Source organism: Erwinia mallotivora, assembly GCF_000590885.1.
Lineage (GTDB): Bacteria > Pseudomonadota > Gammaproteobacteria > Enterobacterales > Enterobacteriaceae > Erwinia > Erwinia mallotivora.
Window position 1 is genome coordinate 1 of sequence record NZ_JFHN01000073.1, and the last position, 41,201, is coordinate 41,201.

The 41,201-nt window shown below is 50.0% G+C and carries 36 protein-coding genes, 1 tRNA gene and 4 pseudogenes; 19 read left to right on the forward strand and 22 right to left on the reverse strand.

Annotated elements, in window-relative coordinates; translation table 11 throughout:
• The 5 genes and pseudogenes from BG55_RS19105 to yciA all read left to right on the forward strand — a co-directional run.
• Positions 1–1,088 (forward strand): type III effector (locus BG55_RS19105; RefSeq protein ID WP_200871651.1); only part of this gene is annotated, 1,088 nt, incomplete at its 5' end.
• Positions 1,089–1,304: 216 nt separating this feature from the next.
• Positions 1,305–1,723 (forward strand): annotated as a pseudogene (locus tag BG55_RS19110) (YkgJ family cysteine cluster protein).
• Positions 1,724–1,746: 23 nt separating this feature from the next.
• Positions 1,747–2,481, forward strand: coding sequence for a YciC family protein (locus BG55_RS19115; protein WP_034940950.1), 735 nt, complete (start codon positions 1,747–1,749; stop codon positions 2,479–2,481).
• 76 nt (positions 2,482–2,557) lie between these two features.
• Positions 2,558–3,094: a septation protein A gene (locus BG55_RS19120; RefSeq protein WP_034940952.1), complete on the forward strand. Its 537-nt coding sequence runs from the start codon at positions 2,558–2,560 to the stop codon at positions 3,092–3,094.
• Between the two features lie 59 nt (positions 3,095–3,153).
• Positions 3,154–3,585, forward strand: coding sequence for an acyl-CoA thioester hydrolase YciA (gene yciA / locus BG55_RS19125; protein ID WP_034940955.1), 432 nt, complete (start codon positions 3,154–3,156; stop codon positions 3,583–3,585).
• Positions 3,586–3,821: 236 nt separating this feature from the next.
• On the opposite strand, the gene tonB is transcribed toward yciA, so the two are convergent.
• Entirely contained in the window at positions 3,822–4,571 is a 750-nt protein-coding gene (gene tonB, locus BG55_RS19130; RefSeq protein WP_034940956.1) for a TonB system transport protein TonB, read from the reverse strand.
• Positions 4,572–4,775: 204 nt separating this feature from the next.
• On the opposite strand from tonB, the gene BG55_RS19135 reads away from it, so the two are divergent.
• Positions 4,776–5,072: a YciI family protein gene (locus BG55_RS19135; RefSeq protein ID WP_034940957.1), complete on the forward strand. Its 297-nt coding sequence runs from the start codon at positions 4,776–4,778 to the stop codon at positions 5,070–5,072.
• A 49-nt stretch (positions 5,073–5,121) separates the two neighbouring features.
• On the opposite strand, the gene BG55_RS22715 is transcribed toward BG55_RS19135, so the two are convergent.
• Positions 5,122–5,295 carry a YciY family protein gene (locus BG55_RS22715; protein WP_152542859.1) on the reverse strand — a complete coding sequence of 58 codons (174 nt, stop codon included), beginning with the start codon at positions 5,293–5,295 and terminating at the stop codon, positions 5,122–5,124.
• A gap of 150 nt (positions 5,296–5,445) precedes the next feature.
• Between BG55_RS22715 and cls the strand changes: the two genes are divergently transcribed.
• A complete protein-coding gene (gene cls, locus BG55_RS19140) occupies positions 5,446–6,906 on the forward strand; it encodes a cardiolipin synthase (protein WP_034940958.1) in 1,461 nt (486 codons plus the stop codon).
• 45 nt (positions 6,907–6,951) lie between these two features.
• Entirely contained in the window at positions 6,952–7,275 is a 324-nt protein-coding gene (locus tag BG55_RS19145) for an HI1450 family dsDNA-mimic protein (RefSeq protein WP_034940959.1), read from the forward strand.
• 108 nt (positions 7,276–7,383) lie between these two features.
• Here the strand turns inward: BG55_RS19145 and oppF are convergent, their stop codons facing one another.
• From oppF to BG55_RS19180, 7 genes are all read right to left on the reverse strand, one after another.
• The gene (gene oppF, locus BG55_RS19150; RefSeq protein ID WP_034940960.1) at positions 7,384–8,385 is read right to left on the reverse strand and encodes a murein tripeptide/oligopeptide ABC transporter ATP binding protein OppF; all 1,002 of its coding nucleotides are present in this window, start codon (positions 8,383–8,385) and stop codon (positions 7,384–7,386) included.
• Positions 8,382–9,395: an ABC transporter ATP-binding protein gene (gene oppD, locus BG55_RS19155; protein WP_034940961.1), complete on the reverse strand. Its 1,014-nt coding sequence runs from the start codon at positions 9,393–9,395 to the stop codon at positions 8,382–8,384. Before oppD ends, oppF begins: the two co-directional genes overlap by 4 nt.
• Positions 9,396–9,406: 11 nt before the next feature.
• Positions 9,407–10,315 carry an oligopeptide ABC transporter permease OppC gene (gene oppC, locus BG55_RS19160; RefSeq protein WP_034940962.1) on the reverse strand — a complete coding sequence of 303 codons (909 nt, stop codon included), beginning with the start codon at positions 10,313–10,315 and terminating at the stop codon, positions 9,407–9,409.
• 13 nt (positions 10,316–10,328) lie between these two features.
• Positions 10,329–11,249, reverse strand: coding sequence for an oligopeptide ABC transporter permease OppB (oppB, locus tag BG55_RS19165; protein ID WP_034940963.1), 921 nt, complete (start codon positions 11,247–11,249; stop codon positions 10,329–10,331).
• A gap of 84 nt (positions 11,250–11,333) precedes the next feature.
• The gene (oppA, locus tag BG55_RS19170) at positions 11,334–12,965 is read right to left on the reverse strand and encodes an oligopeptide ABC transporter substrate-binding protein OppA (protein WP_034940964.1); all 1,632 of its coding nucleotides are present in this window, start codon (positions 12,963–12,965) and stop codon (positions 11,334–11,336) included.
• Between the two features lie 165 nt (positions 12,966–13,130).
• On the reverse strand, positions 13,131–14,720 hold the full coding sequence (locus BG55_RS19175) for an ABC transporter substrate-binding protein (protein ID WP_052018964.1): 1,590 nt from the start codon (positions 14,718–14,720) through the stop codon (positions 13,131–13,133).
• A gap of 671 nt (positions 14,721–15,391) precedes the next feature.
• Positions 15,392–16,039, reverse strand: coding sequence for a YchE family NAAT transporter (locus BG55_RS19180; protein WP_034940965.1), 648 nt, complete (start codon positions 16,037–16,039; stop codon positions 15,392–15,394).
• Positions 16,040–16,529: 490 nt separating this feature from the next.
• Here BG55_RS19180 and adhE point away from each other — a divergent pair, with 490 nt between their 5' ends.
• On the forward strand, positions 16,530–19,211 hold the full coding sequence (gene adhE / locus BG55_RS19185; protein WP_034940966.1) for a bifunctional acetaldehyde-CoA/alcohol dehydrogenase: 2,682 nt from the start codon (positions 16,530–16,532) through the stop codon (positions 19,209–19,211).
• Positions 19,212–19,419: 208 nt separating this feature from the next.
• On the opposite strand, the gene tdk is transcribed toward adhE, so the two are convergent.
• Entirely contained in the window at positions 19,420–20,034 is a 615-nt protein-coding gene (gene tdk / locus BG55_RS19190; RefSeq protein WP_034940968.1) for a thymidine kinase, read from the reverse strand.
• 528 nt (positions 20,035–20,562) lie between these two features.
• Here tdk and hns point away from each other — a divergent pair.
• Entirely contained in the window at positions 20,563–20,970 is a 408-nt protein-coding gene (gene hns / locus BG55_RS19195; protein ID WP_034940970.1) for a histone-like nucleoid-structuring protein H-NS, read from the forward strand.
• Between the two features lie 43 nt (positions 20,971–21,013).
• Here hns and BG55_RS19200 read toward each other — a convergent pair whose 3' ends face one another.
• The 5 genes and pseudogenes from BG55_RS19200 to rssA form a co-directional block, all read right to left on the reverse strand.
• Entirely contained in the window at positions 21,014–22,021 is a 1,008-nt protein-coding gene (locus BG55_RS19200; protein ID WP_034940972.1) for an NAD-dependent epimerase, read from the reverse strand.
• 14 nt (positions 22,022–22,035) lie between these two features.
• Complete coding sequence (locus tag BG55_RS19205; RefSeq protein ID WP_034940974.1) at positions 22,036–23,376, reverse strand: UDP-glucose dehydrogenase family protein; 1,341 nt, start codon at positions 23,374–23,376, stop codon at positions 22,036–22,038.
• A 26-nt stretch (positions 23,377–23,402) separates the two neighbouring features.
• Positions 23,403–24,311, reverse strand: a complete 909-nt coding sequence (gene galU, locus BG55_RS19210) for a UTP--glucose-1-phosphate uridylyltransferase GalU (protein WP_034940976.1) — start codon at positions 24,309–24,311, stop codon at positions 23,403–23,405.
• Positions 24,312–24,504: 193 nt separating this feature from the next.
• On the reverse strand, positions 24,505–25,518 hold the full coding sequence (gene rssB / locus BG55_RS19215) for a two-component system response regulator RssB (RefSeq protein WP_034940978.1): 1,014 nt from the start codon (positions 25,516–25,518) through the stop codon (positions 24,505–24,507).
• A 102-nt stretch (positions 25,519–25,620) separates the two neighbouring features.
• Positions 25,621–26,520: pseudogene (gene rssA / locus BG55_RS19220) on the reverse strand (patatin-like phospholipase RssA).
• Positions 26,521–26,621: 101 nt separating this feature from the next.
• On the opposite strand from rssA, the gene BG55_RS19225 reads away from it, so the two are divergent.
• From BG55_RS19225 to xthA, 4 genes are all read left to right on the forward strand, one after another.
• Complete coding sequence (locus tag BG55_RS19225) at positions 26,622–27,077, forward strand: YchJ family protein (RefSeq protein ID WP_034940980.1); 456 nt, start codon at positions 26,622–26,624, stop codon at positions 27,075–27,077.
• A gap of 49 nt (positions 27,078–27,126) precedes the next feature.
• On the forward strand, positions 27,127–27,975 hold the full coding sequence (gene purU / locus BG55_RS19230; protein WP_034940990.1) for a formyltetrahydrofolate deformylase: 849 nt from the start codon (positions 27,127–27,129) through the stop codon (positions 27,973–27,975).
• Positions 27,976–28,148: 173 nt separating this feature from the next.
• Positions 28,149–28,233, forward strand: a tRNA-Tyr gene (locus BG55_RS19235).
• Positions 28,234–28,533: 300 nt separating this feature from the next.
• Complete coding sequence (xthA, locus tag BG55_RS19240) at positions 28,534–29,340, forward strand: exodeoxyribonuclease III (protein WP_034940993.1); 807 nt, start codon at positions 28,534–28,536, stop codon at positions 29,338–29,340.
• 33 nt (positions 29,341–29,373) lie between these two features.
• Here xthA and BG55_RS19245 read toward each other — a convergent pair whose 3' ends face one another.
• The 3 genes from BG55_RS19245 to BG55_RS19255 all read right to left on the reverse strand — a co-directional run bounded on the left by BG55_RS19245 (position 29,374) and on the right by BG55_RS19255 (position 32,470).
• Positions 29,374–29,724, reverse strand: coding sequence for a DUF1496 domain-containing protein (locus BG55_RS19245; protein ID WP_084276392.1), 351 nt, complete (start codon positions 29,722–29,724; stop codon positions 29,374–29,376).
• Positions 29,721–31,634, reverse strand: coding sequence for a DNA topoisomerase III (locus BG55_RS19250; RefSeq protein WP_034940995.1), 1,914 nt, complete (start codon positions 31,632–31,634; stop codon positions 29,721–29,723). Before BG55_RS19250 ends, BG55_RS19245 begins: the two co-directional genes overlap by 4 nt.
• A gap of 284 nt (positions 31,635–31,918) precedes the next feature.
• Positions 31,919–32,470, reverse strand: a complete 552-nt coding sequence (locus BG55_RS19255; RefSeq protein ID WP_034940999.1) for an NAD(P)H nitroreductase — start codon at positions 32,468–32,470, stop codon at positions 31,919–31,921.
• 192 nt (positions 32,471–32,662) lie between these two features.
• On the opposite strand from BG55_RS19255, the gene sppA reads away from it, so the two are divergent.
• The 3 genes from sppA to pncA all read left to right on the forward strand — a co-directional run bounded on the left by sppA (position 32,663) and on the right by pncA (position 36,246).
• Positions 32,663–34,519: a signal peptide peptidase SppA gene (sppA, locus tag BG55_RS19260; RefSeq protein WP_034941001.1), complete on the forward strand. Its 1,857-nt coding sequence runs from the start codon at positions 32,663–32,665 to the stop codon at positions 34,517–34,519.
• Between the two features lie 82 nt (positions 34,520–34,601).
• Positions 34,602–35,618, forward strand: coding sequence for an asparaginase (gene ansA / locus BG55_RS19265; RefSeq protein ID WP_034941004.1), 1,017 nt, complete (start codon positions 34,602–34,604; stop codon positions 35,616–35,618).
• 13 nt (positions 35,619–35,631) lie between these two features.
• The gene (pncA, locus tag BG55_RS19270) at positions 35,632–36,246 is read left to right on the forward strand and encodes a bifunctional nicotinamidase/pyrazinamidase (protein ID WP_034941007.1); all 615 of its coding nucleotides are present in this window, start codon (positions 35,632–35,634) and stop codon (positions 36,244–36,246) included.
• Positions 36,247–36,251: 5 nt separating this feature from the next.
• Here pncA and BG55_RS19275 read toward each other — a convergent pair whose 3' ends face one another.
• The gene (locus BG55_RS19275; protein WP_034941009.1) at positions 36,252–36,530 is read right to left on the reverse strand and encodes a YeaC family protein; all 279 of its coding nucleotides are present in this window, start codon (positions 36,528–36,530) and stop codon (positions 36,252–36,254) included.
• 5 nt (positions 36,531–36,535) lie between these two features.
• Complete coding sequence (gene msrB / locus BG55_RS19280) at positions 36,536–36,946, reverse strand: peptide-methionine (R)-S-oxide reductase MsrB (RefSeq protein WP_034941011.1); 411 nt, start codon at positions 36,944–36,946, stop codon at positions 36,536–36,538.
• Positions 36,947–37,288: 342 nt separating this feature from the next.
• Between msrB and gapA the strand changes: the two genes are divergently transcribed.
• On the forward strand, positions 37,289–38,284 hold the full coding sequence (gene gapA / locus BG55_RS19285; RefSeq protein WP_034941014.1) for a glyceraldehyde-3-phosphate dehydrogenase: 996 nt from the start codon (positions 37,289–37,291) through the stop codon (positions 38,282–38,284).
• 301 nt (positions 38,285–38,585) lie between these two features.
• Here gapA and BG55_RS19290 read toward each other — a convergent pair whose 3' ends face one another.
• Entirely contained in the window at positions 38,586–39,545 is a 960-nt protein-coding gene (locus BG55_RS19290) for a ChuX/HutX family heme-like substrate-binding protein (RefSeq protein WP_034941016.1), read from the reverse strand.
• Positions 39,546–40,492: 947 nt separating this feature from the next.
• Between BG55_RS19290 and BG55_RS19295 the strand changes: the two are divergent.
• Positions 40,493–41,023 (forward strand): annotated as a pseudogene (locus BG55_RS19295) (D-hexose-6-phosphate mutarotase); the annotation flags it as partial.
• A gap of 20 nt (positions 41,024–41,043) precedes the next feature.
• Here the strand turns inward: BG55_RS19295 and BG55_RS22720 are convergent.
• A pseudogene (locus BG55_RS22720) lies at positions 41,044–41,201 on the reverse strand (IS630 family transposase); the annotation flags it as partial.

A 41,201-nucleotide genomic window follows, 5' to 3' on the forward strand; every position in this document is an offset into this window, starting at 1 on the left:
GGGCCGCCACTTCAGCTGCGGCAGCCCCTGCTGAACAGGCCGTAGAAAACCGACCTGCTGCTGATGCCCGACGTACCGCGCCCACCTCCGTGAACCCGATCACGCTGTCTGCCAAACTGATGACCGGTGCCCTCGCGCTGTTAGCGGGCCACAGGATAACCAGTTACCCCGGCGACTTTGCCAGAGATCCCGGCGGCACGATATGGGCGGCAATCAATCTGGCTCAGCGCGCCACGCCAGCTCATTTGCAGACGGGCAACCAGTCCGTTCTTAATCATTACGGCAGGTATATTCCGGATAACAGCCCCTGCTTTAATGCCAGAGCAGAGATAGCGCATGACCTTCCCGCCAACGTGCAGGGACGCTGGGTGCCAGATAAATTACTGGTCAAGCTCGACAACAATATTGCCATGCAGACGCCTCCTGCTGACGTCGCGGCGCATGAATTTGTGCACTGCTATACCCATCCTGAATTTCGCGATCGCATTAATAACAATAATAACAACCCTTCATGGCAGGCAATGAATGAGGGCATGACCACCCATCTGACCGAAAAAATACCCAGCACCGGTAAATTCTGGCATTTCGGGAAAGATGCCTATCACGGTTTTAAACTGCCCTCCGGTCGCTCCTGGCCGCAGGCGGCGCAGGACGTTGAAAAGAAAGTCGGTGAAGATACGCTGTTGCGCGCCTTCTTTAGTGGAGACGATGACGCCATCAGAAAAGTTTCCACCGCCGCAGCGCAGGTTTATCCTCAGGCTGCTTCGCAGCAGACCGAGTCACAAATCTGGCTGGCCGGACAGCTGCGCGGCGCTCAGCATCTGGCAGAATGCTACGCCGGGGCGTTGCTGGTTGCGGGACAGTCGTTGCCGGAAAGCTGGACGCGGAACATGCTGCCGGTATTCAGTTACAACGAAATCACTCACCATCAGGCCAGTCAGATAAAGCAGCAGGCGCTGGAGAGCAAACAACGCATGGGCGATGTGTTTGATGCTGCATTTTTCGCCGCCGATCTTAAAACGCAGAAAACCGCACTCGGAATGTTGCGTGAAGATCTGCTGATGCACTGGAAACCGGTGCTTTCATAAAAGCCATCAACGGCCTGCGGGCCTCTGTTCTGTCGGACCGTACGCTTTCCCGGCGTCATGCATAAAAAGGTCTTACAGAACAGTATGTTGTGGCATGTGAACTTTTGGAGCTCAGGAGTTAATAAAATCCGCTTGCAGAAATAAAAGCGCCAGATTATGTTGCTGATCCTGATCAATGTGATTTTGGTTCGAAGCCTCGGGAGGGCGGGCAATCAGATGAGCGACACTCTCAATCCCTGTGTAAGTTGTGGTGCCTGTTGCGCGCATTTTCGCGTTTCCTTCTACTGGTCAGAAGCCGATGATGGTGGCGGAATTGTCCCGGCCAGTCTCACTGAACCTCTGAATCTGTTTATGCGCAACATGCGCGGGACCAACAGCCGTTCGCCACGTTGCGTTGCGCTGGAAGGCGAAATCGGCGGTTGCGTCTCCTGCAACATTTATCAACATCGCCCCACACCCTGCCGTGAATTTTCGCAGTCTGGCGAAAATGGCGAACATAATGAAGCCTGCGACAGGGCGAGAGCACGTTATGGTCTGCCCCCGCTGGGGATGCAGATGGTGCCTTTGTAACAGAAAGTTATGTAAGTCAGGGTGCCAGGTTGCCGCGAGAGCATGTACAATCCCCGGATCGCTAATTTCAGCTTTTCAAGGAGAGTACATGTCTTTCACGGCGGGTTCGTTATACCGTGACACCGGGAATTTTTTCCGCCATCAGCTGATTACCATTGTGCTGATTTCACTGCTGACTTCTTTTATCACCGTACTGATTGGCCATGCGCTGACGCCCGGTGCCGACCAGCTCTCTGTGCTGACCGATGGTCAAAACGGCTCAAGCAGCCTGCTGGAGATGGTGCAGAATATGTCCCCCGATCAGCAGCGTATTTTGTTACGGGCTTCGGCGGCGGGTACTTTTGCTTCGCTGGTGGGGAATACCCTGCTGCTGGGCGCAATGCTGAGTCTGATCCCTCTGGTATCGGCCGGGCAGCGGGTCAGTGCGCTACGTGCCATCGGTACCTCTGCGCCATTGTTGCCGCGGCTGCTGTTGCTGGTATTTCTGATGACGCTGGCGGTTCAGATTGGCTTTATGGTGTTGGTGGTGCCGGGTGTGATCCTGAGCATTGTGCTGGCACTTTCCCCGGTGATCCTCTCTACCGAAAAAACCGGTATTTTTCGGGCGATGCGCATCAGTATCAACCTCGTCTGGCGTCAGATGAAAGTGGTCGCGCCCGCCGTGGCGGTCTGGTTACTGGCTAAAGTCGCGGTGCTGTTGCTGGCATCCTCTCTGACTGTGCTTCCTGCGAATGTCGCCTCCGTGCTGCTCAACGCCGTGAGTAACCTTATTTCGGCCATACTGATTATTTATCTTTATCGCCTCTATATGCTGTTACGTTAATCTGCCGTTGCGTGTCGCCCTGCGGCACGCTGTGCTAACGTAACCTTTTGCATTCGTCTGAAATCTGGAAGCCTTTATGAAGCAGCTATTCGATTTTCTTCCGCTGGTGGTTTTTTTTATTTTCTACAAGTTATATGACATCTATGTCGCTTCCGGCGCACTGATAGTGGCGACCGCGCTGGCGCTGGTCGCCAGCTGGGTGATGTACCGCAAAGTGGAAAAAATGACCATTTTCACCTTTGTGCTGGTTGCCGTTTTTGGCACCCTGACGCTGGTTTTCCACAATGATGAATTTATCAAATGGAAAGTGACGGTGATCTATTCGCTGTTTGCGCTGGCCCTGCTGTTCAGTCAGTTCTGGATGAAGCAGCCGCTGATCCAGAGCATGCTGGGTAAAGAGCTGAAACTGCCTGATTTTGCCTGGCGTAAGCTGAATATCGCCTGGGCCGCTTTTTTCCTTGCCTGTGGTCTGGCTAATATCTACGTCGCGTTTTGGTTATCTCAGGCGTTCTGGGTTAACTTTAAAGTATTCGGTCTGACCGGTCTGACCCTGCTCTTTACGCTTATCAGCGGCCTCTATATTTACCGTCTGATGCCACAAGAAGAAAAATAATCTTTCGCGCCCGGCAGCAGTCGGGCCACCTTCTCCCTTTACTCTCCGGAAGCAAGATCATGAATGATGTTAATAACCGACTCCCTCAGGGAGAGATGGTGCTGCGCACCCTGGCGATGCCTGCGGATACCAATGCCAATGGCGATATTTTTGGTGGCTGGCTGATGTCGCAGATGGATATGGGCGGCGCTATCCTGGCAAAAGAAATTGCCGGTGGCCGGGTGGTGACGGTGCGCGCTGACGGGATGACATTTCTGAAACCTGTTGCCGTGGGTGACGTGGTCAGTTGTCACGCCCGCTGTATCCGTACCGGCAGCAGTTCTATCACCATCAATATTGAGGTATGGATTAAAAAAGTGTCATCGGAACCTATCGGCCAGCGTTACTGCACGACAGAGGCAGTGTTTATCTACGTCGCGGTGGATGATGAAGGAAAACCCCGCCCACTGCCTGCGGACAAAAGCCATTTTGAGGCTGATGGACAAAACTGAAGCGGCAGATCGTCAGGCTGCGGAGCCCTGCACTGCCCTTAAAATCGCCCATTGCAACTGCTGAAGCACAATGGGCAATTTTTCTCTCCCTGACGCTCAGGGGCCATAGCGCATTTTTTAAGTGGACAGGCTAACGCCCTCTGCCCGGATTATTTACCGCAATCTGAGCAGGAGCAACAGGCGCTGTTCAGCTATCAGCCGCAACGCTGGCAGCACAGGGACTATTCAATATTCGATCATTCAATATTCGATCCGCCTTTCAGTTTAAACACGATGTTCATGGTTAAGTCCTTTCCAGGCTTACCGGCCTGGTAACGCCATTTCTTCATCGCCTGGCGCACTTCACGTTCAAAAAGATTGCGCGGCTCGGCGGAGAGAATGCGAATATTAACCACCTGCCCCGAACCGTCGACATCGAATTGCACCCGCACTCGCCCTTCCATGCGTAAAGCCCAGGCACGGCTCGGATATTCAGGCTTACCCACGCTGATGGCTTCAGGGCCGGTTGAAACCGCAGTGGACGGCGCTGGCGACGTTCTGGGTGCGGTGGCAGGTTTGGTCGCCGTTGCCGGTTTGTCATTGTTAAAGGGCGATGCCTGTTGAGGTTCAGTGCGGGGCTTCACCTCTTTTTTCGGCTTCACCACCTCTTTTTTTACCGGTTTGGGCTTTGGCTTCGGTTTGGGTTCCGGTTTTGGCAAAGGCACGGGGACAGGCACCGGCGGCTCTGGTTCCGCAACAGGCTGCGGCTCAACGGGTTCAGGTTCAGGCTGTGCGACGGGTTCAGGCTGTGGCGCAGCCTGGGGTTCTGGCTGCACTTCGGGTGCGACCATTGAAACACTGATCGGCTGAGATGCTTTCGGCACCTGGACGGCCTGATGAAATGAAGCATAAAGTATTGCCCCGATTACCGCCGCGTGCAATCCGACGGAGAAAAGCACAGGCAGGGAAATTCGGCGGGGTAAAGAGTCTTCGGTCAGCGTGGTCATAATCTGTCTGCAAAAAATAGTGAAGCGTCAGTTTAAATGCAAATAGCAATCAGTTTCAACAACACAGCCGTCCGGCCCGCGTTATTTAACCTCAAAGGTCCGGGCGGGATCTGCTTTACTGCCGACCTTATCTTTCGTTTGCAGAAAAACAGACGATCACTTAACGTGAGGGCCAAATCTTATCGACCGGACAGGAGTTGTATCGTGCTCTATGTAATCTACGCAGAAGATAATAGTGATTCTCTGGAAAAACGCACCGCCGTGCGCCCTGCTCATCTCGCGCGCCTTCAGTTGCTACGGGATGAAGGTCGGCTGATTATCGCCGGGCCGATGCCTGCGGTGGACAGTAATGATCCAGGCGCAGCAGGTTTCAGCGGCTCAACAATCATTGCCGAATTTTCCTCACTGGAAGCTGCCCAGTCCTGGGCGCAGGATGATCCCTACATCGCGGCGGGCGTCTATAAGCAGGTCACCGTCCGGCCATTTCGGCGGGTGTTTTAGCCGTCTCTTTTCCCTGTGTCTGATCGGCACAGGGATATCTCATACCAGATCAGAACGTCTGATTGATAAAAAGCACGGACCGCCGCTGCTGCTGACTCAGCTGATGACGAATAGCATGCATACGACCATATCGTCTGGACTGCCCTTCGAGCCAACGCGCCCGACGGCGCTGGATCTGACGCGACATACGCCAGCGCGCCACTTCATTACGGCTTCTTCTCATGCCAACTCCACAGCCTGAAAAACTCGCCGCCGAGTGTACACCCTCCTCTCTGCTTATCCGGTCCGATGACTTCCTTGCGGAAAAGGTTTCGTCAATGCAGATCTGCACGTAAACTCATACTATTCAAGGGTGAACGGAACGTCCGCTGATATGTCGACTTTTTATACTCTGCTCAGTTGGCTGCTGATATTTGGTTACTGGTTGCTGATTGCGGGGGTGACGCTGCGCATTCTGATGAAACGCCGCGCCGTGCCCTCTGCCATGGCCTGGCTGTTGATCATCTATATTCTGCCGCTGGTCGGAATTATCGCCTATCTTTCGTTTGGCGAACTTCATCTGGGAAAGCGACGCGCCGAGCGCGCCCGTACCATGTGGCCTTCTACCGCCCGCTGGTTGAATGAACTGAAATCCTGCCATCAGATTTTCGCTCACGATAACAGCGATGTTGCCCGTTCACTGTTTCAGTTGTGTGAAAATCGTCAGGGCGTGGCGGGCGTCAAGGGAAACCAGCTACAACTGCTTACCTCCACCGATGATACCCTGCACGCGTTGATCCGTGACATCCAGCTGGCGCGCCACAATATCGAGATGGTGTTTTACATCTGGCAACCGGGTGGGCTGGCGGACGAAGTCGCTGAATCGCTAATGGCCGCCTCTCGTCGCGGTGTTCACTGCCGCCTGATGCTCGACTCCGCGGGTAGCGTACAGTTTTTTCGTAGCCCCTGGGTGACGATGATGCGCAATGCCGGTATCGACGTGGTTGAGTCGCTTAAAGTCAGCCTGCTGCGTGTGTTTCTGCGCCGGATGGACTTGCGTCAACACCGTAAGGTCGTACTGATTGATAACTATATTGCGTATACCGGCAGCATGAACCTGGTCGACCTACGTTTCTTTAAGCAGGATGCGGGCGTAGGCCAGTGGATAGATTTGATGGCGAGAATGGAGGGGCCGGTCGCCACCACCATGGGGATTATTTATTCCTGTGACTGGGAAATAGAAACCGGCAAACGCATTTTGCCCCCACCGCCTGATGGCAACATCATGCCGTTTGAGCAGGAGAGCGGCCACACTATTCAGGTCATCGCCTCAGGGCCGGGGTTCCCGGACGACCTGATTCACCAGGCCCTGCTGACCGCGGTCTACTCTGCCCGTCAGCAGTTGATTATGACCACACCTTATTTTGTTCCCAGCGATGATTTACTGCATGCCATTTGTACTGCCGCGCATCGGGGGGTGGACGTCAGCATTATCGTGCCACGCCGTAATGACTCCGTGTTGGTTGGCTGGGCCAGTCGGGCCTTTTTTGCTGAGCTACTGGAAGCAGGCGTCAAAATTTATCAGTTTGAAGACGGGTTACTGCATACCAAAAGCGTTCTGGTTGATGGACAGCTGAGTCTGGTCGGCACGGTTAACCTCGATATGCGCAGCCTGTGGCTGAATTTTGAAATCACCCTGGTCATTGACGATGACGGTTTCGGGGGCGATCTGGCCCGTGTTCAGGACGACTATATCGCCCGCTCGCGGCTGGTGGATGCTAAACGTTGGGCGCGACGTGCTTACTGGCAACGGATTGTTGAACGCCTGTTTTACTTCTTCAGTCCTTTGCTGTAAAACGAGCGGGATTGCACAGCGCCTGCGGGCCTTATGGGAAATGCTATGGATTTGAATAACCGCCTTACTGAAGACGAAACCCTTGAACAGGCCTACGATATTTTTCTTGAGCTGGCAGGAGATAACCTCGACCCGGCTGATATCATCCTGTTCAATCTGCAATTTGAGGAGCGCGGCGGCGCGGAGCTGTTTGACCCCGCTGATGACTGGCAGGAACACGTCGATTTTGATCTGAATCCCGACTTCTTTGCTGAAGTGGTTATCGGGCTGGGTGAAGCCGATGGCGAGCCAATTACTGATGTGTTTGCCCGCGTGCTGTTGTGCCGGGAAAAAGATCACAAGCTCTGCCATATTCTCTGGCGCGAATAACCCTGAAACAAGACGCTTAACAGGCGCGACTCTCCCTCCTCACCCGCACTCCCGCGCCATCACTGGCGCGGGAGTGTTTTTTACCACAATGACGTCACTGCCGGACATTTATAACGGATCGACCTTCAGACAGGAAACCGCATGGCGGAAACTGCCCTCCAGCAATGGACGGGTCTTCGCGCATTCCGGGCCGGCAATCGGGCAGCGGGTGCGGAACACACAGCCAGAAGGCGGATTAATCGGTGAAGGCAGCTCCCCTTCCAGTAACTGGATAACCTTGTTTTTCTCCAGATCCGGGTCGGGAATCGGCACCGCCGACATCAGTGCCCGCGTGTAGGGATGCTGCGGGTTCTGATAAACCTCGTCATAGGTGCCCAGTTCCACGGCATGGCCCAGATACATTACCAGTACCCGATCGGAGATATGCTTCACTACTGCCAGGTCGTGAGCAATAAAGATCAGCGACAGCCCCATTTCACGTTGCAGTTTTTGCAGCAGGTTGACGACCTGTGCCTGAATAGATACATCGAGCGCAGAAACCGGCTCATCACAAATAATCAGCTTAGGCTCAAGGATCAGCGCACGGGCAATACCAATACGCTGGCACTGACCGCCGGAAAACTCATGCGGATAACGGTTGATCAGGTTTGGCAACAACCCGACCTTCATCATCATCGTTTTCACCCGCTCTTTCACTTCCTGACGCGGCATTTTGGGATGATAGGTGCGTAAGGGTTCCGCAATGATGTCACCAATAGTCATGCGCGGATTCAGCGAAGCCAGCGGGTCCTGAAAAATCATCTGGATATCGCTGCGGGCTTTGCGCCACTCTTCTTCACTCTGCCCAAGCAGGTCACGCCCCAGCCAGGCGACACGCCCTTCGGTGGCATTGACCAGACCGATAATGGCGCGTGCGAGGGTGGATTTGCCACAGCCTGACTCACCCACCACGCCGAGGGTTTCTCCCTCGTACAAACGCAGGCTGACGCCATCGACGGCCTTCAGGCTTTTGGGCGGCTGCCAGAACCACTGACGGCCATCCTTGATCGCAAAGTGGACTTTAAGATCGGCAATTTCTAATAACACTTTCTTTTCTGCTACCGCGCTCATACCAGCTCCTCCACGGGTTTAAAGCAGGCACGCTGACGTCCTTCACCAAAAGGTGTCAGCGGTGGCGCCGTTGAACAAATTTCCATCGCATTGGGGCAGCGCGGCTGAAAAGGACAACCCTGCGGCAGACGCAGCAGATTAGGTGGATTACCGGGTATGGTGGTCAGCGATTCGCCTTCTGCATCCAGACGCGGCACGGCATTAAGCAGGCCAATAGAATAAGGATGTGTCGGCTGATAAAACACATCCCTCGCCCCGCCATACTCCATGGTTCTGCCGGCATACATCACCAGAACCCGATCGCAGATCCCGGCCACCACGCCCAGATCATGGGTGATCATAATGATGGCCGTATTGAACTCGCGTTTCAGGTCATTAAGCAGGGTCATAATTTGCGCCTGAACCGTCACATCAAGCGCCGTGGTAGGTTCATCGGCAATCAGCAGTTTTGGCCGGCAGAGCAGCGCCATGGCGATCATCACTCGCTGCCGCATCCCCCCTGAAAACTCATGCGGGAACATCTTCATCCGCTTACGCGCTTCCGGCATTTTTACCGCATCGAGCATACGTACCGACTCTTCAAAAGCCTGCGCACTGCTCATCCCTTTGTGCAGTTTCAGTACTTCCATCAGCTGCTCGCCTACCCGCATGTATGGGTTCAGAGAGGTCATCGGGTCCTGGAAAATCATGGCGATTTGCTCAGCCCGTAGCCGGTTCAGCTGCTTCTCAGGCAGATTAAGAATTTCACTGCCGTTGAACAGCGCCGAGCCGCCAATACGCCCATTGCTGGCCAGTAATCCCATCAGTGCAAAGGCCGTCTGGGACTTACCCGAGCCAGACTCACCCACGATCCCCAGCGTTTCGCCCGCCCGCAGGCTGAAGTTGAGATCGTTAACTGCGGTAACATCACCATCCTGCGTGGCAAACGTAACCCGCAAATCCCTGACGTTAAGCAGAGTGTCGCTTCCCGCTTTTTTCACCATAACTGGCTGTTGTTCAGTCATATTCATCGGGAAACTCCTTAACGATCTTTCGGGTCGAGGGCATCACGCAGGCCGTCACCGATAAAGTTAAAACAGAACAGCGTAATCACCAGAAATCCTGCCGGGAACAGCAGTAACCACGGCGACACTTCCATTGAATTCGCACCATCAATGAGCAGTGCTCCCCAGCTACTGAGTGGCTCTTGTGTACCCAGCCCCAGGAAGCTGAGGAAAGATTCGAACAGGATCATGCTTGGCACCAGCAGCGAGGCGTAGACCACCACCACACCCAGTACGTTTGGCACGATATGCCTGAGGACAATACTGACCGTGGAAACGCCGCCGACATGGGCCGCCTCAATAAACTCTTTACGTTTCAGGCTCAGTGTCTGACCGCGCACAATACGTGCCATATCCAGCCAGGAAACCAGGCCAATAGCGACAAATATCAGCAGTATGTTGCGTCCAAAGAAGGTGACCAACAGGATGACAAAGAACATGAACGGGAAGGAGTTAAGGATTTCCAGCAGGCGCATCATTACCGAATCAGTTTTACCGCCAAGATACCCGGCCAGCGATCCGTACAATGTGCCCACCAGCACGGCGACCATTGCGGAAGCAATGCCAACCATCAGCGAAATTCGCCCACCAATCGCCACGCGCACCAACAGATCGCGGCCGGATGAATCCGTGCCAAAGTAGTGCTTCGACACCATATCCGGCGCGGCAGACATCATGCTCCAGTCGGTATCATCATAGGTGAACGAAGAGAGCATTGGCGCAAACACCACAAACAGGGCGATTATCAGTAAGACTAACAGGCTGGCCAGCGCGGCGCGGTTGTGAATAAAACGACGTCGTGCGTCCTGCCAGAGACTACGGCCTTCCACCTCCAGCTTCTCGCTGAAGGCATCAAGAGCGGCGCTATTTTTTTTACTCAACATCATTGCCAGCTCCGGATCAGTAACGAATTTTGGGATCGATAACCGCATACAGCACGTCAACGATCGCATTAAACAGGATGGTCAACACACCGACCAGAATGGTCAGGCTCAGAACCAGCGAGTAATCGCGGTTGAGTGCACCATTAACAAACAGCTGGCCGATTCCCGGCAGACCATAGATGGTTTCAATCACCATTGAACCGGTGATAATGCCTACAAAGGCCGGGCCCAGGTACGAAAGCACTGGCAGCATGGCTGGTTTCAGCGCATGGCGCAGCACGATGCGGTGCATTGGCAGCCCCTTAGCCCGCGCAGTACGAATAAAGTTGGAGTGCAGCACTTCAATCATCGAACCACGGGTGATACGGGCGATACTGGCAATGTAAGCCAGCGACAACGCGACCATCGGCAGGATCATAAACCGCAGTTCCCCGCCATTCCAGCCACCACCCGGCAACCACTTCAGGGCAATGGCGAAAATGAGTACCAGTAAGGGAGCGACCACGAAACTGGGGATGACCACGCCCGTCATCGCTACACCCATCACCACAAAGTCCCATTTGGTATTTTGCTTCAGCGCCGCAATGACTCCCGCCGCCACGCCAAAAATAATCGCCAGGATAAAGGCGGCAAGACCCAGTTTGGCTGAAACCGGGAAAGCATGGCCTACAAGATAATTCACCGAATAGTCTTTGTATTTAAAGGAAGGCCCGAAATCACCGTGAGCCAGCTGTAACAGATAGTCGGTGTACTGTTTCCAGATCGGATCGTTCAGGTGGTATTTGGCTTCGATGTTTGCCATCACCTCTGGCGACAGTGTGCGCTCGCCGGTAAAAGGGCTTCCCGGTGCCAGTCGCATCATAAAGAAGGAGATGGTGATCAAAATAAGTAACGTCGGAATCGCTTCCAGAATACGACGTAAAATAAACTTTAACATTGCCCGTACCTGCTGGCTTGTGCCTCAGCACTGCTTATAAAACGACACGCAGGGGGAAGGCTGCCCTTCCCCCTGTGGTTGCCATTAATGTTTGATAATATACAGATTTTTATCGTAGACGTTGTCCAGCGCATCCTTACCGGTGTAACCACCCACGTAAGTTTTCACCAGACGGGCGTTTACGTAGTAGTAAACCGGGGCGATAACAGAGTCTTTATCCAGTACCTGTTCAGCTTTGGCGTAGAGATCGCTGCGGCTTTTTTCATCACTGGCCTGTCCTGCGGCGGCCATGACCTTATCGAACTCAGGTGAGGCATAGTGTGAGGTGTTGTTGCTGCTGCCGGTCAGCATGGTATTCAGGAAAGAAGTCGGTTCGTTGTAATCTGCACACCAGGCGGCACGCGCCACATCAAAGGTTCCCTGATGACGGGTATCGAGGAACGTTTTCCACTCCTGGTTATTGAGCTTGATATTGACGCCGAGGTTTTTCTTCCAGATTGAAGAGGCGGCAATCGCCAGTTTTTTATGCAGATCGGAAGTGTTGTACAGCAGTTCAAAGGAGAGCGGTTTCTCTGCCGTGTAACCTGCGGCAGCCAGCAGTTTCTTCGCCTCTGCGTTACGTTTTTCCTGCGACCAGCTGGCCCATTCAGGCTTAATCAGCGCGGCGCCATCGGTCGCTGGTGGCGTATAACTCCAGGCTGGCAGCTGTCCCTGAGCCAGTACCTTATTCACGATAATATCGCGATCGAGGCCCAGTTTCAGAGCAGTGCGGACGCGCACATCGTTAAATGGCGGCTTCTGATTATTAATTTCGTAGTAATAAGTGCAGAGGTAGGGATCAACATGCAGTTCTTTCGGGTTCTCACGTTGCAGTTTTTTAAACAGCTCGATAGGCATGTTGTTGTAAGTCATATCGCTACCGCCATCGCTGAAATAGCGGTTAACATCGCTCACTTCAGATGAGACAGGCAGGAAGGTGACTTTATCCAGTTTGGTATTGGCGTTGTCCCAGTAGTCCGGGTTACGTACCACCACAATACGTTCATTGATGATGTGGGTCTGTAATTTAAATGCGCCGTTGCCTACCCAGTTTTCTGGCTGGGTCCACTTATCACCAAACTTCTCAACAGCCGGCTTGTAGACAGGCGACATAGAAGCATGGATCAGCAATTTATAGAAATAAGGCACCGACTCGGTCAGGGATACCTGTAAGGTATGATCGTCCAGCGCTTTTACACCAAGGGTATCAGGCGATTTCTTTCCGGCGATGATGTCATCAATATTTTCCAGATGGCCATATTGCAGGTAACTGGCATACGGAGAGGCTGTTTTAGGATCGGCCAGTCGTTGCCAGCTGTAGACGAAGTCCTGTGCGGTAACCGGTTCACCATTGGACCATTTGGCATTCTTACGCAGGTGGAATGTCCAGACTTTTCCGTCTTTGTTGTCCCAGCTTTCTGCCACTCCAGGAACAGGATGTCCCTGAATATCACTGATGACTAATCCTTCCAGCAGATCACGGCTGACATTCGATTCCGGCGTACCCTCAATTTTGTGCGGGTCGAGTGACTGGACTTCGCTGCCGTTACCTTTTATCAGTTCCTGCTTTGCCGCCAGTTCCACCCCTGCCGGAACAGTTGCTGCCAGTGCCATATTGCCGGTCAGTGCAGTCATAATGCCCAGAGCAACCAGGCTTTTTTTGGTGATGTTGGTCATGTAGTTATTTACTCCAGTTTTATTTATTGCTGATGAACTCAGAGAGCATCAGCGACCCCCGTTAACCGGGTATCTCAGAAGCCGGAACGATGACAGTCTGAGGTGCTTTGGCTATACCCTTGCTGTTAGTTATCCCGTCTGGCATCCCTGTCTGACGTATGTCCTTCAATGTTGAATAATGTAGTAATAGTGTAATACGGTCTGATCCTGCGGATCGTTGCCGGTGAAACCACCTACCCAGGGTTTCACCAGTCGGGTGCTCACCCGGTAATAAACGGGCACAACAGGAGAATCACTGTCCAGTTGCTGCTCAGCCTGCTGATAATGTTCTGCACGCTGTTGATTGCTGCTGGCGGTGAGTGTTTTCGCCATCAACGCATCGAATTTATCGCTATGGTAAAACGCGGTGTTATTTGAAGAGTGACTTAGCAGGGTATTAAGAAAACTGGACGGCTCATTATAGTCAGCGCACCAAGTGGCACGCGCCACGTCGAAGTTGCCCTGATGACGGGCGTCAAGCATGGTTTTCCATTCCTGATTGTTCAAAGTTACGCTGGCCCCCAGGTTTTTCTTCCACATCGAAGCGGCGGCAATTGCCTGTTTCTGATTCACGTCGGAAGTGTTGTACAACAGCGTGAAGCTGAGTGGGTTATCGGCAGTATACCCTGCCTCCTTCAGCAGTTTTTTTGCCAACTCATTTCGTTGCTGCTGGGTCAGATTCATCCAGTCGGGTTGCTTCAGCTGTGCCCCCTTAATATAAGGCGGTGTAAAGCTGCCTGCCGGGACCTGTCCCTGAGCCATGATCTTTTCTGCAATGATCTGACGATCAAGAGTAAGTTTGACCGCTGTGCGAACCCTGGCGTCATTGAACGGCGGACGTTTATTGTTCAGTTCATAATAGAAAGTGCACAGCAGCGGGCTGACATGAAGCTGAGAACCCAGCGTTTTTTTCAACATCGGGAACTGCTCAGGCGGTAACACGCTGCCGGTAATATCAATCTCTCCACTGCGATAACGATTTACATCGCCAGAGGTGGAGGTAATGGGCAGAAACGTCGCCCTGTCGATGACGGTTTTTGCGTTATTCCAGTATTGCGGGTTGCGTTTAACTTCAATCTTCTCGTTGATAACCCAGCGACTGAGAACATATGCTCCATTACCAACATAATGTTCCGGAAGCGTCCACTTATCGCCCCACTTTTCCAGCGCGCCGCGATTAACTGGCACCAGCGAGCTGTGTGCGACAAGGTCAATAAAATAAGGAACAGACTCGGTGAGGGTCACCTGTAAATGACGGTCATCCAGGGCCTGAACGCCCAGCGTGTCAGCGTTTTTTTTGCCGGCAATAATGGCATCGATGTTTTCAATATGGGCATACTGAAGATAACTGGCATAAGGCGAGGCGGTTTTTGGATCGGCCAGCCGCTGCCAGCTGTAGACAAAATCCGTTGCGGTGACAGGGTCACCGTTACTCCATTTTGCATTTTTTCGTAGGGTAAAGGTCCATATTTTGTCCTGCGCGCTCTGCCAGCTTTCGGCCACGCCGGGAACCAGTGTGCCGTTATTGTCGGTAGTCACCAGCCCTTCCAACAAATTAATAATGACGTTGCTTTCCGGCACCCCTTCTGTTTTGTGGGGATCAAGAGAAGAAACTTCGCTGCTGTTGTTAATCACCACCGATTGCGTTGGCGCAAGGGTAACATTTGCCGGCACGTTTGCAGCTAAGGCAAAGTTATCAGCGGCAAAGGCAGCCATAGCGAACAGTATGAGCTGACGTAACGGACGACTTACATCGTAAGAACTTTTCATCAAAGCTAAGCAACCTGTAGTGATCGTTATCTGACATTGCGAAACAGCAATCGCACTTCCGCATTGCACAAGTGATGCCAGTTTTTTCTTAACGCCTTCGAAAAACTAACAGAACGGCGTTCTGGCAGCTAAGGAAGAACGCCAAAAATGTTAACTCGTTCTCTTTTACCACGAGTTTTTTTACAGGTGAAGTGTTATTTAACAGAGAAAAATAATATTTTTTATTTATATATCAATATATTAGATAAAGTATAACGTTACACATACTTCAGAAGCAGAGGTTTTGCTTATAAAATGAACCAATTACGTTATACAGTCGTTAATTTGGAGCTTTTAGCCTTAAAAAATCAAATTAACGGTTTTTTATTTTCAAATAAAGATATATAAAGATAAATATTTCATAATAAAATTTTTTCAGTGCGCTGTATTTGCTTGCATATTAGCAAGTTGCAGTAATTACACTAATGATAGCGAGAATATGTTAAGCCATACAAATAATTGCACACTTATGGTGCAATAAATCGCTTCGACGCACTTATTTGATGCATTAGTTGATAGCTGGCTAAAAAAAAGCGCATATTATGCGCTTTAATGGGAAGTTTTCAGCGGGTGATTTTTCAGTTAACCAGGCCGGGAAACAGGGCTTTGACTCCCGTCACGACAAATTCAATCCCCAGCGCCATCATTAACAACCCCATGATTCGTGTAATGACGTTGATCCCGGTCTGACCAAGTACACGTACCATCAGCGGGGCCGCGCGGAACAACAACCAACAGCAGCAGGCAAACAGTGCCACTGAAATGCTGAATCCCAGCAGATTCTGCCAACTGTGATAACGTGTACTCCAGACGATAGTTGAACTGATGGCACCCGGACCGGCCATTAAAGGCAATGCCAGCGGTACGACGCCAATACTTTCTCTGATGGCCGTTTCTGATTTTTCCTGCTTATTTTGCTTATCTTCACCCAGCTTGCCGCTGATCATTGACATGGCGATAGTCACCACCAGAATCCCTCCGGCGATGCGGAAAGAATCAATGGAGATCCCAAAAAACTGCAAAATAATGTCCCCAAGAAACAGTGAAATCCACAGGATAATAGCCACCGAAAGGTTAGCTGTCAGGTTAGTTTTGTTACGTGCCGCAGGCACCTGATAGCTGGTCATGCTGATGAAAACCGGAATAATGCCGAACGGATTGACCAGGGCAAAAAGCCCGACGAAAAATTTGATATAGATCGAAAAATCGAAAAGTGCCGGATTCACGCTAAGCTCCTGAGCGAACCAATTTGCCGTGGGCTAATTTAATAGAAAACCATCTTTCTTGCCATGCCCATTGTTAGCTATTTTCATCTACATAACAGGTCATTTCCCGGCAAAAAAATCCTTAATAAAAGTTTTTATTAGCAAATAAACCCACACGATTATTTCAGGAATAATTCACAATAATAAAATGTCGTGAAATGGCTCACAGACTGAAGCCGAAAGGAGTCAGCTTATTATAATTATGACTCAGATCAAAATTACTCCGTTTCATAGTGGGTAAGCTTTATTCCATACCTGTTTCGGTTAACAACCAGAACGCTTTCCAGTCAGGTTGTTAAACCCAGACTCTGTCAGTAAATCAGTGGTCCGGATGGTCAATCATCAGGTTGCAACTGCACCCTTTTGTCGCAACAGATTTACCCCCCAGGGCTATACTGGACAGTTCTCACTTGTTTACTAACAGAGTTTAAACTTCCATCAGGAGAGCATTATGGCCGTTACTAATGTTGCTGAACTTAACGCACTGGTTGAGCGTGTTAAAAAAGCACAGCGTGAATATGCTAATTTCACTCAGGAACAAGTTGATAAAATTTTTCGTGCCGCCGCTCTGGCAGCTGCTGATGCCCGCATTCCACTGGCAAAAATGGCGGTTGCAGAATCAGGCATGGGCATCGTTGAAGACAAAGTCATTAAAAATCATTTCGCCTCTGAATATATCTACAACGCGTATAAGGATGAAAAAACCTGCGGCATCCTCAGTACGGATGAAACATTTGGAACCATCACTATAGCCGAACCCACCGGCCTTATCTGCGGTATCGTGCCAACAACCAACCCCACATCCACCGCCATTTTCAAAGCGCTTATCAGTCTGAAAACCCGTAACGGTATTATCTTCTCTCCTCACCCACGCGCTAAAGATGCCACTAATAAAGCGGCAGACATTGTGCTACAGGCGGCGATTGCCGCAGGCGCGCCTGAAGATATCATCGGCTGGATTGACGTGCCATCCGTTGAATTATACAATCAACTGATGCATCACCCCGATATCAATCTTATTCTGGCAACCGGCGGGCCAGGCATGGTCAAGGCTGCTTACAGTTCTGGCAAACCAGCTATCGGCGTTGGTGCTGGTAATACCCCGGTAGTAATAGATGAAACGGCCGATATTAAACGCGCTGTGGCATCGATTCTTATGTCAAAAACCTTCGACAATGGCGTTATTTGTGCTTCAGAACAGTCAGTGATCGTGGTGGATTCTGTTTACGACGCGGTTCGTGAACGTTTTGCCAGCCACGGTGGGTATCTGTTACAGGGCAAAGAGTTGAAATCCGTTCAGGACGTTATCCTGAAAAACGGTGCACTGAATGCCGCTATTGTTGGCCAGCCAGCGGTGAAAATTGCTGAAATAGCAGGGATTACCGTACCCGCCAATACAAAAATTTTGATTGGTGAGGTAAAACTGGTCGATGAATCAGAACCTTTTGCCCATGAGAAGTTATCTCCCACTCTGGCGATGTACCGTGCAAAAGACTTCGAAGACGCCGTTAACAAAGCAGAAAAACTGGTTGCTATGGGCGGTATCGGTCACACCTCCTGCCTGTATACCGACCAGGACAATGAACGCAAACGCGTTAATTACTTCGGCGATAAAATGAAGACTGCGCGTATTCTGATCAATACCCCTGCCTCGCAAGGAGGAATTGGCGATCTCTACAACTTCAAACTGGCACCGTCTTTAACCCTGGGTTGTGGTTCATGGGGAGGCAATTCCATTTCTGAAAACGTCGGACCAAAACATCTTATTAATAAGAAAACTGTGGCTAAACGGGCAGAAAATATGTTGTGGCATAAACTTCCTAAATCTATCTACTTCCGTCGCGGTTCTCTTCCCATAGCCATGGAGGAAGTCGCGACCGATGGCGCTAAACGCGCTTTCATCGTTACCGACCGTTTCCTGTTCAACAATGGTTATGCCGACCAGATTGTTTCAGTGCTGAAATCGCATGGTATTGAAACAGAAGTGTTCTTTGAAGTAGAAGCAGACCCCACGCTGAGCATCGTGCGTAAAGGGGCTGAGCAGATGAATTCGTTTAAACCGGATGTCATCATCGCACTTGGCGGAGGATCGCCAATGGATGCCGCCAAGATTATGTGGGTCATGTATGAACATCCGGAAACCGCATTTGAAGAGCTGGCATTGCGCTTTATGGATATTCGCAAACGTATTTATAAGTTCCCGAAAATGGGTGTGAAGGCCAAAATGATCGCCATCACCACCACTTCAGGTACGGGGTCTGAAGTCACACCCTTTGCCGTGGTCACTGATGATACCACCGGTCAGAAATATCCACTGGCAGACTATGCACTGACCCCGGATATGGCGATAGTCGATGCGAATCTGGTGATGAATATGCCCAGATCGCTGTGTGCCTTTGGTGGTCTGGATGCCGTGACCCATTCGCTTGAGGCCTATGTCTCCGTACTGGCTAATGAATATTCCGATGGGCAGGCCTTGCAGGCACTGAAACTGTTACAGGAAAATCTGCCTGCCAGCTACCATGAAGGCGCGAAAAACCCGGTTGCTCGTGAGCGTGTTCATAACGCTGCCACTATCGCCGGTATTGCTTTTGCCAATGCCTTCCTTGGGGTGTGTCACTCTATGGCCCACAAACTGGGTTCTGAGTTCCATATACCACACGGTCTGGCTAACGCACTGCTAATCAGCAATGTTATTCGCTACAACGCGAATGATAACCCCACCAAGCAAACCGCATTCAGTCAGTACGATCGTCCTCAGGCTCGCCGTCGCTATGCTGAAGTGGCCGATCATTTACGTCTCAGCGCAGCGGGCGACCGTACAGCGCAGAAAATTGAGAAGCTGCTGTTATGGCTTGAAGGGATGAAAGCTGAATTGGGCATTCCAAAATCGATTCGCGAAGCCGGTGTACAGGAGGCAGATTTCCTCGCAAAAGTCGATAAGCTGGCTGAGGATGCATTCGACGATCAGTGTACCGGTGCAAACCCACGCTATCCATTGATTAGCGAATTAAAACAAATCATGCTGGATTCGTTCTATGGTCGTGAATTTACCGAAACCAGCTCATCAGTAAGTCATATAGCTGAAACCGAGGCGCCGGTCAGAAAAACAGAAAAGAAAGTAAAGAAATAAGCCATTCCGAAAATTGCTCTCCCGTGATGATGTCCTGACCGGATGTTTGATCGGGCGACCCGCCGGGCCTGAGTTTACCACCTCGTTAAACTCAGGCTTTTTTTATACTTTATCTCTGCGGATTAAAGGTTTTCGTTCACTGCCATAATTAATATCCGGTCACCGTAGACGATGGGAAAAATAACTTTCCGTTATCGTATTATCGTTTTTAAGCGTTCCTTTCTCCATGAACCGCACGTAAGCAATTCTGTTCAATTGCTGCCTTGTAATGCTTACGACAAACTGAAACATAACGTTCATTTCCGCCGATGACCACCTGCTCACCCTCTTTAAAAGGCGCACCATTTTCGTCGAGTCTTAATACCATCCCTGCCTTTCTGCCACAGTGGCAAACTGTCTTTAATTCAACCAGCTTATCTGACCATGCCAGCAAATATTGACTGCCACTGAATAATTCACCACGAAAATCTGTTCTCAACCCATAACAAAGAACAGGTATATCCAGCGTATCAACCACATCTGATAAATCTTTAACCTGCTCGCGGGTAAGAAACTGACATTCATCTATTAATACGCAGTGAACCGGTTCCAGGCGATGTCCTTCGTTTATCTCTGAAAAAAGTTTTGTCCCGTTATTATACAATTTTGCTGGAGAAGAAAGGCCAATGCGCGAGCATACCTTGCCGGAGCCAAAACGATTATCAATTTCTGCGGTATACACCAATGTGCGCATGCCACGTTCGAGGTAGTTATATGAAGACTGTAGTAAGGCAGTAGACTTGCCTGCATTCATCGCAGAATAATAAAAATAAAGTTGGGCCATCAGGCTGCACTCCAGGTATAGGTTTAGCACAAACGCGCAGAATTGTAACACAGCACTACATCCGCACGAGACATTAATGACTCTCTGCCAGGCTGCATTTTGCTGATTATATCTGCCATTTTCTCTTCGCGCTCAGTAAAGAAATTGCTACTGTACCCGGCGAGATAATTTTGTTTATGACCTTTTTTTTCACAATGTATGCTTTTAAAAACTCAAATTACCTTGCTAATATTCTCTGACTTTTCTTAAGGTTAGAGTGAGTATCGAATAAAATTTTTCCTTTTTGTTATTATATACTGTCCTTTCAACTTAGTGATAATCGTAATCAAAAACCTTTAGCTGAGTCAGGGCGTGAGAATGTAATTCAGCCAGGACTCACCGTTTTGTATTGTTAATAATCATTCTGCTGAATCACCCATACTTACTTATTCTGAGTCTATTACAAAAATTACTATTGCAGTTCCTATTGCCGCACTCTATTATTATCAGGCAGAACGACCCCACCCATTATAATTTGAGATCAGGAACATGAGCGAAGCACTTAAAATTTTGAATAACATCCGTACCCTGCGTGCGCAGGCACGAGAGTGTTCCCTGGAAACTCTGGAAGAGATGCTGGAGAAACTGGAAGTCGTGGTTACTGAGCGTCGCGATGAAGAGAATCACGCTCAAGCTGAAATCGAAGAGCGCAGCCGTAAATTACAGCAATACCGTGAAATGCTGATTGCCGACGGTATTGATCCTAATGAATTGCTGTCTACGCTGTCCACCGCCAAAACGTCAGGAAAAGCTAAACGTGCGGCACGTCCTGCTAAATACAAGTACGTTGATGAAAATGGCGAAACTAAAACCTGGACAGGTCAGGGCCGTACTCCCGCCGTGATTAAAACAGCAATTGAAGAACAAGGTAAGAAGCTGGAAGATTTCATGCTGTAATTTTTCATTTAATACCCCATCCTTTGCAATGGGGTATTAAATATCAGCACTGATAGAACGAACGATACCAGTCGACAAAGTGTTTAATCCCTTCATCAATACCGGTTTGTGGTTTAAATCCAATCACCTTATATAAAGCTGAGGTATCTGCACTGGTTTCAGGTACATCTCCAGGCTGCATAGGCAACATATTTTTATTTGCCGTGATACCTAAAGATTTCTCCAGCGCTTCAATATAACTCATTAATTTTACCGGGCTGCTGTTACCAATATTGTAAACACGATAAGGCGCTGAACTGCCTGCGGCGCTACCCTCTTCTACCGTCCAGCCTGCATCTGCCTGTGGAATAACATCCTGAAGCCTGAAGATCGCCTCGACGATATCATCAATATAGGTAAAGTCACGTCGCATCTGTCCGTTGTTGTATACATCAATCTGATCTCCAGCGATCATCGCCCTGGTGAATTTGAACAGCGCCATATCCGGGCGTCCCCATGGACCGTAGACGGTGAAAAAACGCAGACCGGTAGTCGGGATACCATAAAGATGTGAATAAGTATGGGACATCAGCTCATTGGCCTTTTTAGTAGCGGCATACAATGAGATTGGGTGGTCGACAGAATCATCGGTAGAGAATGGAAGCTTACGGTTCAGGCCATAAACTGAACTGGATGAAGCATAAAGCAGGTGAGAAATGTTGTGATGACGACACCCTTCAAGGATATTAAGATGTCCGGTCAGATTTGCATCAGCATAGGCCGATGGATTTTCCAGGGAATAGCGCACACCTGCCTGAGCCCCAAGATGAATAACTCGATCAAAGGCGGCTTCACCGAACAGCGAAGCTATTCCTTCCCTGTCAGCAAGGTCAAGTTTAACGAAGGAAAATGCAGAATAAGGCTTGAGTAAATCCAGGCGGGCAAGCTTAAGTTTAACATCATAATAGTCGTTCAGGTTGTCGAGACCGACAACCTGGTGACCGGCGCGAAGCAAGCGTTCTGCAACATGGTAGCCAATAAATCCTGCCGCGCCGGTAACCAGATATTTCATACTGCCCTCGTTAATTATGCAATTTGAATTGAAGCTCCGCGGCCGATTGCATAATAAACAAAACCGCGTTTGCTGACTCTTTCCGGATCATACAGGTTACGACCATCAAAAATCACGGGTTCTTTCAGAGCATTTTTAATAACATCAAAATCAGGAGCGCGGAAACTTTGCCATTCGGTACAAATAACCAGCCCGTCCGCACCCTGCAAAGCCGCCTCTTTGGTGCCCATCAACTTCAGATCGTCGCGGTGACCATAAATGCGCTGTGCTTCATCCATCGCTTCCGGATCGAAAGCCTGCACGCTGGCACCCGCCTGCCACAATGCTTCCATCAGTACCCGGCTGGAAGCCTCACGCATATCATCGGTATTAGGCTTAAAAGACAGTCCCCACAGTGCAAAGGTTTTGCCCTGAAGATTATCGCCGAAGTGGCGTTTAATAAACCCAGGCAGTTTGTTTTTCTGTGAGTCGTTAACATCCTCAACGGCCTGAAGCAGACGCGGCTGATAACCAATTTGCTGCGCCGTGCGGATTAATGCCTGCACATCTTTCGGAAAACAGGAACCACCGTAGCCACAGCCAGGATAAATAAATGAGTAGCCAATACGGGAATCAGAACCAATTCCCTGACGAACTTTTTCAATATCCGCGCCCAGACGCTCAGCCAGATTCGAAATTTCGTTCATAAAACTGATTTTAGTCGCCAGCATGCAGTTGGCTGCGTATTTTGTCAGTTCAGCGCTACGGATATCCATTAAAATCATGCGGTCATGATTGCGATTGAATGGCTCATAAAGTTCACGCAGCAGTTCAACCACGTCATCATTATCCGTGCCAACCACAATACGTTCAGGTCGCATGCAGTCAGCAACGGCCGCGCCTTCTTTAAGAAATTCCGGGTTGGAAACCACATCAAATGTAATATCAACGCCACGTGATTTGAGCGTTTCCTCCATCACAGCGCGGACGCGATCGGCTGTACCTACTGGCACGGTCGATTTATCGATGACAACCTTACTCTCTTCCATGTGCTGTGCGATTGTGCGCGCAACGGCAGTAACATATTTCAGGTCTGCTGAACCATCTTCATCCGGCGGTGTTCCCACAGCAATAAATTGCATCACGCCGTGGCGCACACCCTCTTCTGCGTTGGTAGAAAACCGAAGCCGACCGGCTTCATAGTTTTGCATAACCAAAGGCGTCAGGCCTGGCTCGAAAATAGGAATGATCCCTTTCTTCAGATTGTCGACTTTCTTTTCGTCAACATCGATACAAAGAACGTCATGTCCGACTTCGGCCAGAACAGCAGCCTGAACCAGACCGACATAGCCGATACCAAATACGGTGACTTTCATTGAATTGTCCCGGTTAGAAATTAAACTTACTTTTTATTACCCACGATGGTTTCCAGCCAGGCTTTGAAATCGCTGCCCAGTGTGTTGTGACGCACACCGTATTCAACGAAAGCCTGCATGTAGCCCAGTTTGTTACCACAATCGTGGCTTACACCTTTCAGGTGGTAGGCTTCAACCGTCTCTTTCTCCATCATCATGGCGATAGAGTCAGTCAGCTGAATTTCATCACCTGCGCCCGGAGGCGTTTTAGCCAGCAGAGGCCAGATGTCAGCAGAAAGAACATAGCGTCCTACCACTGCGAGGTTGGATGGCGCTTTATCTGCTTTCGGTTTTTCAACCACACCGACCATTGGCGCGCTGTCGCCAGGGCTCAGTTCTGCGCCCTGGCAGTCAACCACACCATAAGCAGTCACGTCGGCGACAGGTTCAACCATAATCTGACTGTGGCCTGTTTCATCAAAGCGCCGCATCATGTCTGCCAGGTTGTCTTTCTTCAGATCGGATTCATATTCATCGATAATCACGTCTGGCAGAATAACGGCCACAGGTTCATTGCCTACTACCGGATAGGCACACATCACCGCATGGCCCAGACCTTTAGCCAGCCCCTGACGAACCTGCATAATGGTAACGTGTGGTGGGCAGATAGACTGGATTTCTTCCAGCAGCTGGCGCTTCACACGTTTTTCGAGCATGGCTTCCAGCTCAAAACTGGTATCGAAATGGTTCTCAATAGAATTTTTTGATGAGTGCGTAACCAGCACGATCTCATTAATTCCGGCGGCGATACACTCATTAACGACATACTGAATTAACGGCTTATCAACCAGCGGCAGCATCTCTTTCGGAATTGCCTTGGTGGCAGGCAACATGCGCGTTCCCAAACCTGCTACAGGGATAACCGCTTTTTTTACTTTGGACTTATAGGCAGACATCAAAGTACCTCTCTTTAGGCCGTTCAAGTTATTACTTGATATGTCGAGTTAAAAAACGAGATGAGTATACCAGTTGAATCCGGGTGGATTTATCCTGGATAAACAATTTCAGCATAAATTAAGATTATTACCCAAGTGTAAAGCCATTTTCTGGCCCTGCTCTCGGCACCCGGCAATAAATGATTCAGGTTGATCAATTTGTCGACAACATCAGGCGTAGCCTGCCTCCTGCTCCCCATACCTGACACTGCCATGCGTCACAACGCTGGCTGATCTGATTGAGATGTGTGCTGCCAAGAGTACCAAGCGGCATGCCATTACTGAGTTGTATTTGATGAGTATTAATATTGAGCGTGGCATTTAACCCTGCGGAAACCAGGATTAAATTTTTAATTCCCTGATGATAATAACCCACCAGTAATGGAAACTGTCCGGTCAGATTTGCCTGGCGAAGAAGCTGATTGACTTGTTTCAACAATGAACTTAATTCCGGCAGACCTTGCGCATGACCGGATAATTGATCCTGTAAAAGGCCATTGAATAAAGCCCGAAGTAATAATGCAGCCAGAACACCATTATTACCTGCCCTTGTAACGTCCAGGCAGTAAAAGGCCAGTTCATGTCCTGACAATGCCGCGACATCCAGCACCAGGCCTGGCTGTTCAGCCATCGTCAACTGGCGGTAATTCAGGCGGCAGTTAGCAACGACCTGTTGCACCGGCGGTTGCAACTGCTGAAGCAGTTTTGCTGCTGCAGGAGGATCGTTGACCAGCGCATCCCAGTCCTGGAACAGCTGTTCATCTTCTTCAACTTTGGAAGTAAACATTGAGGGATACAGACACTCATAGACGGTATCACGCAAACGCTCGAGGTCTTTCAGGGGTTTCAACAGAATATCCTGTACCCCAAGCCGCAGAACCTGAGCGATATCGGACATGTTTTCAGTTGCGGAGATCACCAGAATGGGCACGTCGTTACCCTGCGTTCTCAGGTGCTCAACCAGTTTGATACCGTTCATTCCGGGCATCTCCAGGTCGCAAATAATCAGCTCGTATGGCTGCTTATCTATTATATCCAGGGCCTGGAGCCCGTTATCTGCAAGCGCGGTATCAGCACCAAGCGCCAGCAGAAAATTATCCAGCAGAGAGCGGAAAACGATTTCGTCTTCAACGATCAGAATCTGTTTCCCGCTTAATGGCTTCTCCATTCTCCCCCCTTGTACACCAGCTAAATCAATAGTGGCTCATAAACCACGATTGCGCCTCTCCGATTTATCAGCAAAAGCGCCATATTTACCCGGCAATTCCTGTTAACGAACCAGTGGGAGTAGTTCATCTGTCTTCTTTTCTACGGCGAGTCTGCCAGCTTCAATAGCTTCTTCAGCACGATGGAAATCGAGTGTTGAAATCTAAGGGCATAAAGGTTGAATCAGTAAATCCGGAGGATCACCCGCCATACGATTACGCTTTACGCGATTTTCCAGCACCTGAATTGACGTTGACATAATTTGCATCGCACCTGGGGTCTGATTCACTTTGCGCTGTGCTCCCCGTGTAAAACTTTGTCGCAGCCTGCCAGTCCAGGTTGTGGCCGCCACGATGGCTTCCTGCTCCTCGGCATGCGTGGTGACCGACAGTAAATCTTGCTGTGTAAGATGCGCATCATGCTGAAGATCGACAGCGATGACAATATCAGCCCCGAGCGCACGAGTCAGGGAGACGGGAACGGGATTGACGACCGCTCCGTCTACCAGCCAGTATCCATTCCATGCAACAGGCGCCAGCAAACCCGGAATGCTACATGAAGCGCGCACCGCCTGATGTATATCCCCCTCAGTCAGCCATAGTTCACGCCCCGTGCTGAGGTTAGTGGTTACCGCACCAAAAGGCATTGCGCACTGTTCAATAAGATCGTGGCCTGTAAGCCTGCGCACATGGTTAAAAACACGCTCACCCCGCAGCAACCCTCCGCGTCGCCAGGATAGATCCATCAGGCGGATAACATCCCAGTAACTGAAAGAACGGACCCAGCTTTCCAGTAAAGGCAGGCGTTTGCTGGCGTAGACAGCACCGACCAGCGCACCCACAGAGCAGCCCGCCACTAAATCCACCTTAATACCGGCTCTTTCCAGCGCATTTATCACACCAATGTGGGCCCATCCACGGGCAGCACCAGAACCCAGTGCCAGTCCTATTTTAACCTGTCTCATTGAACCTCAATGTCCGCTTAACTAACAAATGGCATCACGTGCGCCACTCAGTTACCATGCTGCCAAACGTGTTAAATCTTTTATATTCTCGTGGAGTCAACGTGTCAGACCTTTGCCCATGCTGTAGCGGGTTGCAGTATAGCCTATGTTGCCAGCCCTGGTTGAACGGAGTGGCGCTGCCCTCTACCCCAGAAAAATTAATGCGTTCGCGCTACACCGCCTGGGTTCGCTGCGACACAGACTATTTGTTGAACAGCTGGCATCCATCCTGCCAGGCCGAACGTTTTCGGGCCGGTGTGGAACAAAGCCACCTCAGTACCAAATGGCTTAGTTTACATATTATTGCGTCAGAAGTGGAAAAGGATAATACCGCAGGGTATGTCACTTTTTTTGCTCGTTACTCTGAAAATGGGCAGGAAAGTTTTCTTCACGAGCGTTCGCGCTTTCTTCGGCTGGAACAACGCTGGTACTATATCGACGGGACATACCCTGATACAGGGCGCAATGATCGGTGCCCATGCGGCTCCGGCAAAAAATTCAAAAAATGTTGTGGGTAGTTATCTGCCCCTTTCCAAACAAAGTTGCTTCGACAGGATTACCATCGCAATGCAATCGCAAACACTGCAACGAAAAGTTTTACGGACTATTTGCCCGGACGCAAAAGGTCTGATCGCCAAAATCACCAACATTTGTTACAAACACGAACTGAATATCGTGCAAAACAATGAATTCGTCGATCACCGCACGGGCCGCTTCTTTATGCGGACTGAACTCGAGGGGATTTTTAACGACAGCACGCTGCTGGCCGATCTGGACAGCGCATTGCCGGTCGGTTCAGTACGGGAGCTCAATCCGGCGGGTCGCCGTCGCATCGTTATCCTGGTGACAAAAGAAGCGCACTGCCTGGGTGATTTGCTGATGAAAAGCACTTACGGTGGACTGGACGTGGAAATCGCTGCGGTTATCGGTAATCACGAAACCCTGCGTACCCTGGTTGAACGTTTTGACATTCCCTTTGTTCTTGTCAGCCACGAAGGTCTGACCCGTGAGCAACATGACAACAACATGGCAGCAGAGATCGATCGCTATCAACCCGACTATGTGGTGCTGGCAAAATATATGCGTGTATTAACTCCCGCATTTGTTGAACGCTATCCGAATCAGATTATTAACATTCATCACTCATTTCTTCCGGCCTTTATTGGTGCACGTCCCTATCACCAGGCCTATGAGCGTGGGGTGAAAATTATCGGTGCAACAGCTCACTACGTGAATGACAATCTGGATGAAGGCCCGATTATTATGCAGGACGTCATTCACGTTGATCATACCTACACCGCCGAAGATATGATGCGTGCCGGGCGTGACGTTGAAAAAAATGCGCTGAGTCGCGCGCTGTATCATGTGCTGGCCCAGCGCGTATTTGTATACGGAAACCGTACCATCATTCTGTAGGGTTAATCAGGGTGCTGAATTGTCTATGAAAACAGCACCCTGGGTAAAAAAACGGCAAACGATTTTTTTTCACCGCAGACGGACTTTACTCTCTTATTCCATCTGATATGATGCGCCCCACTTAAACAGCTTGCAGACAGACCAGCAAATTGTTGAGTGCTGATTTTACCCCTGGTGGGGTTCCCGAGCGGCCAAAGGGAGCAGACTGTAAATCTGCCGTCATCGACTTCGAAGGTTCGAATCCTTCCCCCACCACCATTTCGAGTTTACCCGCCAGGCTGATAACACCTTCTTCAATCTCATCAGTAAAAATAGTCACCTTGAGCAGTGAAACAGTGTTTGACCCTCTGCCGTTCGCCCCCGGTCACCTCAGTAAGGCAAACTTTATCTGCACAGACTCACTGAAATATTTTTTCCATAAGAAACAGCCGGTCCCGGTCATTTTTACGGTTATTTACCTCTGACCACACTCTTAACAACGCCCTCCTTAAGGATGACATTGGCTGCGGTATTCTGTTACCATTCCGGCCTGTTTTTCATCGCTAACCGGCAGGCGAAATGAAATTTGTCTCTTTTAATATCAATGGGCTACGCGCTCGCGCTCATCAGTTAGAAGCCATTGTTGAGCAACACCAGCCAGATGTTATTGGTCTTCAGGAAACCAAAGTTCATGACGATATGTTTCCCCTCGAAGAGGTGGCTAAACTGGGCTATCACGTGTTTTATCATGGCCAGAAAGGTCACTACGGCGTGGCATTACTGACCAAAGCGCAGCCTGTTATGGTCCGTCGGGGATTTGCTGACGACGCTGAGGATGCGCAACGTCGTCTGATCATGGCCGATATCCCCAGCTCGCTTGGCAATATCACGGTGATCAACGGCTATTTTCCCCAGGGAGAAAGTCGCGACCACCCGCTCAAGTTTCCGGCAAAAGAGAAGTTTTACCGCGACCTGCAAAACTATCTGGAGCAGGAACAGAAAGCTGACAATCCCCTGCTTATCATGGGCGACATGAATATCAGCACCTCCGATCTGGATATCGGTATTGGCGAGGATAATCGTAAGCGCTGGCTGCGTACCGGCAAATGCTCTTTTCTGCCTGAAGAGAGAGAATGGATGGAACGCTTACTCAACTGGGGGCTGGTCGATACCTGGCGGGCGAAAATTGCCCAGACAAACGACCGCTTTTCCTGGTTCGACTACCGTTCTAAAGGATTTGATGATAACCGGGGTTTACGCATCGATCTGCTGCTGGCCAGTCAACCGCTTGCTGAACGTTGTGTGGCAACTGGCATAGACTACGACATCCGCAGTATGGAAAAACCCTCTGACCATGCGCCAGTCTGGGCAGAGTTCAGTCTGTAATCTCGCCGTCCCGGGGTCCATCCCGGGCAACCCTTATTGCTTCAGTGGTTTCCAGATAAGATTATTGGTGCCGAAGGATTGCTCGTCGCGGGCGCATTGCAATAACACCCCTTCCATCTTCACCACCGACCCTTCTGTGTAGCTGCGGTTCTGCCAGATACAACAACGCTGACAGGGGGGCTGATTGTTATTGCTATTTTGATTCTGTGTCCATACCTGTGGTGGCATATCAATCACCACGCCGGAGCCTCTGCCCATGCTGTTGTCGTAGGCTGATACGCTGTCATCAGCACTATTCTGTTGACCGCCGTACTGCTCCGTTGCCCATGACGGCTGGCTGCACAGCAACAATACGCCCAGTAACGTCGCGCTTTTTTTGATCATTTCCTCTCCTTCGCTTTGCCTGCCTTACGTTTCGGCCTGTTGTTTTCCGCCACGGGCAGGCCACGAAAAGCGTGAGCCGCCGGTTGCTGCCGTGCCTGATTAATTAACTGGTATAACGTCTCCACCAGGGGCTGCATAAACCCCTGATAGCTGCACTGCTTCTCACTGATTTTAGTCAGTGTCGACTCCCAGTGGGCGGTCATATCCGGCCGCGCGGCCATTTCCGGCAATGAGTGGATAAGCGCGCGACCGGCCGGGCTGGAATGGATATAGCGCCCTTTTTTGAACAGGAACGTTCGCTTAAACAGGAGTTCGATAATTCCGGCACGCGTTGCCTCTGTTCCTAAACCATCGGTCGCACGCAGCACTTTCTTTAGATCTTTATCCTGTACAAAGCGTGCGATACCGGTCATGGCTGACAACAATGTGGCATCGGTGAACGGCCTCGGTGGCTGAGTCTGCTTTGCCACCACCTCGCCGCGCTCGCACAGCAGCTCATCACCTTTTGCCACGACAGGCAGCGGCGTGCCGTCATTCTCCTCGTCACGCTCTTTGCTACCCAGCAACGCCCGCCAGCCAGCCTCTGCCAGAAAACGTGCTTTTGCGACAAATTTCCCTCCGGCAATATCCAGTTCAATCACGCATTTCCGATACACCGCATCAGGACAGAACTGCATCAGATACCAGGTAGCGATCAGCTGATAAATATTGTTTTCATTCTCTGTCAGACGAACAGCATTGCTGCGCGCGGTAGGAATAATGGCGTGGTGAGCATCAACTTTTTTATCATCCCAACAGCGATTTTTGCGATCCGCATCAAAATCCTCAGGGGGGATCAGATCAGGCTGATGGACAGAGATGGCATTTAATACCGCCTGTCTCCCGGCGAAATGCTCGTCAGGCAGATAACGGCTGTCAGAACGTGGATAGGTAATCAGTTTGTGGGTTTCGTACAGTTTCTGGCAGGTATCCAGCACTGTCTGTGCACTCAGGCCAAACCGTTTTGCCGCCTCGATTTGCAGAGCGGAGAGCGAAAAAGGCAGCGGTGCCGTGTCATTTTCCCGCTTGTCGTTATAACTGGTAACCCGTGCAGGCTGCCCGCCAATACGCGCCACAACATGTTCAGCGAGCGGACGGTGCAGCAGTCGCCCCTCCTCATCCTGATAAGGCTCACAGGACTCACTTGGCTGCCACAGAGCAACAAATCGCTCATCCTGCGGGGTGACAATATGCGCTCTTACCTCGAAGAAGTCTTTTGCCACAAAGTTTTCAATCTCTTCATCACGTCGCACCACCAGTCCAAGCACCGGTGTCTGGACACGCCCGACCGAAAGCACGCCGTCATATCCCGCATTGCGCCCCAGCAAAGTGTAAGCGCGAGTCATATTAATGCCATACAGCCAGTCCGCCCGAGCGCGTGCCAGCGCGGAGACACAAAGAGGAATAAACTCGCGGTTCTCACGCAGACGCCCCACGGCACGTTCGACCGCCGCAGGATTAAGATCGTTGATTAAGCAACGCATTACTTTTTCACGTTTTTCCGGCGACAGCGCCAGATAATCCAGAACCTCATCGACCAGCAGCTGTCCTTCGCGATCGGGGTCACCGGCGTGAATCACTTCACTGGCCTGTTCAAGCAATCCTTTAATCACGCTCAGCTGTTTTGCAACGGAAGGACGCGGCTGCAACTGCCATTTTTCCGGCACAATGGGTAAATCAGCCAGCGACCAGCGGGCGAAGCGGCTGTTGTAGCTGTCAGGCTGAGCCTGTTCCAACAGATGCCCGACGCACCAGGTGACCGCATCTTCGCTGCCACAGGCAATATAGCCCTCTCCCCGGCGATGAGGTTTTGGCAGTACATCGGCAATAGCGCGGGCAAGGCTGGGCTTTTCGGCAATAAACAAACGCATCTGGCAGTGATGTCCTTCAGAATAAAGCTTCGGTCAGGGTACCCCTGTGGCGGAGAGTCCGTCCTTGCCACTTACAGGTGTAAAGAGAGTTTACTGATGCAGGCCACGATTTACAGGACAGAAGCGTGATTGATACGCGACTGAAAGCCTGCATACGGCAACATGACCGCCAGTATGTTAACGCGTAAGGAGTTCGTGGGTAAGGCCACAGCAGTTCGATTGCTTACAATCAGAGCAATATGCAGGGCTGCTCACAACCCTGCCGGCATCGGTTGTGATTCCTGTCAGAACCGGCTGACAAAAGGTGACGTGTCAGGCGGGACCACCGTGGTGGCAGATTTAAGCTGTGGCGTACCAAGATAAAGGAAGCCGACGATGGCATCCTGCTCGCGGCAATGAAAAGCCTCACGGACCGCCTGATGTTCTGTCCATGCCCCGCTGCGCCAGATACCATTGAAGCCCTGCGCTACTGCGGCCATCTGCATCGCCATCACTGCACATCCTGCGGAAACCAGCTGTTCCCAGTGAGGAACTTTATGATGCGTTTCACAGTGAGCGACCACGGTAATAATCATTGGCGCACGCAAAGGTGCCTGCCTGGCTTTATCGATGGCTTTAGCTTCCATCTGATCCTGACGCGCGACATTCTCAAGAAGAGTACTGAAACGTTGAAGTCCTTCATTCTCAATGATAATGAAGCGCCAGGGCTGCAATGTGCCATGATCGGGCGCCCGCATGGCGGCCCGCAAAATGTTTTCCAGCACTTCTCCTGACGGAGCTGGCTCACTCAAGCGCGATGCGGAGCGACGATTAACCAACAGATCCAGTGCATCCATAATTGTCTCCTGATAATGATTTTTATTCAGCAGAAGCTAGCACAGGATGATGAATTGTTACAGCATCGCGCTTTTTCCTGCTGACAATTTGTTCCCCGCTATTTAGGATGTCACCATCTCAACCCGGTTTACGTCATCCAGCCTTGTGCCTGAATACCCGACCGGCTTTTTAATCGCGATTATGGAGAACCTATGCGGATTTTGTGGCGAGCAATCGCTGGTTTTTTTAAATGGACGTGGCGGCTGCTGAACTTCGTCCGTGAGTTTATTCTCAACCTTTTTCTGGTGTGCCTGATTCTGATTTGTGTCGGAATTTATTTCCAGTATACCAAAGCCAGCGCCCCCGCCGAGGTACAGAAAGGCGCACTGATTGTTGATCTGAGTGGTACGGTCGTCGATAAGCCTTCGGTCAGTAATAAGCTGAGCAGAATTGGTCGCCAGTTGCTGGGAACCAGCAGTGACCGCCTGAAAGAGAATTCACTGTTCGATGTGGTGGATGCCATCCGTCAGGCGAAGGGTGACGCCAACATCACCGGCATAGTGCTGGACCTGCGTGACTTCGCCGGGGCTGACCAGCCATCTCTGCAATATATTGGTAAAGCTTTGCGTGAGTTTCGTGACAGCGGTAAACCCATATTCGCTACTGGCGACAGTTACAGTCAGGCACAGTACTATCTCGCCAGTTTTGCCAACAAAATTTACCTGTCACCACAGGGTACGGTAGATCTTCATGGATTCGCCACCAATGGTCTTTATTACAAAACGTTGCTGGATAAGCTCAAAGTAACCTCGCATGTTTTCCGCGTTGGCACCTATAAATCAGCAGTAGAACCTTATCTGCGGGATGATATGTCCCCGGCAGCCCGCGATGCTGACAGCCGCTGGATTGGAGAACTTTGGCAGAATTATCTCAACACGCTGGCTGCCAATCGTCAGCTGACGCCTGAGCAGGTGTTTCCTGGGGCGCAGGGCGTACTGGACGGACTGAACAAAACTGGTGGTGACACGGCGGTATATGCCAGAGACAACAAGCTGGTCGATCAGCTGGCTTCCCGTGCCGTTGTCGATCAGGAGATGAGTAAAGTCTTTGGTTGGGACAAACAGTCCAACGATTTCAAAGGCACCAGCATCTATGACTATCAGGTGAAAAATAACAGCTCTGCCGACGGTAACATCGCGGTGGTGATGGCCAGTGGCGCAATCCTTGACGGGGATGAAACCCCCGGCAACGTGGGAGGCGACACCACCGCGATGGAGATCCGTCAGGCCCGACTGGATCCCAAAATCAAAGCAATTGTCTTTCGGGTTAACAGTCCCGGCGGCAGCGTGACGGCATCTGAAACTATTCGTGAAGAGCTGGCAGCGGCAAAAGCAGCGGGTAAACCGGTTGTGGTGTCAATGGGTGGCATGGCGGCATCAGGTGGCTACTGGATCTCCACGCCAGCAAATTACATCATTGCCAGCCCGAACACACTTACTGGCTCCATCGGCATTTTCGGCGTGATTAATACCATTGAGAATACGCTGGATTCAATTGGTGTACACACTGATGGCGTGGCAACCTCACCTCTGGCTAATGTGGCAACCACCCGCGCACTCCCCCCTGAAGCCCAGCAGATGATGCAGCTGAGTATCGCTAACGGTTACAGAAACTTTATTGGCCTGGTGGCGGCCGCACGCGGTAAGACGCCAGAACAGGTTGATACTATTGCTCAGGGACATGTCTGGACCGGCAGCGATGCTAAAGCCAATGGGCTTGTCGATGCCATGGGTGATTTTGATGACTCAGTGGCAAAAGCCGCTGAGCTGGCCAGGTTGCCGAAATGGCAACTGAGCTGGTATCAGGATGAGCCTGGCTTCTTCGACCTGTTACTCAGCCAGATGAACGTCTCTGTGCAGGCGGTACTGCCAACAGCGTTCAAAGCCTGGTTGCCGGCTCCGCTGGCAGAGGTCATGGTCAGCATGAAAAATCAGCCCGGCTTGTTTGATAATCTCAACGATCCACAAAATCGCTATGCGATCTGTCTTACCTGCGGCCTGGTAAAATAACTGTTCAGCCCGGCATCTTGTCGGGCTGCTTTTCACGAGTTTTCCCCTTATAATTCGCCTTTTGGCAAGCCTGAGTTAATCCATGCATAAAAAATCCATTTACGTTGCCTATACGGGCGGAACCATCGGTATGCAACGTTCCAGCCACGGCTATGTTCCGGTGTCGGGCCACCTGCAAAACCAGCTGGCTGACATGCCTGAATTCCATCGTCCTGAGATGCCAGACTTTACTATTCATGAATATCAGCCATTGATTGACTCTTCGGATATGACACCGCAGGACTGGCAATCGATTGCGGATGATATCAAGGCCAATTACGATCAATATGATGGTTTTGTCATCCTTCATGGCACCGACACCATGGCATTTACCGCGTCAGCCCTTTCATTTATGCTGGAAAATCTGACTAAACCGGTCATTGTGACAGGGTCACAGATTCCACTTGAAGCGCTGAGATCTGACGGACAGCAAAATCTGCTGAACGCCCTGTTTATCGCGGCGAACTACCCGATCAGTGAAGTCTCGCTGTTTTTCAACAACCACCTGTTTCGCGGCAACCGTACCACTAAAGCGCATGCCGATGGTTTCAACGCTTTTGCATCACCTAATCTGCCCCCGCTGTTGGAAGCCGGAATACATATCCGCCGACTGAATACACCACCCGCCCCGATGGGCAAAGGCCAGCTGATTGTTCATTCGGTTACCCCGCAGCCTGTTGGCGTGGTCACACTCTATCCGGGAATTTCAGCTGATGTGGTAAGTAATTTCCTGCGCCAGCCGGTCAAAGCGTTGATCCTGCGCTCGTACGGCGTGGGCAATGCCCCGCAAAATCCGGCTTTTCTCAACGAACTGAAAGAAGCATCAGCGCGGGGCATTGTGGTCGTTAACCTGACTCAGTGCATGTCCGGCAAGGTCAATATGGGCGGCTATGCCACCGGCAATGCTCTGGCGCTGGCTGGTGTAATCAGCGGTGGCGACCTGACGGTGGAAGCCACCCTGACCAAGTTACATTTTCTGCTTAGTCAGGATTTAACCAGTGAGCAGGTCCGTCAGCAGATGCAGGTTAATCTGCGTGGTGAGCTGACTACCGAAGAATAATCAGGAATAAATTATGACGATTCGCCAGGCGCTGTTACTGATAGATCTACAAAATGATTTTTGTCCCGGCGGCGCGCTGGCTGTCAGCGGAGGCGATCGGGTGATTGCCATCGCTAACCAGTATGCAACGGAGTTTCATCAGCGTGATCAGCCCGTGCTGGCGACCCTGGACTGGCATCCCGCCGAACATGGTAGCTTTGCCTCGACTGCGCGCCAGCCGCCCTGGACCAGCGGAAAACTGGATGGCCTGTCTCAGGTGTGGTGGCCCGATCACTGCGTTCAGGGCTCTTCAGGCGCAGAGCTGCACCCCGCGCTGCATCAGCATCTGATTACTGAGCTTTTTTTTAAAGGCCAGACTGTCAATGTGGACAGCTACAGTGCCTTCTACGATAACGGGCGGCGCAGTAAAACCTTGCTGGACAGCTGGCTGAAAGCGCAACAGATTGTGGCATTGACGGTGATGGGACTGGCAACCGACTACTGCGTAAAATACAGCGTGCTCGATGCACTGGCCTGCGGATACACGACAACCGTTATTTCCGCCGGCTGTCGTGGCGTCGATTTACAACCGGGTGACAGTGCGCGGGCGCTGGAGGAGATGGCCACAGCAGGGGCCATTATCCTGTAGCGATGTTACTGCAAACGGATCGGCATCCGGTGATCGTCAGTAATACCAAACTCTTCTTTCAACTGCTGTTTGCTTTTCACTACCAGCTCGCCGCCCTTTCCCACCGTCATATGCTGCGGCTGGTCGTTATGGCGGGCCTGCCAGAGGAGAACAAGTTGCAGACTGTTCTCTTTTTGCTCGGGGGTCAATGCCACCCCATCCGCCCATTTTCCCGTTTCAACTGCGGTGACCAGACGTTGATATACGTCAGGGGTCATCGCTGCAATTATCTCATCCAGCGGCATAGCGACTATCCTTTAATGTTATTGCCATCATCACTGGTAAAACTCAGCGAGGCGGAATTCACGCAGTAGCGTTCACCGGTTGGCTGAGGTCCGTCAGGAAAAACATGCCCAAGATGGGCATCACAGCTGCCACAACGAATTTCAATACGCTGCATCCCGTGTGAGTCATCCTCAAGATATCTGACCGCGTCATCATTACAGGGCTGGTAAAAGCTGGGCCAGCCGCAACCAGAATCGAACTTACTGGCTGAAAGAAATAGCGGCGCGTTGCAGACCAGACAATGATAAATGCCGTCATCTTTGTTGTGCAACAGCTTGCCGGAAAAAGGCGGTTCAGTGCCCCGCTGCTGTGTAACGTAGCGCTGCATTTCCGTCAGCTCAGTTTCCGGATGCAGTGATTCAGGATGATTAACCATAATGTTATTCTCAGGCGGGCGTTTCAGAAATTATAGCAGCCACTATGCTAACAAATATTTAACATCGCCGGGAGCTTTTTTACCTTGCGCAGAAGTCTGAAACTGATCTCGGGATAAAATTGTGACCATGATCACCCTTTAGCCTTATCACCCCTTTATATTCAGGCAGGATGCCTCAACATTGGGTACTTAGCGGCGTCAGAGGAAGTTGCAAAAGCGCAATAATTCCTGTCGTTCGGTTTGATTTGTCGCAACTATTGAACCGATTCCGCTTGACGCCTGACAAGGTTTTTGTAATTTTACAGCCAACCTTTTATTCACTAACAACAGCTGGTGGAATATATGACTATCAAAGTAGGTATCAACGGTTTTGGCCGTATCGGTCGCATCGTTTTCCGTGCTGCTCAGCAGCGTTCTGACATCGAAATCGTCGGTATCAACGATCTGCTGGACGCCGACTACATGGCTTACATGCTGAAATACGACTCCACCCACGGCCGTTTCGATGGCACCGTTGAAGTCAAGGACGGCCATCTGGTTGTTAATGGCAAAACCATCCGCGTTACCTCTGAGCGTGATCCTGCCAACCTGAAGTGGAATGAAATTGGTGTGGACGTGGTTGCTGAAGCCACCGGTATCTTCCTGACTGACGAAACTGCACGTAAGCACATTGAAGCAGGCGCGAAGAAAGTTGTGCTGACCGGACCATCAAAAGATGACACCCCTATGTTTGTTATGGGCGTGAATCACAAGTCTTATGCCGGTCAGGAAATCGTTTCTAACGCCTCCTGTACCACTAACTGCCTGGCACCGCTGGCGAAAGTCATCAACGATAAGTTTGGCATCGTTGAAGCGCTGATGACCACCGTTCATGCAACGACTGCAACGCAGAAAACTGTTGACGGTCCTTCGCACAAAGACTGGCGTGGTGGTCGTGGCGCATCCCAGAACATCATCCCTTCTTCTACCGGTGCTGCTAAAGCGGTGGGTAAAGTTATCCTTGAGCTGAACGGTAAACTGACCGGTATGGCGTTCCGCGTTCCAACGCCAAACGTTTCTGTGGTTGACCTGACCGCACGTCTGGCTAAACCGGCTTCTTACAAAGAAATTTGTGAAGCAATCAAGTCTGCTGCTGAAGGCGAGCTGAAAGGCGTTCTGGGCTACACTGAAGATGAAGTGGTTTCTACCGATTTCAACGGTGAAAAACTGACTTCCGTATTCGATGCAAAAGCAGGCATCGCCCTGAGCGATACTTTCGTTAAACTGGTTTCCTGGTACGATAATGAAACCGGCTATTCAAACAAAGTACTGGATCTGGTTGCTCATATCGCTAAATAAGCGTCACAAACAGATTCTGAAGGCGACTCCGGTCGCCTTTTTTTATGCCTGTGAGACACGTATTTTAAATCCTTTTCATTCAACTCTATCTCCAGGTCGCCCGTGCAGGATATAAACAACCCAAATGAGACAGACAAACTGTCTCACCGGATTGTCGGATTTGGATAGCTCTGATAAATCAAATACGTCGTCACAAACAGGCAAGACGGACTACTAATGCCATGCAAGCTATAGTCTCTATCCTTAAATGCCAATAATCATGAAAGACATTTTTGATAGCATCCTCGATTTTTCAAAAACATCATCCCTTATTTTTTGGTAACTTATTAATAATATTTTCCCAGTTATTACTTTGTTTTTTCCCTCGTTTTCTCCATCCATAGAACTGAATGATATGATTATCATCTTTATCAAAAACCTCAAGACTGGTTATTGTCTGCCCCTCAGAGAATTTATTTACCACCCAAACCTGAGCAACAGAATCAGGTGATATTTTACACACCGCTTTTTCATTTTCTTCTGTTGTGCCATGAATAATATATTTATTTAAATTAGCGAATCTCCCTGGCTGAATTATTTTGTCAATTTTACCGGTGTAAATTTGAATGGCTGAATCATTACCTACAAAAATCATGAATTTTTCATTTTTAGAATATATGTAATTAAGAAGTTCAGATACACTTTCCTTTTTAACCTGAAAAGCTAAATCCTCAGAAACAGATCTTAATGCGTCTATTTTACTTATTCCTTTCTGTTCGAGCACAGGATAAAAATGATGGACATCAGTCAAACTACGCCATAGTTCTTCAATGGATTTTGTGGTGTCAATATCCATTAGTTTACCAGTCTGCTGATCAACCGGATAATTTTTGATAAGCTCATCCTGAATCATTCTGTCAGAGAAAAAACTTGTCACCTGAACCGACCTTTCTTCATTATTAAATGTGATATTATGACGATAATTATTGTCTGCGTTTTTAGTAATTTTTATATTTACAGACTTTACTTTCCCTGGTAGGAACCGCAAATCAATCCCTTTAGGATTTAAAATTAAATGACCATTTGAATATGAATTTTTGTATTCACCGCTAACATGCAGAGATGCCCCACTGTTGAATGTCCTTGTTTCAACAAAATTTGATATGTTTTTGATATACTTATGAATACTGGAGAGATTATTAGCAATATCGTTGTTCTTCAGACTTATCCCCATCGCACGTTCAGTTGTGTTTATAAGTTTTCTTTCTGATTTAGTTAGCATGTAATATTTCCCTTAATTAAATTTTATTGTAACGTTCTATGTGCCCAGCTTTCGCACAGCTTTGTTTAATATAACTATAAGAGCCTTGTAGATATAATAAAACGACTATTTATAGTTAAAATTTGATCTAAACAGGCAATCAGCAAGAATAAACTAGTCGGCCGGGTATGTTACAGTTATGGCTGGTATAAGAAATTTGATTTTCAGTTAATGTGAGCCCGATGGACTGAATTGCGATTTCCTTATCACTTAATGAGAGCCAGTGGTGTTTTCATTTGCAGTAAATGTGGGAAAAAATTTGCATACATTACCCTTCGAAGAGATATCGATTGCGAACCGCTACAGCCATGACATCGTCTTTGTAGCCATAAACCTCCGCTATCAGGCTGATTGTGATAATTTACCTCTCGCCTTAATATGAATACTGTACAGATAGTTGATGCATGCTATAACCGCGGGCACTGACCAGGGCTGGAAAGTATTAAGAAAAATCCGTGATATGATGAATTCATTGTCTGAAGCGGGCAACAATCTAACAAAATTGTTTGGTGATCACAGAATAAAAAATAAGTCATATTGATATTCCTCCTGTTTCACACTGTTGATTATGAATGATGTACCTCTTCTGGACAGATAAACAGACTGTTGTTGATGACATGGTTCCGACCATTGCTCACGGATCGCTGGTAGCTGATGATGGAAAGATAAAAGTATTTTAAGGTTTAGTTCTGTTTACAGGTTTGATAACCCGGACCGCTTTTGCTTATATTGATAATCCCAAAATGGAAATGGTTTGAGTGTTAGCAAATTGTCTCAATTGCTGCTGTAAGGTGTGGTTTCATCTTGTAGAATGAGATAGCTGTTTATCTGTCATAATAATTATTGCGTTCCAATGTTGAACAGGGGCAACTTCGGTCGCCTTTTTTGATGAATGAAAAGGACTGATTATGAACGAGACGCTTTTTTCACTGCCGGTACTGGAACAAATTACGCCCTGCATTTCCCTCCGTCAGATTGGCGAACTACCGGTATTAATCATTGTGCACCCGGCAGTACGTGCCGCCGTGACTTTACAGGGGGCCCATCTGATTGCCTGGCAACCCGCCGCAGAAAAACCCGTCATCTGGCTGAGTGAGAAAACCGCATGGACCCAGGGTAAAGCCATCAGGGGAGGTGTGCCGGTCTGCTGGCCGTGGTTTGGCCCGGCTGGAGAACCCGCTCATGGTTTTGCACGTACACTCCCCTGGACGCTCTCAGCTCATGATGAGAATGATAAAAGTGTCATGCTGACACTGATGTTAAAAAGCGATCGGCAGACTCTGGAGCTGTGGCCACACGAATTCACGCTTCTGCTGCGCTTTCGTTTCACCGACAGTTGTGAGATTGAACTTGAAGCACACGGTGACTATGAAGCCACTGCGGCACTGCACAGCTATTTCTGTGTCGGTGATATTGCTGACGTTGAGGTCAGCGGCCTAAATAGGTGCGCCTAATACCGCTACACTTTTGCCTGCCCATGTTTCGCCCCGGGGAATGGACTGACGGTTTCCATAAAATGGCTAACCTTCCTCAGCAGTTGCCACATTGTCCGGCACCGATGATTCCGGGTTATTGTGTCGTGCAGTGCCTGCCATAGCCGTTCAACGTGGTTCACCC

Bases quoted from the DNA above. Each gene is read 5' to 3' on its own strand.
- BG55_RS19175 (WP_052018964.1), bottom strand. From the start codon at position 14,720: ATGGCTGCCTTTGCCGCTGATAACTTTGCCTTAGCTGCAAACGTGCCG.
- BG55_RS19250 (WP_034940995.1), bottom strand. From the start codon at position 31,634: ATGCGTTTGTTTATTGCCGAAAAGCCCAGCCTTGCCCGCGCTATTGCC.
- adhE (WP_034940966.1), top strand. From the start codon at position 16,530: ATGGCCGTTACTAATGTTGCTGAACTTAACGCACTGGTTGAGCGTGTT.
- BG55_RS19275 (WP_034941009.1), bottom strand. From the start codon at position 36,530: ATGCCGCTGGATGAGATAATTGCAGCGATGACCCCTGACGTATATCAA.
- yciA (WP_034940955.1), top strand. From the start codon at position 3,154: ATGAATGATGTTAATAACCGACTCCCTCAGGGAGAGATGGTGCTGCGC.
- hns (WP_034940970.1), top strand. From the start codon at position 20,563: ATGAGCGAAGCACTTAAAATTTTGAATAACATCCGTACCCTGCGTGCG.
- rssB (WP_034940978.1), bottom strand. From the start codon at position 25,518: ATGGAGAAGCCATTAAGCGGGAAACAGATTCTGATCGTTGAAGACGAA.
- BG55_RS19200 (WP_034940972.1), bottom strand. From the start codon at position 22,021: ATGAAATATCTGGTTACCGGCGCGGCAGGATTTATTGGCTACCATGTT.
- ansA (WP_034941004.1), top strand. From the start codon at position 34,602: ATGCATAAAAAATCCATTTACGTTGCCTATACGGGCGGAACCATCGGT.
- BG55_RS19255 (WP_034940999.1), bottom strand. From the start codon at position 32,470: ATGGATGCACTGGATCTGTTGGTTAATCGTCGCTCCGCATCGCGCTTG.
- purU (WP_034940990.1), top strand. From the start codon at position 27,127: ATGCAATCGCAAACACTGCAACGAAAAGTTTTACGGACTATTTGCCCG.
- tdk (WP_034940968.1), bottom strand. From the start codon at position 20,034: ATGGCCCAACTTTATTTTTATTATTCTGCGATGAATGCAGGCAAGTCT.
- BG55_RS19290 (WP_034941016.1), bottom strand. From the start codon at position 39,545: ATGCTAACTAAATCAGAAAGAAAACTTATAAACACAACTGAACGTGCG.
- BG55_RS19115 (WP_034940950.1), top strand. From the start codon at position 1,747: ATGTCTTTCACGGCGGGTTCGTTATACCGTGACACCGGGAATTTTTTC.
- cls (WP_034940958.1), top strand. From the start codon at position 5,446: ATGTCGACTTTTTATACTCTGCTCAGTTGGCTGCTGATATTTGGTTAC.
- oppF (WP_034940960.1), bottom strand. From the start codon at position 8,385: ATGAGCGCGGTAGCAGAAAAGAAAGTGTTATTAGAAATTGCCGATCTT.
- oppB (WP_034940963.1), bottom strand. From the start codon at position 11,249: ATGTTAAAGTTTATTTTACGTCGTATTCTGGAAGCGATTCCGACGTTA.
- BG55_RS19145 (WP_034940959.1), top strand. From the start codon at position 6,952: ATGGATTTGAATAACCGCCTTACTGAAGACGAAACCCTTGAACAGGCC.
- sppA (WP_034941001.1), top strand. From the start codon at position 32,663: ATGCGGATTTTGTGGCGAGCAATCGCTGGTTTTTTTAAATGGACGTGG.
- tonB (WP_034940956.1), bottom strand. From the start codon at position 4,571: ATGACCACGCTGACCGAAGACTCTTTACCCCGCCGAATTTCCCTGCCT.
- BG55_RS19120 (WP_034940952.1), top strand. From the start codon at position 2,558: ATGAAGCAGCTATTCGATTTTCTTCCGCTGGTGGTTTTTTTTATTTTC.
- galU (WP_034940976.1), bottom strand. From the start codon at position 24,311: ATGTCTGCCTATAAGTCCAAAGTAAAAAAAGCGGTTATCCCTGTAGCA.
- BG55_RS19245 (WP_084276392.1), bottom strand. From the start codon at position 29,724: ATGATCAAAAAAAGCGCGACGTTACTGGGCGTATTGTTGCTGTGCAGC.
- oppC (WP_034940962.1), bottom strand. From the start codon at position 10,315: ATGATGTTGAGTAAAAAAAATAGCGCCGCTCTTGATGCCTTCAGCGAG.
- gapA (WP_034941014.1), top strand. From the start codon at position 37,289: ATGACTATCAAAGTAGGTATCAACGGTTTTGGCCGTATCGGTCGCATC.
- xthA (WP_034940993.1), top strand. From the start codon at position 28,534: ATGAAATTTGTCTCTTTTAATATCAATGGGCTACGCGCTCGCGCTCAT.
- pncA (WP_034941007.1), top strand. From the start codon at position 35,632: ATGACGATTCGCCAGGCGCTGTTACTGATAGATCTACAAAATGATTTT.
- BG55_RS22715 (WP_152542859.1), bottom strand. From the start codon at position 5,295: ATGAGAAGAAGCCGTAATGAAGTGGCGCGCTGGCGTATGTCGCGTCAG.
- BG55_RS19205 (WP_034940974.1), bottom strand. From the start codon at position 23,376: ATGAAAGTCACCGTATTTGGTATCGGCTATGTCGGTCTGGTTCAGGCT.
- msrB (WP_034941011.1), bottom strand. From the start codon at position 36,946: ATGGTTAATCATCCTGAATCACTGCATCCGGAAACTGAGCTGACGGAA.
- oppD (WP_034940961.1), bottom strand. From the start codon at position 9,395: ATGAATATGACTGAACAACAGCCAGTTATGGTGAAAAAAGCGGGAAGC.
- oppA (WP_034940964.1), bottom strand. From the start codon at position 12,965: ATGACCAACATCACCAAAAAAAGCCTGGTTGCTCTGGGCATTATGACT.